Source organism: Idiomarina sp. A28L, assembly GCF_000218785.1.
Classification (GTDB): Bacteria; Pseudomonadota; Gammaproteobacteria; order Enterobacterales; family Alteromonadaceae; genus Aliidiomarina.
On the sequence record NZ_AFPO01000007.1, the window covers coordinates 115343 to 173013 of the forward strand.

The following is a 57671-nucleotide window of genomic DNA, read 5'->3' on the forward strand; positions in this document are numbered from 1 at the left end:
TTGCCAATAAGGCTTTGCAAATTATTGTATTTGTCTACAAAGTCAGTAACCGCTTTCTGGGTTAATTCATTATCACGAGTAATTGATACCGTTGAAGAACCTTCGGCTTGTAAATCTAAGGTTACGCCCTGAATTGCACCTTCAACACGGTTGCTTTGGCTGGTAATAGTAATGCCATTCACATTCAACATCGCATTTTGAGCTTGTTGCTCTGTGGCTGCGTCAAGCGCTAAGTCTGCACCCAATGCGCCAAAATTAATATTGGAAATCGCTGCGTCAGTACCGGTTTCTGGCGAGCTCAACACCAAGCGATATGGAGTGCCGCTACCATCGTTAACGATTGAAGCTTGCACGCCACCATTTGCAGTATTAATTGCATCACGAATGTTTTGCAGCGAACTTTGCGCCGGGTCGATATCAACCGCTAAAGTTTCACCGCTGCCAAGGGTAAAGGAAAGTGTTCCACCGCCAAGATTATCGGTTTGGCTTGCCACACCGGCAGTTGCCACACTATAAGCTTCAGCGCGGTCAATTACATTTACTTGATAACTACCGATAGGGGCTGTTGAGCTAGCTGCAGCGTTCACGGAAGAACCGGCTACCGCGCTACTTACACCCTGGAAAGTATCGGTTTTATTTAGCTTTGCAGCCGCATCTTGAAAAGTTGATAATGCACTTTCCAAGCGGCCGTAAGCGGAAATTTTCGCTTGCTGTGCTTGTTTCTGTTGCGTAATAGGCTGCAGCTTCTGACGTTCAGCTGCTGCCAGCTGATCGAGAAGCCCGTTGAGGTCCATACCAGAACCAATACCTAATGCAGAAATGGAAGCCATTGTTTTACCTTTTGCAATTGCACTTGTTGTTTGAGCAAAATTATAGCTCGTTTAACAACAACATGCTTATTTTGTCAGCTTTTTTCCAGTAGCAATCACTGAAAAAGCCCTATTAAAAACTGCTTATTCAATTTATCGGCCATTAAGCCCTAAACTTTAGAAATCGGTTTCTAGCACTTCTTTAATTTCACCAAGAACAGTTAAAGCACTGCCTTCAATCGGCTTTTCGAGCTCAGTATCAGGTGGCCCATCATGTGAAGTAAGAATAACTTGGCGAATATGGCGCCTTTCATCAAGGCCGGTAACCCAAGCCAGTTGATCATTTAGCTTGTACTTCACCAGTGAGCCCACAGAAATCATGCCGAAATGGCGAATATAGCGCTCGATCCACTCGTAATCGAATTGGTTGGTATTAGCCAGTAAATACCGATATGCGGTTTCTGTAGTTTGCCCGGCACGATCTGCTCGCGGCCTACACATTGCATCTACCGCATCAACAACAGATACCATTCGAGAAAGTTGGCCTAAATCATTACCCTTGAGCCCAAGCGGATAACCAGAACCATCAAGCCGCTCATTTATGCGTTCAAGTACACCCTGCACTACTGCTGGAGCAAGCCACTTGCAGTTATCCATTTGGTTCATTAGCAGTGCCACATGCGATTGCATACGCAAATAGGAATCACGGCTTAACGTGCTAGCGCGCCACAATGACCCAGGTAACATACCTTTACCCAAATCATGCAGCATGCCAGCCGCTACAATAGCTTTTTCAAGCTCCCGCGGCAGTTTTGCGCCGCTTTGCGCTAAATCTACAGAGCGTATTGCTACACTTAAACCATGAATAACCCAAGCAGATTCACGATGAATACAACGCAATGCGAATAACGCGCCCTCACGATCATCTTTGATGATATCGAGTAATTTATCTGCATGTGCGGATAACTGGCCAGAGTTAATTTTTTGACCTTGCCGTAACGCTACCATTTGGCTATCTAAGTAACCGGCAATGCGCGCCAGCCTTCTAGCGATGGGTGTTGGATACTTGTGCCCTTGCCGCCGGCCTAAAGCCACATTTTCATCTTTTACTTCAAATAACGGCGAGGGAGTTTTTGAAGAGCCTTCGCCCGCGTTACGCGAAGCTTCGCGTTCTATTTCACGAACAAAGGTCCATAATTGTTTTTCGTCGGCTTTACTTACATTAGTAAACTCAAAGCCTACCGTTAGCACTTGCCGATCGGGATCAGTTTTGATGTGGCGGACATCAGCAACGATTGGAAATACCGTGCCATCAGGGAAACATATCTCTAGCTCGGAGCGCATGTGATTAATTACTTTTGAAGCGCCATCTTGGGCAAAGAAATCAACTAAAGCGCCAGTTGCTGAAAGGTCTTTTAAATCACCCATCAGTTCCATAGTTCGCGTTTCGGCTACTTCGGTAACCTCATCGCCCTCTTTCGCTTCTTTGTTTTCTTCGTCTTCTTTTAACGGCTTTTCTTTTTGTTTATCGGTTTTATCGGTTTTATCGCGCTTTTTAACTTCTTCCTCAGCACGTAACCGAATACCTACATCCATGCCGATTCGCAACTGCGCTCGGAATGCAGAACGCCGTTGCCGTAAATCTAAACCTTCCGGCCAAACCGATTTACAAATCAAACGGCCATCTTTTTCTGAAAACTCGGTCATTTTCATCGGCGTTGAACGAATCATACCGGCATGGCTTTGCCCCAGCAGTATAAACTCAACGCCACGGCGCAATTTTGGCGCTAATTCACGGATGGCGGTTAAATCATACTCAACATATTCGTCGTCTTCGAGATCCAACAAAACAATCGGAAACGCTTTCGCTTCGGCGGAATTAAGCCGAATTTGCGCCGCTCCAGGTTGTGTCATTGTTTCAAGTAAGGCGGAAACTTCCATTTTACTCGATACGGGTGAGTATTCTTCTTCTTCCACGCGCCAAGTTCCTTCTATCTTTTTTTATGTTATCGCTAAGGTGAGCCTACACCACATTATATATCGTGATGTGCGCTTTAATGCTATCGGCATAAACTGAAAAAACTATAGACAAACTCCGTAAACACGCATCTCGGAAAGTTTTTCTAAAATATTGCTAAAGTTTTTTTACCACTCACCGATAACTAGGGGTGACGGCAGGCCAACACGCCGGCCATTTATGAAAACAGAAGGAATAAGACTATGTCAGTAATTAATACAAACATCACTTCGATGATTGGTCAGCAAAACCTTCAGAAGTCGCAATCAGCATTAGCAACTTCTATGGAACGTCTGTCTTCAGGCCTGCGTATCAACAGTGCTAAAGACGATGCAGCTGGTCAAGCTATTGCAAATCGCATGACTTCACAAATCACTGGTTTAGCCCAAGCACAGCGTAACGCGAATGATGGTATCTCAGTGGCTCAAACTGCTGAGGGTGCATTAAACCAAGTAAATGACAACTTGCAACGTATTCGTGAGTTATCAGTTCAAGCGCAAAACGGCACTAACTCTCAAGACGATTTAACTTCAATCCAAGCCGAAATTAATCAGCGCTTAGGTGAGATTGATCGTATAACCGAACAAACTGATTTCAACGGCGTTAAAGTTCTTTCTAGCGACCAAGCATTGCAAATCCAAGTAGGTGCAAATGACGGAGAAGTTATAGGCGTTAACTTACGTGAAATAACTTCTGCTACGTTAAACTTGGGAACCTTCAACGTTGATGGCTTTGATCCTGCGGGATTAACGGCCTACGCTGACGGTGATCTTCAAGCTGGCGATGGTACCGATGTTGCAGCGGCTAATGTCACGATAAATGATGGCGGCACCGGTGACTTCACTGCTACAGGCTTATCGCAAGATGCTGACGGTAACTACTTCGTACAAGGTACTAATGCAGCAGGCGACAATGTTTCAGTAGCGGTAACCGCTGCCGACTTTACGTTTACTAACGAAACTGCAGCTGGTGCAGGCGACGGTAGATTGACTGTAGCTATCAACACCGATACTGCAACAATCAACGAAGCGCGCTCAGAAAACCCTTTAGCGTCACTTGATGAAGCATTATCAGAAGTTGATACCCTTCGGTCTGACCTCGGTGCTATTCAAAACCGTTTCGAATCTGCAATTACTAACTTGCAAACTAACGAAACTAACCTGGCAGCAGCGCGTTCACGTATTGAAGATGCTGATTACGCAGTAGAAGTTGGCAACATGACTCGTGCACAGATTTTGCAACAGGCTGGTACTTCGGTACTTGCGCAAGCAAACCAGGTGCCACAGTCTGTACTGTCACTACTAGGTTAATATATGCGGGGTTAATTCCCATCACGCATACTTTAAAGGCGCCTTCGGGCGCCTTTTTGCTATCTCGATGTAAATTACTTCCACAAAACACTAAACTCCGCTCCTCAACCTTTCGTTTCTCTGCATCTTCATCTTCATCTTCATCTTCATCTTCATCTAAAACAGTGTGAAACCCGTATAAGGCTAAAGCACACAAAATTCTCAAACTTAAGGTTCCCTAATGAGCAAAGATAAAGCACTGACAATATTCTACGATGGCGGTTGCCCACTGTGTGTGCGAGAAATGAAGCACTTGAAGCGCTTAGATCGCGATAACAAGATGGCCTTTGAAGACATTCTAGTGGATGATTTCCAAACCCGTTACCCAGATATTTCCGTAGAAAATGCGAATCAAATTTTACATGGCATGAACGCCCAGGGTGTAATGATTTATGGCCTTGATGTTACTCATTCCGCTTGGAGCTTGGTTGGGCGCGGTTGGCTTACGGCACCTTTGCGTTGGCCGGTTATACGTTGGTTCGCCGATAAAGCTTATCTATTCTTTGCTCGTAATCGTAATCAGATATCCAAGGTGCTTACTGGGAGATCTCGCTGTGAACAGTGCTCAATAGATTAACGCTTTTTTAAGGTGTTGGTGAAACGAGTAATAAATTGCTAAAGTTAATTTAGGTTTAACCGATAATACGTTTAATCGGCAAAACCAGTGCAGCACAGGAGCACTATAAATGACTACACCAATTAGCGAACTATCCGGCAACTGGGCTGCTGCATTTGCAGCTTCAGAAAAGCAACGGTCTGACAAAGTAATGCAACATTTACCAGCAGAGAAAGGCGCAAACGCGGAAGCACAGCAAGTTAGTGCGGAAGATTTAGTGCCGCCATTGCAGCAAATAAATGAAGTGTTAAATCCTTATGGCGTGCAGTTTGAAATCTCTGAAGGTAAACCGGTTGTAGTGCAAATCATCGATACCAAATCTGGCGATGTAATTCGGCAAATACCTACTGAAGAAGTATTGCGTGCAGCAGAACAACTCGCAAATGTTCGTGGTGTATTGATTAACCGCGAAGCCTAAGCCGGTTTATGTAGCTTGGGAGCAAGCACGAACACATATAAATACAAAAAAGCCTAGATCACGTTCGAAGTGGCCTAGGCTTTTTGCTGTTTTTTCATGAATCAACGTATATCAAACGTTCATATTCATAATTTCTTTATAAGCATTCACTAAACGATTCCGCACCTGCACGCCCATTTCGAATGCAATGCCCGCCTTCTGAGAATCAACCATTACATCATTTAACGAAACAGTTGGATCGCCAAGTTGGAATGCTGTGGTTTTTGCCGCCGAAGCTTGTTGTAGTTCGTTGATACGATTAATAGAAGCTTGCAGCTCGTTCGCAAAGCCCCCCTTCTCTACCGCGCCGGCAGCACCGAGCGCTTTTGGATTCGCAACTTGCCCGGTGGCTTGAGTTTGCACCGCTTGCATTTGTTGTAACGCTGATTGAATACCTGCAACACTCATTTCATTATCCTCGCCTGCAATATTGGCAATCTCGAAGTGATATTCGAAGCTTTGGCATTTGCCATAACTTCCTAACAAATCTCGATGATTACTTTTTGATGGAGCACAGATTAGCAATGAAAAATCAAATTGAACGGTTTAAATAAAGCAAAAAAAGTGCCCTTTTTACCCCTTTGGTTTCATTTCAAATAGCGATAATGCTACTCATGAAAATACCCTGACCTTTAGTTGGGGTAGTTAAAATTCTTAACTCTAACGCGCAAAGAGCCCATGGAATCTACGATAAACCAACAAACGCCTGCACCGAATGCAGCCACGGCAAACCCAAGCACCGGTAATCAACTGGAAAAAATGCTTGGGTTACTCCGTGGTAATTCGATTCTTCCTATATTAATTGGTGGCGCCGCCTTTATTGCTGTGGTGATTGCCTTAATTATGTGGGCTACTACCCCCGAATATCGTGTTCTATATAGCAATTTAAGTGAATCTGACGGTGGCCAAATAGTGACTGAGTTGGAAGCACAGCGTATTCCATATCAGCTTTCAGCCGGTGGCACGAGCATTCTTGTTCCTGGCGATCAAGTTCACCGCATCCGTTTGAGTATGGCCGAACAGGGTTTGCCGCAAGGTGGAAACGCCGGTTTCAGTTTAATGGATAACCAATCATTTGGTATCAGCCAATTTGCTGAGCAAGTTAACTTTCAGCGCGCGCTCGAAGGTGAACTAGCAAGTTCAATGGAATCGCTTGGCCCAGTGAATCGGGCTCGTGTGCATTTGGCAATGGCTAAGCCTTCTGTTTTTGTTCGCGACCGTGAACCAGCTAAAGCTTCGGTAATTCTAAACTTGCATGCTGGCCGTGCATTGGGCGAAGGCCAAGTAAATGCCATTGTTCACATGGTATCTAGCTCAGTACCCGAACTTACTGCTGATAACGTTACCGTAGTTGATCAGCAAGGCAACCTTCTTTCAGCCAATGGCCAAGGCAGTGATTTAACTGGCACAGAGCTAAGCTATACCGAAGAAGTTGAGCGCACTTATCAACGCCGTATCGAAGAATTATTAACTCCCATTTTGGGCCGCCAGAATTTAAACGCGCGTGTAACCGCGCAGATAGATTTTTCACGTATCGAAGAAACTTCAGAAACTTATAGCCCAAATCAAACTCCTGAAACCGCAGCAGTGCGCAGTATTCAAAGCAATCTATCACTACAAGGTGATGGCAATTTTGTTGGCGGCGTACCAGGCGCTCTAACCAATACACCACCCGGCGTAGTTACCGCTCCAATTGAAGCGCCAGAAGAAGGTGCTGAGGGTGCTGAAGCGGTAGGCAACCAACAAAACCAGAATAACCGGAATGTGCGCCAAGATAATATTGTGAACTATGAAGTAGATCGTAATATTGCTCACATTCAACATCAACGTGGGCGCCTACAGCGTTTATCTGCAGCCGTTGTAGTAAACCACCGTAGTGGCATTGATGAAGAAGGTAACTCAATTAGTATACCGCTTACGGAAAACGAATTGGCACAAGTTGAACGGTTGGTTCAACAGGCTATGGGTTACAACGAAGCGCGTGGTGATCAATTAGAAATAGTAAATAGCCGCTTTGTTACTTCCGCCGACCCACTAGCTATCGAAGATCGCGAATGGTGGCAAGAGCCTGATACTCAGCAACTGATGATCCAAGGAGGTCGTTATGTTTTGGCTGGGTTGGGAATTCTATTATTCTATCTACTTATCCTTCGCCCGATGATTAATCGTCGATTTGTAAAAGTAAAAGGGAAAGGGAAAGGGAAATCTAGCGATTCCGATGAAGTCGATAACGAAGATGACGCAGCGGAAGGCAAGCCAGCTGGTCGTTTACGCGCTGTAGTTGGTGATGACGACGAAGATGACGATGCGGAACGTGAAGGCGAAGAAGGTGATGCTATGACCTTCAATTGGCCGAAAAAACGAAACATGACAGCGTACGATGATGCTGTGCGGAAAACACAAGAAATCGCGCGCCAGAAGCCGCGTCAAGTTGCACGTATCGTGCAAAACTGGCTAACGGAGGATGAACATGTCCGCGACTGATACGACAACAACTGAAACAAGTAACTTCGAAAATATGACGGGGTTGCGCAAGAGCTCGATTCTTTTACTTTCACTTGATGAAGATACGGCTGTAGATGTTTTTAAACATTTCACGCCGCAACAAATTCAACGTATCAGTAAAGAAATGGCGCGTTTACAAAATGTTTCTCGCAATGAAATTAAGTGGGTTCTTGAGCAGTTCCATGAAGATCTCTCAAATTCACCACCCGTTGATGAATATGATGGTTATATCCGTTCAGTACTTACCAAAGCGCTTGGTAGTGAGCGTGCCTCTACATTAATAGAGGATGTGCTGGATCAAAAAGCCGGAAATTATGGCATTGATGCGCTTAACCTAATGGATGTTCCTGAAGTTGCCGAATTAATTCGTGATGAGCATCCACAAATCATTGCCACAATACTTATCCACCTAGATCGTCAGCAAGCAGCCGGGGTTCTTGAGTTGTTCGAAGAGCGTTTACGTAATGATGTTGTGTTGCGCGTAGCTACGTTTACCGGCGTTCAGCCAGCTGCATTGCAAGAGCTTACTGAAGTGCTGGGTGGCATGTTAGATGGACAAAACTTAAAGCGAAGCAAAATGGGCGGCGTAAGAACTGCTGCAGAAATTTTGAACTTGATGAGTGCAGGCCAAGAAGATACCGCATTGGAAAACATTCGTGCCTACAACGACGAATTGGCAAGCAAGATTATCGACGAAATGTTCTTGTTCGAAAACCTTATCGACCTCGACGACCGCAGTATTCAAGTGCTGCTTAAACAAATCGATACCAACGTATTGGTTATTGCACTTAAAGGCGCTGAAAACGAACTGGTTGATAAATTCTTACGGAACATGTCGCAACGGGCAGCGCAATTGGTTCGCGAAGAGATGGAAACACGCGGCCCAATTCGCCTTTCACAAGTGGAAACCGAGCAAAAGGCTATTTTGGCCGCAACACGCCGCTTAGCCGATGCGGGCGAGATCATGCTCAGCAGCGGAGACGATACCTATGTTTAAGCCTTTTTCACCTGAGAACCTTAAAGCTGAAGCTTCCGATTTTGCGGAAACTAAAGTGGTTCCCGGTGAAAAATGGCACCGCTGGGATTTAGATGAATTGCGCCGTGCACGAATGAAGCCAGATCCGTTAAGCGAAGAAGCTAAACAGGGCTTTATTCGCGATGCAGAACTGAACGCTTTGCGCGAAAAAGCGCGCCAAGAAGCATGGGAACAAGGCCATAAAGAAGGCAGCGATAGCGGTTATCAAGCTGGCTATGAACAAGGCCTCAAAGCGGCAAAAGCAGAAGTTGAAGCCGAAAAACAAGCCTCTATTGATTCCGCATTAATGCCTGTTCGCCAATTAGCGGAAGCGTTTAGTGCTGCAGTAGAAGGTATTGATAAAAATATTTCCGAGGAGCTAGTTGAGTTGGCGTTAGCAGTTGGCGCTCAGTTAGCGCGCGATAGCTTGGATGAAACACCAGAAACCGTGCTAAAAATAGTACGCGAGTTAATCCATTCAGAGCCTACTTTTACTAACAAGCCTCGCTTGTTTGTGAACCCTGAAGATTTCGCCTTAATAGAAGAGCACTTGCACGATGAGCTTCATGCGGCTGGGTGGAAATTAGTGTCAGATGAGCGGTTAACACGCGGCGGCTGCCGCTTAGTAAGCCAAAGCGGCGAACGTGATGCTACTTGGGAAGCTCGGTGGGAACAAGTTCGCGCACAAGTTCGGCAACGAAATGGGAACAGTGAAACGTGAAAGATACCCACGAAAGCACTTTCGGCAAAGATTGGAGCCACGTTTTGAACAAAGTTCAAGAGCGTGTATCCAACTTGCCTAGCTTTCGAACTAGCGGCCGGGTAATACGAGCCACTGGTATGGTACTTGAAGTGGTGGGCTTAGAGTTGCCCCTAGGCAGTGCTTGCCGTATCGAGATCGTAGTTGAAGGCGGCCACGAGTTTATTGAAGCGGAAGTGGTTGGGTTTTCTGGCGAACGTTCATTTTTAATGCCATTAGTAGAAATTCATGGTTTAACACCGGGTGCGCGAGTATTTCCTCTACAAGAGCATGGCCCATTTGAAGGCCGGCGTTTCCCGATCGGTACTAGCTTGCTTGGGCGAGTTGTGGATGGCAACGGTAAGCCACTTGATAGCAAAGGCCCACTGCGAGAGGCAAAGTTTGCTCCACTAGCAACGCCTTCCATTAACCCAATGAACCGAGCCCCAATTGAGCAGCCCATTGATGTTGGTATTCGAGCGATTAACTCATTACTTACTGTTGGCCGTGGCCAACGCATGGGCCTATTTGCTGGCTCGGGTGTAGGTAAATCGGTACTTTTAGGCATGATGGCACGCTATACAGCTGCGGATATTATTGTGGTTGGGTTAATTGGTGAGCGTGGCCGAGAAGTACAAGATTTCATCGAGAATATTCTTGGCGAAGAAGGTTTAAAGCGAGCTGTTGTTGTAGCGGCTCCTGCCGATACTTCGCCGTTACAACGCTTGCAAGGCGCTTCGTATGCCACTCGGCTTGCTGAAGATTATCGAGATCAAGGCCTGAACGTGCTGTTAATCATGGATTCGCTCACGCGCTTTGCTATGGCGCAGCGTGAAATTGCCCTTGCCATCGGCGAGCCACCAGCAACTAAAGGCTACCCACCTTCGGTGTTTGCAAAGTTACCGGCATTAGTTGAACGTGCAGGTAACGGGTGTAAAGGTGGTGGATCGATTACCGCATTCTATACCGTGCTTACTGAGGGCGACGACCAACAAGATCCAATTGCCGATTCGGCGCGAGCTATTCTTGATGGTCATATTGTGCTCTCAAGAGCACTCTCGGAATCAGGCCACTATCCAGCAATTGATGTTGAAGCATCGATTAGCCGAGTAATGCCGGCTGTGGTGGCGGAAATGCAAATGAAACAAGCTCAGCAATTTAAAAAGCTATTCTCGGTTTACCAACGAAATCGTGATTTGATAAGCGTTGGTGCATACAGCCCAGGGCACGATCCGGTGCTCGATCAAGCCGTCCAGATGTACCCTAAGTTAGAATCATTTTTGCAGCAATCGCACAACCAAGGTGCTGATTCTTCAGCTTCCATTAGTGCGTTAACGAATCTGTTTGGAGGGGCGCAATGAGCGATTCTACAGCACTTGATACGCTAACTGATCTAGCCAAAGAGGCTCGCGATAAAGCTGGGCAGTTGCTTGCCACTGAACGCACCAACGAACGCCAAATTCAAGCCCACCAAGAAATGCTCGTGAACTACCGCGATGAATATGCGGTTCAGTTACAACAACTTATGCTTGATGGTGTAGACCCGGTAACACTTTATAATTATCGACAATTTTTGATGTCGTTAGATGATTCGATTAAGAAGGCCAGCCAAGCATTGCAGCAACAAAATAACTTGGTGGATAAAAGTAAACAAAATTGGCAACAAGAACAGCGCAAGTTAACGTCGTTTACAACCTTAACTGATCGCCGCCTTGCTGCCGCTCGCCAAACAGCGGCGCGTAAAGAACAAGTGCAAACTGATGAGTTTGCCAATAACCAACATATTCGGGGTGGGCATTTAAAGCTCATTTCTGATGCCGACAAGGAGTAACCGATGTTAAACATGATGTTGCTAAACCCTTCACAGCAAGTAGCCAATGGAAAACCCGGCGCTTCGGTTGCTGATCTTGGTTCGGGCTCAACCCCTAACAATTTTGCTGCACGCCTGCAAAACCTTGTTGATGTGCAGCAAGGCGCGAAAAAAGCGGGAAGTGAAAAGCATACTCCACAAGAAGTGTTACTAACAAATTCAACGCCTTCAGAGCTTAAGCCGGGTATGGCACTAAACCCTGGCGATAAAGTGCAGCCATTGCCTATCGATTTGCCGGAAGGCGAGCAGTTGATTGCTTTGAGCAATGAAAACCCACAACCTTTGGTTGCACAGCAAAACAGCCTATCGGCAGATATGCTGAACCGTATTGAACAAGCGCAAGCACTTGCTCAGCAGCTTAGCCAAGCAGGTAAAGGTGGAGTATCCGGAACTGAGGGCGTGAGCGCTTTTGCTGCAGCACAAACTAATGGGAACGCCAATACAACTGCACTTATGCCGCAGATGCAACAATTACCAGCAGGTCAACTGGGTTTAGCCGTGCAGCAAAATGCGAGAGCTCAAAGTGCCCTATCTCAAAGTACACTCCCTCAAAGTGCTATGCAGCAAACGTTAAAGGCTGGAAACACTCAGCTTGGGAACATTAATTCACAAACCCTGAGTGCTAATCAAACCGCTGCATTGCAAATGGCGATGCAACTAAGTGGTCAAGAACGCGCAACATTGCCGGCCGGTGCCTTGCCTGAGAGCAATCCATTTTTAACCGATGCTAAGCTGCCACAAACACCTCAGCAACCAATGCCAACATGGCAGCCTTTAGCTACTCCAGTGCCAATTAAGCAAGCAATGCCAGTAGCTGAATCGGCGTTGCAAGGCCTTAGTAATATTGCCAATGCAAGTGCGGCGAGCACTACAGCAAACAGTGAACAAGCCAATTTAGTAGCGCTACAAACCGCCAATGCCAGCGTTGCAAGTAGCAATGCTACGCCTACCGGAACACTTACTGCGCCGTTAGCCTCGAATGCTTGGCAACAACAGCTTAGCCAACAAGTAGTGAACATGAACTTTCGCCAAGATAACCAAGTAGCGCTGCGCTTGCACCCTGCTGAACTTGGCCCACTAATGATTAATTTGCGAATGGATGATCAAGCGGCAAGCTTGCAGTTTAGCGCTGCCAATGCCAATGTTCGCGCTGCTTTGGAAACTGCTATTCCCCAACTTCGAGAATTATTAGCAGAGCAAGGTATTGATTTGGCCGAATCATCGGTAAACGATGGCCAAGCTGAACAACAAAATCAGGAGCAGAGTTCAGGTTCTTCTGAACTGGCCGATAACAATTTAAACGTTCCAGCGCCAAATACTGAAGAGAACCCAAATCAGGAGCTCGATATTCAGGTAGGGAATGGGCAAATTGACCTGTACGCTTAATATTGATCAGGCATTTTCCTATCGTTTCAGGTTAAACTGAAAAGGTAAGACGGTGAAACTTCGCTTTTTAGCGGTTCACTTTTAATAAGTACAGGCATAATCCAGAATAAGCTAAAACAGGGTATATACATGGCCAAGCCACAAGCAAATACTAAAGACAGCAACAATACTATTATCTTCGCCTTAATAGGCCTAGTAGCGATTATGATTGCGGTTACCGCGGTAAACACTTGGCTATTACTTGATACGCGAACCACTGCAATGTCAGCTTTAGCAGGGAACATGCCTGCCGCAGAACGAGTTCGCGAGCCAGTGTTCGTAAAGATAGAGCCCTTCACAGTGAATTTGCGCAGTGACCAGTTTGGGCCACGCCTCCTCTACACCGGAATGACTCTCGAGGTTCAAGATGGCGATACCCGGCAAACATTAGTAGATAACATGCCACAAGTTCGCAGCCGTTTGTTGGTAATGCTATCAGGGCTCGATGCAGAAAATATTAGTACTACTGATGGAAAAACGGAACTAGCAGAGCACATTAAGGTTCGGCTATCTGAATCCTACGCAAATTCCACAGCGGAAATTGAAATTTTTGAAGTGTTGTTTACTGAGTTTATTGTTCAGTAAGCACACCATGTAACGCAACACGAGCCGTCTATTTTATCGATATTTGAGAAATTGAGAACTAGATGGTATTCACGGCAATACAAACTATAGATGAGCGTTTATGGCTGGTGATAAGCCCCTTTCACAGCATGATATCGACGAGTTACTTGGTTCGGTATCCAAACCAATGAAACCTGCAGACGATGTAAATACATCATCTCGGCAGGAGCGTTTCGGTGGGATAAAAGAACGCAATGCCGGTGAACGACCATTTGATCCGGGCACCCAACATCGCGTTGTGCGCGAGCGTTTACACACGCTTGAAATAATTAATGAGCGCTTTGCTCGCCAGTTCCGAATGAACTTGTTCAACTTATTGCGCCGTAACGCTGATATTTCTGTGGAATCGGTTCGTTATCAACGCTTTCAAGATTTCTCTGATAAGTTGCCTACGCCAATTAACTTAAACATTATTGCCATGAAACCATTGCGCGGTACAGCACTGGTGGTATTTCCACAAAACATGGTTTCCATGATTGTTGAAAACTTATTCGGTGGTGATGGACGCTTTATCACGCGCAATGAAATGCGGGAATTTACCGGTACAGAGCAGCGGATAATTAATCGCGTATTGAATTTGGCAATGGATGCTTACCAGGAGGCTTGGCGAGCGGTTTTCCAGCTTAAAATTAGTTACATTAGATCTGAAATGCAGCCTAAATTTGCCAGTATTACCAGTTCTCCAAGTGAAATTGTAGTCACTACAACTTTTCACTTAGAAGTAGGTAACTTAGATTCTAGCTTTCAAATTTGCATGCCCTACTCCATGATTGAGCCGCTACGCGATCGCCTTACCAACTTGCGGGCCGATGCCTCCAGCGCAACGGATAAAGCCTGGAAAGAGCGTATTACCCAAGAGCTGCAATCATCTGATGTTGAACTTACTACTAATTTCCTAGATATTCCTGTGCGCCTACCACAAGTTATGGCGCTAAAAGTAGGCGATGTTCTCCCTGTTTCTTTACCGAAAGTCGTAACGGCTACAGTAAGTGGCTTGCCGGTATTGGAATGCGAGTATGGCTCACTTAACAAGCACCGTGCTCTACGAGTGATTAAAATTTTAGAAAACCACGCGCTTGCGAGCCCAAATAAGGCAGATAACGTTTCTGCCTATGGCGATGCAACCTCTGAGGATTATGACGATGACTGATGATAAAAAGCCAAAAAAGGACGCTGAAGAGCAGCCTGAAGAGGCCAAACAAGAAAGCTCAGAGGGCGAAACTAACGACCCATGGGCCGATGTGCTTGAAGAAGAGCAAGCCGCTGGAAATCCGCAATCAGCCGGAGACCGAGTATTTAAGCCGTTAGAAAATACTAATCGTGGCGCAAGCGCTAGTGATTTAGATATCATAATGGATATTCCGGTAAAGCTTAGCGTTGAACTTGGCCGCACTCGCATCACCATTAAGCAACTACTAGAATTAGCTCAAGGCTCAGTTGTAGAGCTCGATGGGTTAGCCGGTGAACCAATGGATATTCTTATCAACGGCTACCTAATCGCACAAGGCGAAGTAGTTGTTCTCGATGATAAATATGGTATTCGAATCACTGAAATTGTAACCCCAGCAGAGCGTGTGCAGAAACTGAACCGATGATCACAAATACCAGTACCGCAGTGAGCACTCCGGCGGGCACCGATGTGGTGTCTAGCTTAACGCTGCTTGGTAAGGTATCTGGCTCGTTAATTTTAGTTATTCTGATTATCATTGTATGTGCTTGGTTATTCCGCCGTATCGGCAGTAGTTGGTTGCCAAGCACTACGAATAAAATACGCGTGGTTACTAGCGCAAATCTGGGCGGCAAAGAACGCATTGTAGTTGTTGATGTTGAAGGCAAGCGCTTAGTTTTAGGCGTAGCTCCTGGCAGTGTTAATCACTTAACTGAACTACCTATTCCTGAAACAACTGAAACCGATAAAGAACCTGCTGAATCAGAACAAGCTAACGTAAACCCTATTCTTAGCCCTTTCGCTAACCTTTTAAAATCAAAGCAAAACGCTACCCAGAACCATAAAGGTGGTAAGGAATGATTCAGACCCACAAAATATGGTTCGGTTTCGGCATTATAATCTTGAGCGCAATAGCGCTCTTTTTGCCTACCGACGCTATTGCTCAAGAATTGCCGGCAATCACCAGCACTACTGGCGAAGATGGCAGCCAGCGTTGGTCAGTACCGTTACAAACTTTGTTATTACTCAGCAGTATGGCTTTTTTGCCCGCTGGCCTGTTAATGATGACAAGTTTTGCGCGTATCATTATTGTACTTGGCCTCCTGCGTACAGCCATGGGTACCCAATCAGCACCGCCTAACCAAGTGCTTCTTGGTATTGCGCTATTTCTAACTTTTTTTATTATGTCGCCGGTACTTGCACAAATTTATGAAACTGCCTGGGTTCCATTAAGCGATGATGTTATTGGATTCCAAGAGTTTTTGCCGCTGGCCGCAGAGCCTTTGCGCGAGTTTATGCTTGCACAAACCCGGCAAAGTGATTTAGAGCTATTTGTGCGCCTAGCCGATATCGGCCCAATACAAGGGCCAGAAGAATTACCAATGCACGTTTTAATTCCATCCTTTGTCACCAGTGAATTAAAAACCGCATTCCAAATTGGTTTTACCATTTTTATCCCATTTCTTATTATTGATTTGGTTGTTGCCAGCGTGCTCATGGCACTCGGTATGATGATGGTGCCACCCGCAACTATTTCACTTCCGTTTAAGCTCATGCTTTTCGTATTAGTTGATGGTTGGCAGCTCATTATTGGTTCACTTGCTGCAAGCTTTTATATGTAGCTAGGAGGTAACCGATGAATCCAGAACAAGTAATGACAATCGCTTACCAAGGCATGCGAGTAGCACTTTACCTTGCTGGACCGTTGCTGCTTACGGCGTTACTTATTGGTTTGGTGGTTAGCTTATTCCAAGCAGCTACCCAAATTAACGAAATGACCCTTTCTTTCATCCCCAAAATTCTTGGGGTAGTGATTATGCTCGTAGTTATCGGGCCTTTTCTCTTGCAGCTGATTATTGATTACACTACCGAGCTATTCACCAGTATTCCTAATATGGTGCAATAGCCTAGTGCCGCGGTTACGCCATGATTGAAGTTACGTTTTTACAACTACAAGGGTGGATAGTAGCTTTTCTTTGGCCCTTTTTCCGTATCACTAGCTTTATGGTTTCAGCTCCCATATTTGGTCACTCCCGGATACCAGCGCAATTACGCATCGCATTTGGAATAGCGCTCGCGATTGTGATGGCGCCCATAATTCCCCCTATGCCCGATGTGCCCATCTATTCTTGGGCAGGCTTTGGGATAATCGTTGAGCAGGTATTGATTGGCATCGCTATGGGTTTAGTGATGCAAATTGCATTTGCCGTTGTAATGGCTGCAGGTGAGTTTATCGGATTACAAATGGGGTTGGCCTTCGCCACTTTCTTCTCGCCTGATAGCGGCGCAAACACAATGATTTTATCGCGTATTCTGCATGCTTTTACTGTGTTGCTGTATTTAGCATTGAATGGCCATCTGATTATGCTAGAAATCATCGCATTTTCCTTTGAGCAACTACCCATTGGTACTTCAGGATTAAATTTAAATGCGTTCGAAACTTTTGCACGTTTTGGTGGGGTTATCTTTTCTTCGGGGATTTTGTTAGCGCTGCCGGTATTCGGCGCTTTACTAATCATCAATCTTACGTTGGGTATCTTGAACCGCTCGGCACCTCAGCTAACGGTGTTTTCTATCGGTTTCCCATTATCACTAACCATGGGCTTATTCTTGATTACGGTGCTTACCACACAGCTCGGAACTTTTGTTCAGGCACTGTTTTCTCATGCTTTAGAATTTATTGCGTTAATGTTAGAGGCGCTGGCGCCAATTCAATAACCGCTATAAGCATGCTTTTACACTACATGCTTATAACCAGTTACAAGCAATAAATTAGCGAAGGTAATTGAATAAGCTTAGGCCTTTAATATCAACGAAAGCTTTTTGTGAAGCCTGCAACGCCACCATGCCTAAGCTGTAATCAGAAGCCGCTTTTACATAATCCAAATCTACTAAATCAGATAATTGCTGCTCGTAGCCAAGCTTTCGGTTCCCAGCAACTAAATCTAAAGTATCTAGTTCGTTGAGCCGTGCACCCAAAGAAGCACGTTTTGTTAGCGTGTTATCCTGCGCATTATCAAATTCACGCATAACATTACTAAATACATCTTTCCGGTCTGCGGGGGGCAACGTGGTTTCATCCGCCTTTAAAGCAGCAATAGCCTTTTCAAAACTTGCAAACAAATTGGCATTTGCAGGCGTACCATCGGTTGCCAGGCGGGCATTACTCAAATTGGTTAAGAAAATATCATTACCAGTGTGCCCCACCTTCATTAATCGACCACTATCAACGCGTTCTTCACGCATTTCGGTACTACCCTCAAACTGCACTGTGCCATCACCAGCCCGAGTAAACGGCGTTTCACCATCACGGTATCCCCCGAAGATATAACGACCGGTACCATCAGTTGTGTTAGCTAAACCAATCAAACCTTCGTACACGCCTTCTAATTCAGTAGCGACTGACACTCGGTCAACATCACTCAATGTATCGCTAGACGCCTGAATCATAAGCGTTTTTGCACGCGTGAGCATATCTCCCACACTGTTCAATACGCTTTCTTGTTGCGATAAGCTGTTGCGAGCGCTCACGCGAGCATCAGTATATTGTTGAGTTACCGCAATAGATTGACCCACCCCAACTGCCCGAGCAGCCGCTTGTGGATCATCAGATGGATTAACAACTCGTCGCCCAGTCGACATTTGCTGACCAACTTTTAAAAAATCGGCTTGCTGGCGATTCATTGCTGATACATTCTGATCAAAAATGGTAACCGTACTAATACGCATAGTGCTTTTTCCTCGATATCTTCGGCAAAAATACTCCGCCAAAGCTAATGCTATTCACTTACTAATCTATATCGGCTGCTCCGAGCAAATATTAACGTGAAATCGACAATATTGTGTCTAGTATACTTAGCCCAGTTTCAATCACTTTTGCGTTCGCTTGATAAAACTGCTGATAACGCACTAGATTTGCCGCTTCTTCATCAAGGTTTACCCCCGATTCAGATTGTTGCAACGCACGTAATTGCTCAGTTAAGCCTTGTTGAGCTGATAAGTTCGCGTTTATTACCGCATTGCGATTACCTGAATCACTTATTATTGCACCATAGGCTTGGCTGAAATTTGCATTGCCACTCACTAAACGAGCGCTTTGTAGATTTTGCAACGCTAATGCATTTCGGTTATCGCCTGAATCAGCTGAAGTGGCTGCAGCGATATTGGAAATATCACTAATTTCAACATTGAAATCACGCGCCGCACGTTGCACAGGGTTCACTCGAAAACGATCACCTATTTCTGGCGTTCCATTTACGTTGATTTCAATGCCCGCAAAATTCAAGTTACCAGCGCCATCTGGCGTTACCGTTGTGCGGCTGCCATTCTCTCGTTGCATTACCTGCCAATCAGTTCCATTAAATGTAAGGTCGAAGGAGCTTGAAGTAAGTTCATTAAGGTCGGCTATCGTTACATCAAGAACTCCATCACCAGCATTTTTAGTATTGGTAAAGCTCGAAGGTGCGCCAATACTAAAAAACTCAGTACCTGCATCTCCATTAAGATCGATACCAGCCTGGTGTTGCTCATTAAATGATTGCGCCATGGTTACCGCAAGTTGGCCAAGCTGACCTTGAATTTTATCAAGGCTCTCGCTGCGGAAACTCATTAACCCGCCTAAACTACCGCCCTTAAATTGATCTTCACGATATTCGATAACATTACCCGAAGAATCACGGTAGCCCACCACAATACGCTCTGGATCGAATGAAGAAGCTATAGCTACAAGCGTGTTTGAAGAATCGCCAGTTACTAACGGTTGGCCATTACCAATCGATACATTATATGCACCGCCATCCTGAACATTTACGCGGATATCAATTTTTTCACTTAACTCAGCAACATACTGATCACGTTGGTTTAATAACGAGTTTGGCGTTTGCCCAGTTGAAGCTGCTGAGGTGGCTATCTCTTTATTTAACATCGCTATTTGCCCAGCGATATCATTAATTTGCGATACTTCTAGAGTTACACCGCCATTTACCGTGCGTTGTAAATCGTTCAGATAATTATCAAATGAACGGAACTGGGCTGACATACTGCTCGCGTTACCAAGCACACCTTCTCGAGCTGCAGGTTCTGCTGGAGTGCCTGCTAAATCACCCACCGAGCCGAAAAACTTTTGCATTAACGGCGCCAAGCCCGCGTCAGGATCTGCAAGAAGGTTATCAATTTGGCTAGCTTGGGTTTTATAGGATTGCAAAGAGGCAAGATTGCCGTTTGCGTTATTCAAACGCTCAGCAATAAAGCTATTGAACTGACGATTAACGCCATTTACTTGAACGCCGCCACCATTTTTTGCTTCGCCCAACAACACAAGTTCTCGGTTGTACCCTGGGGTATACACATTCGAGATATTATTACTGGTTGCATAAAGTGCAGTTTGTGCCGCATTGAGACCGGTAATGCCGGTGTTTAAAATACTCATCAGACCTACCTTTTAACTGTGCTGAAGATTATCGGCAGCAGAAGGGAATTCTTAAGGTGAATTAGGGCTTTTGTGCCGGAATTTGAGCCGGCCCTTGCTGAAGCTGTTGTACTAATTGATCAGCTAGGCCAATGCCACGTGTAGCTAAGTGACGAGTAAGCTGCTGATCATACATGCTCTGCATTTGTTGGGTTTGTGGTGAATCGAATAACTCAGATTTGCCGGTAGCTTCACGCATGCTTTGCATCATCATATTCAGGAATACCGCTTCGAATTCTTCTGCTGCTTGGCGTAAACCTGCTTCACCATCTACACGGTTATTCGCTTTTATCTGATTCAGCCCTTGAATATCCAGCGCCATTCTGGCCTGAGTGGCTTGAGTTGCGAATGCATCATTCATTAAATAATCTCCAATTCAGCCCGCAGCGAACCAGAAGCCTTTAGCGCTTCGAGGATAGCCATTAAATCAGCCGGGGTTGCGCCAAGAGAATTTAACGCGTTCACCACTTCCATTAAATCAACGCCCTCAACCATATTCAAAGTACCGGCCTCTTGCGTGATTTGGATATCAGTATCGGTAGTTACCACCGTTTCGCCTTGCGAAAACGGGCCCGGTTGGCTTACACGTTGGCGAGTATCAATTGAAACCGAAAGGTTACCGTGCGCTACTGCCGCTTGGCTTAAACGCACGTTGCCATTCATTACCACAGACCCGGTGCGCGAATTTAATACAACACGAGCTCGCCCAACGGCCGGCTGTACATCAATATTTTCTACGCGAGCCATAAATCGAACACGCTCGTTCGCATCTTGCGGGCCAAACAAACGGATAACCCGGCCGTTCATTGCTTGCGCAACAAGATTGCCAAACTCATCGTTGATACGCGTAACTACACGTTCTGCGGTGCTAAAATCAGCCTGTTTCAAATGCAGTTCGAGCTCACCTTGATTGCCACCTAATGCAAGCGCCACTTCACGTTCTACTATCGCACCGCGGGATATACGCCCAGCTGATTGGTGATTTACCGTTTCTCGGCTGCCGCCACTTTCTGCACTAACGCCACCGATAAGAAGATTACCTTGCGCTATGGCATAAATTTCACCATCGGCACCGCGTAACGGTGTCATTAACAAGGTACCACCACGCAAGCTACGCGCGTTACCTACCGAAGAAACAGTGATATCTAAGCGTTGGCCTTGCATCGAAAAAGGAGGTAAATCTGCGGTTACCATTACCGCTGCAACATTTCGCAGCTGCATGTTTGTGCCTGCCGGAATGGTTACTCCTAACTGGGAGAGCATGTTCGTTAAACTCTGCCCCGTAAATGGCGCTTGTGTTGTTTGATCACCAGTGCCATCGAGCCCCACAACTAAGCCATAACCCACCAAAACGTTATCGCGAACGCCGGCAAATTCAGCCAAGTCTTTTAACCGTTCGGCTTGTGCCGGTGAGCTAGCGAGTAATGCTGCGCCAAGAATAATGATACTAAGTAGTTTTTTCATATTGGTCACCATTACATTGGGGTAGCCCAGTTAAAGAATCTTTGCAGCCAGCCCATACGTTGTGCTGTATGAATGTAGCCATCACCAATATATTCGATACGCGCTTCTGCTACTTGGCTTGAAAGCACCGTGCTTTGGCCAGTAACTGAACGTGGGTTTACAATTCCAGAAAAACGAATGTATTCAGCACCACTATTAATAGCAATTTGCTTCTCGCCGCGAACACGCAAGTTCCCGTTCAGCATTACCTCTAAAACTTGCACAGTAATGGTGCCTTGAAAGGTATTATTTGCGCTTGCCGAGCCTTGGCCATTAAAATCACTTACCGAACTAACATCTAGCCCTAAATCAGCCAGCGACTCCAAGAAATCGGGAAGCTGTGCCAAATCTATACCTACATTACTCGCTCGTGAGGTAGCGGTTTGGTTACTCTTCGATGCACTTACTTGCTCTTCTACTAAAATGGTTAAAATATCACCTACCATTCGGGGCCGACGATCTTCAAACAGCGGAGCATAACCGCGCTGAGCTTGAAATATTGAACCATTTGCTTGAATTGCGCCGCGCTCAGGCATCACTATAGGTTCAGGCTCGGTAACCACAATAGTTTTAGGTGCAGAAGAACACGCCACTAACCCAAATGCGGCAACGGCTACACATATGGCTTTCGCAGCTGATATCTGGGCTAGTTTATACATTCGAATCTCCTAGAACTTAGGCATTATTAACAATGCTTTGCTTACAGCTGCGTTAAGCGCGAGAGCATTTCATCACTGGTGCGCAATGCTCGGCTGTTAATTTCATATGCACGTTGGGTTTGAATCATATTTACCATTTCTTCCACAACGTTCACGTTCGATGTTTCTACATAGCCTTGGAATAAACGGCCTGTGCCGTTATCGCCAGGGCTGTATTCATTTCGTGGGCCCGAAGAAGCTGTTTCACGGTATAGATTGCCGCCCACTGATTCCAAACCGGTATCATTCATGAATGATGCCAAGGTAACTTGGCCAACTTCCGTTGGTTGCGCGTTGCCCGGCTGCGTTACTGAAACAATGCCATCTTCACCAATGGTAACGCTTAACGCATTTGCTGGAATAAAAATGCCTGGCTCCAATGGATAACCACTAGCTGTAACCATCTGCCCATTTTCGTTTAACTGAAAACTACCATCGCGAGTAAATGCTACTTCACCATCTGGCATTAACACTTGGAAGAACCCTTTACCGTTAATCGCTAGGTTTCTCGAGTTCTCAGTGGCTACCAAGCCGCCTTGCGTATGCAAGCGCTCTGTGGCTACTGCACGTACACCGGTACCGACTTGTAAGCCCGAAGGTAAACGATCTTGGGCGTTATTCATGGCACCCGGTTGGCGCATATTTTGGTATAGTAAATCTTCAAAAACCGCGCGAGATTGCTTAAAACCTGTGGTGTTAACGTTCGCTAGGTTGTTAGTAATCACATCCATCTGGAACTGCTGCGCTTCGAGGCCTGTTTTTCCGGTCCAAAGTGATTTAATCATTATTTCTCTCCATTCGTTTTTACGAATTAGCCTTGCACGGAAAGCAGGCTGTTAGCGCGCTGTGAATTTTCATCTGCGGTTTGAATTACTTTCATCTGCATATCGAATTTGCGCTGATTACTGATCATCGCCACCATTGCTTCCACCGCACTCACGTTACTCCCTTCCAGCGCACCAGTAGCAATCTTGGCATTTTCATCACGGCCAATAACGCCGCCATCTACCGATCTAAACAAGCCATCAAGGCCTCGCTCAAGCTGTTGAGCTTCAGAATTTACAACTTTAATTCGGTCAATTTCAGCCAGCTCAGTTGAACGTGCACCTTCACCTTTCATGGTAATGGTGCCATCGTCGCCGATGGTAATTTCAGCACCGAGTGGTATTACAATCGGCCCACCATCGCCAAGCACAGGGCGGCCAGCACTCATCAAAACACCATTGGCATCAACATTTAAATCGCCACGGCGGGTATAGGCTTCGTTACCATCACCGCCCTGTACTGCTAACCAATTGTTATCGCCTAAAGCAATATCCATTGGCCGGCCAGTCGCGTTAATGGGGCCACCGGTAGCATCAAACATAGGGGTTGAACCCACTACTGCAGTGCGCGTAGCTAACGAGCCAGGGCCTTCAAGAGGAACCGATCGCACAGCGCTCAATTGAGCCCGAAACCCGCTTGTTGATACGTTCGCAAGGTTGTGATTAATCACAGCCTGATCATCAAGCGTTTGCTTGGCTCCGCCCATTGCGGTGTAAATCATTGGATCCATAATCCGAACTCCTTTGCTCTTTAGCTATCACGCATACCTAACATTACGTTAGCGCAGGTTTACTGTAGCCTGCAGTACTTCATCTTGGGTTTTGATACTTTGCGCGTTCGCTTGGTAGTTACGCTGCGCCATAATCAAAGCAACAAGCTCTTGCGTTAAATCAACGTTCGATTGCTCAACCACACCCGAAGCGATGTTACCAAACTGGCCTTCACCAGCTAAACCAACGATTGCCGGGCCTGAATCAGCCGTTTCTAACCATGAGTTATCACCCACAGCGCGCAAACCTTCCATATTCCGGAAAGAGGCTAATGCTACAGTGCCCAGCACTTGGCTTTGCTCATTGGTGTAAGTGCCTACCACGCTGCCATCTTCTTCAATTGCTACCCGTACCAATGTTCCTGAGGTATAACCATCTTGTAAAAGGTTATTTAATTCAAAATCATTCGAGAATTGGGTAGTGCCGGTAACGTTCATTGCTACCGACATTGGGTCGGCACCACCACCTGGGTTAAAGGTAAATGCATCGAGGTTAGCAGTAGTATCTAAGATACCGTTGGAATCAAAGTTAAGAGTTCCAACTTCCGGGGCAAGATCGCCGTTACGTGATAAGCGAACTTCCCACTCGTTGTCATTTAACTTGGTAAAATACATTTGCGCGTTGTGGCGAGTACCTAATGAATCATAAACAACTACGGTGTTTGAGTAGTTGTAAGTATCTGGGTCATTGCGGTCGAACGGAACAACAGCACGGTCAAGTGGCACAGTACGAGCATCCATATTGAAACTCGCTGCGATTTCCGCTGTTGGGTTCGCTTGCAAACCACCAGAAGGAATTTGTAACTGGCCAGGCTGGCTGCCAACCAAAGAGCCGGCTGGATAGCCCGTTAAACGAGCACCAGAGGCGTTGGTTAAGAAGCCATCATTGGTCATGGTTAACTGGCCATTGCGCGAATATTGAATTTCATTATTCTGTTCAAAGCGAAAGAAGCCGTTACCAGTAATCGCTAGATCTAGCGTGCGGTTAGTTGTTTCTAAGTTACCTTCGTTGAAGTTCTGAACAATCGCGGCAACACGCGTACCTAAACCACCCTGGGAATCGGCATAAACATCAGAAAACTGAATTCCTGAGCTCTTAAAGCCAACGGTTTGCGCGTTGGCAATATTGTTACCAACAACACCTAAATTTTCAGCCGCTGCACGCAGGCCACTTAATGCTTGTGAAAAACTCATAGTTAATCTCCTGGATTAAACCAAAGGTGCTGATAAATCAGACAACTTGGCGAATATCTTCAAGTCGAACAGGTTCAAAAATGCCACCGAGGTCCAAACGCGGTCCGTCTGGGTGGCCTGTACTTACTGCAAATACTTGTGCGTAATTAAAGGTTTCATTAGGTACATTGCGGCCATCCGCATCTGTTGCTTCAACCTGGAATCGATAAGCGCCATCGGGAGCAACTGAGCCATCAGCCAATTTGCCATCCCATTCCACGGTTTGCATGCCAGCGTTCACACCACCTAAATCGAGTGTGCGTACAATTTGTCCGGCGCCATCAACAATGTTTACCTTCACGCTATCGGCTGGGCGATTGAATTCCATTGCAAATGGTGTTGGCGCACCTTCACCTACAAGCACTCGTTCACCCGGCACTAATACAGCTTTGCCGATTAACGAAGTAGCTTGCATGAACTTGCCTTGCTCGATTTGGCCGTTTATACCGGTCATGGTTTCGTTCAATTGCTCGATACCACTTACCGTATTAATCTGCGCCAGCTGGGAGGTCATTTCCGCATTTTCCATTGGATTCAATGGGTCTTGATTCTTTAGCTGGGCAACGAGCAATGTCATAAAGTTTTCACGCATTTCTGCGCTATTCGCTTGTGAACCCGGCCCTTGGCCATTCACGTTCGTCAATACCGATTGGTCAATTGTATTCATGGGCTTAACCCTCTCCGATGCTTAACGTACGCATCATTAATTGTTTACTCGTGTTCATTACTTCAACATTGGCCTGATAAGAGCGCGAAGCAGAAATCATATTCACCATCTCGGCAACCGGATCCACATTTGGCATTTGCACATAGCCCTCGGCATTCGCAAGCGGATGGCCCGGGCGATACTCAAGCCGACCCGGAGTTTGCTCTTCAATTACTTCGCGAACTTGCACACCACCGGCGCCTTGTCCGTTTTGTAATTTACTCTCGAATACCACTTGCTTGGCGCGGTATGGCAAGCCATCGGGGCCGCTTACGCTATCGGCATTTGCCATATTGCTGGCGGCTACATTCATTCGCTGCGATTGTGCAGTGAGCGCCGAACCGGAGATATCAAAAATGCTAAACATGCTCATATTTCAGAACCTCTTTGCTTATTCAGGCTGCATTGCCGACCGCAGGCTTTTAATCCTGCTATTCATAAAAGTTAAACTCGCTTGGTAGCGCACTGAGTTATCGAGAAACTTGCTGCGTTCCATATCCATATCAACGGTATTACCATCAAGGCGCGATTGCGCCGGAATCCGATATTGCATGTTGCTTACATCTGAAGCTTCCGTACCGCTACCACCCATGTGGCCAGCCGAAGTACGCGCAAGAGCGGTTGCTTGTTGCCGCCCTTGTGTGGCTGCTTTTTGCAACTCGCTGGCGAAATCAAAATCGCGGGCCTTAAAGTTTGGCGTATCCGCATTAGCAATGTTGTTTGCCAACACTTGCTGGCGCTGATCACGAAGATTTAACGCTTCTTGGTGGAAATGCAGTGTTCCCGTCATTTTATCGATCATGCTGCTACCCTTGTTATCAATTGCAGCTCTCTGTGCTCTTTCGCCTGGTTAATTTATGTACAGGCCGAATAAAGGAGAACTTGGCAGCGTTAAGACTACGATCGTATTTGTCGAGTCAATCGCTCGAAAAAAGCAGTTTTTTTCGCTTATTTCTTCAATTCAGAGTTTATTCGTGTGTTTATAATGGCAATTAATCAGCCATTACGCGGAAATAAAAAATTAATGCAAGCAATTGTAAAGAAACTGTTTTTCATTCTTATTGGTGGTGCATTTATATGTACATCAATGGTGGTGAATGCAGCCTTTGCAAATACCCAAGAAATAACCCGTGCCGTGCAAAACTTTCTTTATCAACAAGCCAGCCGCTCAACCTCGGCGAATTCTGAGATAGCAATTGAAGTCTTCGCACCCAGCGCACAATTCGGCGCTTGCGAAAACCCAGAGCCTTTTTTTCCTAGTGCAAATCAAGAAGCGGCCGGCCGTGTTTCTGTGGGTGTTCGCTGCGGTAAAAATGGCGAGCAAGTGCGTTACGTTCAGGCGCAAATATCTTTGCTAAGTCGTTACTTAGTGCCTGTCGATGATATACGCTCCGGCACCCTAATTACCGCAGCTATGCTTACCTCGGCAAAGGGCGATACCGGGCGAATGCGTAATCAGCCGATTACACGCTTCGAGGATTTGGTAGGTTTAGTAGTGCGCAGAAATTTACGCGCAGGCCAACCCATTTATGAACAAATGGTACAAGCCCCAGAGATAATAGCTCGTGGGGATACTGTGAGAATACTAGCGCAAGGAACTGGCTTCCAAATAGAACGTGAAGGAACTGCGGTTGATAGCGGTGGCTTAAACGACACTATTCGTATTCGAATTGGTAACCGCGAAATGTTAGAAGCTAAAATTATCGGCCCCGGGCGAGTGGTAGTTATAAACTAACATTGACGTTTTGCACACCGGATCTCACCTTTAAAGGATTAGTAAACAATATTCTGTTAACCCCGCTATAGCGGCCTATGATAAAATTACGTTATCATTACAAATAAGCTGCTTCTTGGCTGATTTTTGAGCATTAATTTGCTAAAGTTTCCTTATCTTCTGCCGATAATATTTGCAGACCCAAACACACCAAGGGGAATGTTTTGAAAATCAATGGCATGCAGCCTTTACCAGTTACCCCAAGTAGCGAACAAGGCAAATCAACCGGAAAAACTTCGGGCGCAGGCAATGCAAACCAAACCGCAGAAACACCTGCGGCGGTAACCCATTTTAGCCCAGCACTTGAAAATACTAGCCAAGATATTGATATGGCGCGCGTTAACGAATTGAAAGAAGCAATTCGCGATGGCCGCTTAGATATTCGGGCAGATCAAATTGCTGATAGCTTAATCGATAGCGTTCGAGAGCTTTTAGATAATTAATTTTTATTACAGTTGGAATACCGGCACTTAAATGAGTTTACGAAATCACCTGCAGCATCAACAAGAACGCATGCAAATAATGGAAGCCTTGCTAAAACAAGAGCAACTGTTGCTGGGTGAAGGTAAAGTTGATGGTGCAGCATTAGAAGCCGTAGCAAAAGAAAAGCAAAGTTTATTCGCTGAACTTGAGCAATCTGAACTGAAACGCCGAAATGCGCAGGAAAAACTTGGCTATCCACTAAACCGCGAAGGTTCTGAGCAAGCCGCTGCAGATTCAAATTGCAGCGAGCTGTGGCAAGATTTAATTTTAACCACCGAAAATGTAGCTCATCTGAATGCTTTGAATGGAGATCTTATTCAACATCGTTTGCAGCACAACCAGCAAATGCTAAACATTCTCCGAGATGCTTCAGGCGCAAGTTTATATGGCCCTGATGGCCAATCGAAAAAATCTATTCCCCGGGTAAGCTCAAAAGCCTGATTTGGAGCATTCTTTGAATGGTAAAATCTCAGAGCATCTCACAGCAACAAAGCCTTTTATTAGTCATTGATATTCAGGGTCGGTTAGCACCCGCCATAGATCATGCCCGTGATATTGTGCATTCTGCTGATAGGCTCTTAAATGTTGCCTCAGAGCTACAGATACCTTGCATATTTACCGAGCAATATCCGCAAGGCCTCGGTACCACCGTTGAACAATTAAGTTCACACCTGCCAAATGCAACGTTATTTGAAAAAATCCATTTCAGTGCCCATCGCGAAACTGATTTTGCTAACCATTTGAAACAACAAGAGCGCCCGCAAATAGTACTTATTGGCACAGAAAGCCATGTTTGTGTATTGCAAACAGCGCTAGATTTATTAGCGGCAGGCTATCAAGTATTTATTGTTGAAGATGCGGTAGGCTCGCGAAACCCGAGCGATAAAGGGTTAGCGCTTGCGCGTTTAGCCGCTGCTGGTGCGGTGGTGGTTAGTTCTGAAATGGTTATTTTCGAATGGCTTGAACGTGCCGGTACCGATTCATTCCGGCACATCTCAAAAACCTACATACGCTAACTTAGCGCGCCCTACATCGATAAAGTTGATAACTACCGCTACTTCGCCTCTGGTTTATCGTTATTCTCTGTATATTTATCCCCATCAGCATCTTTTGAAGTAGCCAATATATGCGCGTGAATAACCCCAATTTGCGTTTGAAGATCTGCCACATGTTCCCGCAACCAATGAATATCCGCTGCCTCACCTTCTCCGGTTTCTAACGAATGTGCCGCACTCTCTTTTTGCATCACTTCTAGCACCACACCGATCATCATATTGAGGAAAATAAACGCACTTAAGAAAATGAAACTCACATAAAAAAGCCAAGACCATGGGTAAACTTCCATCGTTTCGTACATTATCGATGTCCAACTTTCAAAAGTGGCTACGCGAAATAATGTGAGCATCGCAACGGTGATATTTTCCCAGTAAAAAGGATTAATATCGCCGAAAATGAAGCTGCCAATGGCGCCATAAATGTAGAAGATAATAAACATGAAAAGCGCTACGTAACCCATGCGCGGCAATGCCTTTAAAAAGGCGTTCATCAGCATGCGTAACTCGGGAACAATCGACACCAAACGCAACACTCGGAAAACCCGCAATAACCGAGCCAACAGAACGCTTTGGCCGCCATCCACTGGAATTAAGCTAGCTACCACGATAACAAAATCAAAAACATTCCAGCCTGATTTGAAGAAATCCAGAAACCTGCGTTCGGCTAACATTCGAATGGCAATTTCGACTACGAAAAACACCGTAACCGCCCAATCCAAGTAATCCATAATTCGGGTAAAGCGGGTTGTTTCTTCGTAGGTTTTGGCACCCACTACAAGCGCTGAGAAAACGATGATAACCACTACCACTAATTCAAATATTTTATTGCTACGCAAACGCACAAAACTTGCCTGCCAATTGCTGTAGTTTGCATTTTCCATCGTGATAGTTCCGCCTAATACCTGTATGTGTAATGTTAAAATCGTAGAGGGCTGTAATTCAGGCCCGATGATTCAAGGCCAACATACCTAAGCAGGATGTTGGGCCTCGGTAGATTAAAAGCAAGCGAAAATAGCAGCTTTTTCCAAGTTTAAACATATGAAATTTAGTTAATAACCACCGAGTTCACTTCACTCGATTTATGAAATTATGCTAGATTACATGGTTCAATTGCTGGAATATTCGGTAACTCATTGATTTCTCGTTAAGCTGGAGAGGACAAACCATGCAACTTGCCGTACTGGTGATATACCTTGCAGCATTAATTACGCCTTGGCTTTTTGTGCAGCACCAACATCGCACCGCCTATATCATGGCATTAGTGCCCGCCGCACTTACTATTTGGTTTGCTACACACATTCCGATGATTGCCGGTGGCGAAGTATTTATCCAAGAGTATCAATGGATTCCTGGCCTCGATATTTCCTTAACCATGGTGCTCGATGGGCTTTCGCTCATGTTTGCTCTGCTCATCTGTGGTATCGGTACCTTAATCGTGCTTTATGCCGGCGCTTACCTGAAAGGAAACCCAGCGCAAAATCGTTTTCTTGTGATTTTGCTCGCTTTTATGGGTTCGATGCTGGGCTTGGTTCTTGCCGATAACCTCATTACGCTCTTTGTGTTTTGGGAATTAACCAGCATTACCTCCTACATGCTCATCGGTTTTAACCACCAAAGTGCCGAAGCTCGGAAAGCCGCGCTGCAAGGCCTTATCGTTACCGTAGCTGGCGGTTTAGCGCTGCTATGTGGCCTAGTGATGTTGGCATCAATGGCTGGTTCTTATTCCATTCAAGAAATTCTCAATACTCCAGAAACGCTCACCGAACATCCGCTGTTTGTGGGCATGCTTATTTGTTTGCTGCTGGGCGCATTCACTAAATCAGCTCAATTCCCCTTTCATTTCTGGCTACCCAATGCCATGGCTGCACCTACGCCAGTAAGTGCCTACTTACACTCAGCAACCATGGTAAAAGCAGGCATCTATCTTTTAGCGCGCTTACAACCAGAGCTCGGTGAAAGTGGTTTATGGACAGTTCTACTGAGTAGTTTCGGGGCCATGACAATGCTTACCGGCGCTTTTATGGCGGTGCGCAGTACCGATTTGAAAAAGTTGCTCGCCTATTCAACGATTATGGCGCTCGGTACACTCACTCTGCTTATCGGCATTGGTACCGAAACGGCGATGATTGCCTTCGCTGCCTATTTGTTAGCGCACTCTTTGTATAAAGGTGCGTTGTTCATGCTTGCTGGTATTGTTGATCACGAAGCCGGCAGCCGCGATGTAACATTGCTTGGCGGCTTACGTAAAAACTTACCATTAACCGCTATTCTCGTTGCCGTAGCGGCACTTTCATTGGCCGGTATTCCGCCACTGTTCGGTTTTGTAGCCAAAGAACTATTGCTCGAAGCAATGTTAGATGGCGCCTTCCATAGCTTCATTTTTGTGTTCGTGATGGTTGCGTCGATATTCGTAGTAACTGTAGCTTCCGTGATTGCCTTACGCCCTTTCTTTGGTGCTTTCAAAGCACCTAAAGCAGAAAAAGATATTCATGAGCCGCCAAAAGCCATGCTCGCAGGGCCCATTGTTCTGGTGCTGCTATCACTTGTTGCCGGCGTTATACCAGGCACTGTAGGCAACTGGGTTACTTTACCGGCTTCAAATGCAGTAGCCGGTAATGTTGTTGATGGTTATTTAGCGCTTTGGCATGGCTTAAATCTTCCGTTGTTGCTTTCAGGTATCAGTATCACTCTCGGGTTGCTGCTATTTAAATATTGGGACACTTTCCGGAATCGCTTGAAAGTACTAGACCCCATTATTGCTCGAGGCCCTGAACGCGGATACTTCTGGTTTATGGACGCCATTGTGTGGGTAGCCGAATGGCAAACGCATATTTTGCAAAACGGTTCGATGCGAAATTACCTGCGAACCATCGTGTTAGTGTTTGTGGGCCTTACTGGTTACACCTTGATTAGCCGCTACCAATTACACTGGAACTGGGATGTAGATCTCTACTTCCACGAGTTTATAACGGTGGGAATTCTTGTTGCTGCTGCCATCGCCGCTTGTGTTACCCGCTCTCGATTGGGTTCCGTTGCTGCAATGGGTGCAGTTGGATTCTCGGTTGCACTTATCTTCATATTGTTCAGTGCGCCAGATTTAGGCATAACTCAAATTCTTGTTGAAACGCTAACCGTTATTTTGTTGGTACTCGTTTTATTCCGCTTACCCGGCTTTTCCAATGTTTCCACAACTCGTGAACGCATTCGTGATGCGGTAGTGGCGTTGCTCGTAGGCGTGCTCATTATGTTCTTAATTATGATCACCATTGATGTGCAACTCTTTGAACCGATATCAGGCTACATGATTGAGAACAGCTACACCTTGGCCCACGGTAGAAATATCGTGAACGTAATCTTAGTTGATTATCGGGCTCTCGATACCCTAGGTGAGATTTTCGTATTAGCACTGGCTGCGATGGGCGTATATGCAATGATTAAATTTAATCCTGCAACTTCGCCGGGGGCCAACCATTACGCGGGCACGCTGATTTTAGAAGAAAAGAAACTCGCGGAGAAAGATATTATTCACTCGCTCGAAGAGATTCATCAAAAAATGCTAGAAGATCAGAACATCATTTCCGTTGGCGCGATGAACAACCGAAATTCTGATGAAGACGGTGATGAAGAGCAAGAAACTCTAGCGAGTTCTTATGATGAAGATCGCGACCATGATGATTCACAGGCGGCAAAACGTTTAGAAGATGATGAACGTGGCAAAAAAGATGCGGCGCAATCTGATGAGGAGGGCAAAAAATCATGATGAAACCCGGCACGATTATTCTCTATACAGCTGCGCGGTTTTTAGTACCTCTGCAACTTTTATTTTCTGTGTTTTTGCTACTGCGTGGCCACAATGAGCCCGGTGGCGGTTTTATTGCTGGCCTAGTTGCGGCAGGTGCCTTCACTTTGTACCTCTTTACATTTGGTGCTGCCGTAACACGGGATTTAATGCGCGTAGACCCGCGCAATTTAATTGGTATCGGCTTATTCATTGGCATGATTTCAGTGTTTCCAGCCGCATTTCAGGGCCAGGCGTTTTTAACTGCGCAATGGTGGCCAATTATGTTACCGGGTGGTACTGAACTGAAACTATCAACACCTCTAATTTTTGATATTGGTGTTTATCTAACGGTGGTGGGCGCAACGATGACCATGATGATTGCACTTACCGAAGCTGAAGAGCGTTAAGGAGGCACAAATGGAACCAGTTATGGCCATTGCTGTTGGCCTCATGTATGCAGCCGCAATTTATATGATGTTACGCCGCAGTATTGTAAAACTCGTAATAGGTTTAATGCTGCTTTCGAACGCAGCTAACCTACTTATCTTTACTTCTGCTGGCATGACACGCGGGGCACCACCACTTATTCCAGAGGGTGCAATAGTGCCCGATGGTATTGTGGCGGATCCGCTACCCCAAGCACTGATTTTAACCGCGATCGTTATTGCCTTCGGGGTACTCGCCTTTGCGGTAGTTCTTATTCACCGGGCGTATAACATACTTCGCACCGATAACTTGGATCAGATGAAGGATACCGATACGTGAGTTTTGAAGTTGCTTTACCTATCCTTATCCCGCTGCTCACGGGTGCATTGTGCGTAATGTTTTGGCGCTACAATGCAATTCAGCGTGCGCTTTCTTTAGTTGGGAGTTTCGCTTTACTCGCAGCTAGCATTTGGTTGATGGTAAGCGTTTACAACGACGGCCATGTAGTAATGTATATGGGCAACTGGGAGGCGCCATTTGGCATTACCTTAGTAGCCGATATGCTCAGTGCCATCATGGTTGTGCTTACCGGTATGATGGCCGTAGCTATTGCAATCTACTCGCTCTCATCAGCATCACCAAGCCATGAGCGGTTCGGTTATTACCCATTAATGCACTTGCTGCTAGCTGGCGTTGCCGGCTCATTCCTTACCGGTGATATCTTCAACCTTTACGTGTGGTTTGAAGTAATGTTGGTAGCATCGTTCGCCCTGCTTATTCTTGGTGGCGAACGCGCGCAAATGGAAGGTGCGGTAAAATATGTAACCTTAAACCTGCTTTCATCAGCAATATTCTTAAGTGCCATCGGCCTACTTTATGGCCTTGTTGGCACCCTGAATATGGCCGATATAGCAGTTAAATTAGGCGAAGCAGAAAACGCTGGGCTCATCGATGTTATCGCGGTAATGTTCCTGATTGCCTTTGGTATCAAAGCCGCCGCCTTCCCATTGTTTTTCTGGTTACCAGCTTCTTACCATACCGGCCCAGTTGCGGTTTCTGCCTTGTTTGCCGGGTTGCTTACCAAAGTTGGGGTATACGCACTGTTCCGCGTGTTCACGCTTATCTTTAACCAAAATGTTGAGTTTACGCATGAGATTTTACTATGGATGGCAGGCTTTACCATGCTTACCGGGGTTCTCGGCGCGGCTGCACAATTTGAATTCCGGCGTATTCTTTCGTTCCACATTGTAAGCCAAATTGGTTACATGATTCTTGGCTTGGCGCTTTTCACGCCGCTAGCTCTTATCGGTGGCGTGTTCTACATCATGCATCACATCATTGTAAAAACTAATTTGTTCCTCATTAGTGGTATTACTCACCGATTACTCGGAACCTATGATTTGAAGAAGCTCGGGGGCATTTATAAATCCCGGCCATTTTTAAGTATTTTGTTCCTGATTCCGGCACTTTCACTCGCGGGTATTCCGCCGCTTTCAGGCTTCTTTGCGAAGTTCATTATTATTCGCGCCGGTGTGGAAGCAAATGCTTGGGTAATTACCGGCATTGCCCTATTAGTCGGCCTACTTACGCTATACTCTATGATTAAGATATGGGCTGAAGTGTTTTGGAAGAAGCTACCAAAAGGCTTAGATGATACTGCCCTTACCGAGGGCAAAACCTCAGCCTCTACTGTAGTGCTTTACATTCCTGTGGTGTTACTGGCAATTTGTACATTAGTAATTGGTTTAAATGGCCAGCCTATTTATGATTTTGCCGAGTATTCAGCAGCACAGCTATTAAACCCACAAGGCTATATTGATGCGGTTTTAGGGGGTGCACAGTGATAGGCTTTATGTGGAACCTCCTGCTCGCGGTAACGTGGGTAGTGCTTACCGGCGATGTTGGCGGCATGAACCTGCTGTTTGGTTTATTCGTGGGCTACTTAGTTCTTGGGGTTATGCAACGGCAAATACCTTCACTTCGTGGCTACACTCGCCGCTTACCTCGGTTATTGAAGTTCGTGGCCTTTTTCGCTAAAGAGCTCGTGGTGGCAAACCTTACCGTTGCTTTCGATATCATTACGCCAGTGTGGCACATGAAGCCGGGTGTTATTGCAATGCCACTGGAAGCGAAAACGGAACTAGAAATTACCATGGTGGCGAATTTAATCTCATTAACACCTGGTACGCTGAGCCTCGATGTTTCCGATGATCGCCGAGTGTTGTTTATTCACGCAATGTTCTTAGATAACGAACAAGAGTTGCGCGATAGTTTGAAAGATATGGAGCGCAGGGTTCTCGAAATCTTGCGGTAATCCAGAGGAGAAGCATCTACGTGGAAATTGTTATTTTAATTTCATTCGCATTGCTAAGTTTATCGATGCTATTAATATTTATTCGCCTATTGATGGGGCCAACCTTACCCGATCGAGTAGTTGCACTTGAGTTATTAGCAACGGTAATTGTTGCCATCACCGGCACCTACGCAATTTTTACTGATCGCTCTAGTTTTATCGATGTAGCGATTGTGGTTGCACTTACAGCATTCCTGGCAGCAATTGGTTTTGCTCGCTTCCTTGAACGCGGAGGCCCTCGAGATGACTGAAACAATACTTAACTGGGTAATCGCCCTATTTATGCTTTCAAGCGGCATTTTTACGTTGCTTGCAGCAGTAGGTATCTTGCGCTTGCCAGATCTTATGACACGAATGCATGCCAGCACTAAAGCCGGTGCTCTTGGTGTTGCCTTAATGATGATTGCTGCGATGCTGCATTTCAATGATTTAGTGGTAATGGCGAAAGCCTTAGCGGTAATTATGTTTATTTTAATTACCGCACCCATTGCAGCTCATGCTATCGGCCGGGCTGGCTATTTTGTTGGTGTGCCTATTTGGGTTAATACAGTGAAAGATGAGCTTTTTAATCGCTATGATAGCGATACTCATAGGTTAAGAAGCGGTTTGGAAACCGAAGAAGAATTGAAGGCGATGAAAACTAGCAACAAAGACAAACCGAGAATTCGGGTTACTACAAAAAAGTAATCGCCTAACGCATCTATAGAAATATGCTACAAAAAAGCGCTGCTGGTTCATATAGAACCGCAGCGCTTTTAGTTTTTGCTAATAAATTATTCGCAGTAAGCTAGGCGTTTACGGCTCGAGCTCTTCCGCAGTAAATATATCTTTGAACAATGGCGTACTTAAATAGCGTTCTGCTGAACTTGGCAGGATAACCACTATGTTCTTACCGGCATATTCCGGCAGCACCGCTAAGCGGCTCGCAGCCACCACTGCAGCTCCTGAAGAAATACCTGCCAGTATGCCTTCCTCTCGCATTAATCGATGAGCCATACCATAGGCTTCATCATTGGTAATTGGCTGCGTGCCTTTCAATAAACTTAAATCAAGGTTCTTTGGCACAAAACCTGCGCTGATGCCCTGAATTTTATGCGGCGTATGCGTGAGCGGCTCACCAGCAATAGTTTGGCGAATTAACGGTGAATCAGCCGATTCTACAGCCCAAATATCCAACTTGTGCCCTTTCTTCTGAAAATAGCGGCCTACACCAGTAACGGTTCCGCCGGTGCCAACACCAGCTACAAAAACATCCACCATCCCTTGTAAACTTGTATCGATCTCTGGGCCTGTTGTAGCTTCATGAATATCTGGGTTCGCTGGGTTATCAAACTGGCGTAAATACACGTATTTGTTGGGTTCTGCGGCAATCAGCTCTTCAACCTTAGCTTGCGCGCCCTTCATTCCCTTATCTGCCGGCGTTAAAATAATTTCCGCACCTAACGCTTTCATCAGTTGGCGGCGCTCCAAGCTTGCTGAGCGCGGCATTACTATAGAAATGGCAATACCTTTGGCAGCCGCAACAGAGGCCAAGGCTATGCCCGTATTGCCCGATGTAGCTTCAATCAGAACTTTACCTGGGGTTAGCAAGCCATCGGCTTCGGCCGCAGAAATTAACCCGAGGCCGATACGATCTTTCACACTACCCGCTGGGTTTCTGCTTTCAATTTTTGCATACACGTTAGCTACTGCATTTTCCGGCAATACCCGAGATAGGCGAACCAAAGGTGTATAGCCAATGCTTGCTGCATTATTTTCAAAAACGGTAGGAATACTCATTACTTCTCACTTCCCTTAGTTGTTTCTTCAGTTTCACCTTTGTTGCGGCTTTTTGCAGCAGCTTGGCCTGCTTCTACGAAATCTTCATGTTCGAGTTCAATTTTCGGAACATCGCTACAAACATCGCCACCCATGCGGTTAATTGCTTTGCACATTTCCACCACGCGGTTATCCAGCATGTGCATGTGATCAAGCATTCGGCCGATAGACATAGCAACCGGGTCTGGATTATCTTTAGATACCGCGTAGGCATCAAAACCATATTTCTTGGCAATAGCTTCGCGCTGGTCATCTTCTTCTGTACGCCCGGTAATTTCAGTGCTCGGCTTTGCACCCGCCACTATTCGGCCGGGAATGCCAACCACAGTTACGCCCGCTGGAACATCTCGCACCACTACGGAATTCGAGCCAATTCGTGCATTTTCGCCAATCATTAAAGGGCCGAGAACTTTTGCACCAGCACCAATAACCACGCCATTGGCTAAGGTAGGATGCCGCTTTCCGGATTTCCAGCTCGTGCCACCTAAAGTAACACCGTGATAAATGGTGCAATCATCACCAATTTCAGCGGTTTCACCAATAACCACGCCCATGCCGTGATCAATGAAAAAGCGGCGGCCTATTTTCGCGCCTGGGTGAATTTCTACGCCCGTTAGCCAGCGCGATATCGTAGATATCCAGCGTGCTAACCAGCGCAACCGCCAACGCCATAGCCGATGGCTTAGGCGATGAATCCAGATAGCATGCAGCCCCGGATAATTAGTTAACACCTCAAAAAAATGCCGCGCGGCTGGGTCGCGCTGATACACACTGGCAATATCTTCCCGAATGCCTCGGAATAACATAGGCGAATCTCGCTTAATCGAATACAAACCCAATAAAAACCACTTTTCTATTGGAGCATTTATGCTAATTTGGTTGTTAGTATAACGTTTATCAAGTGCTTCCGTGAAACAAGCTTGAAATTACTCACTTAATTTCACGTTAAGCTAGTAACAGCCCCTACTTAAATAATCATAACTACTGGAGCTAACTTATGAAACGCAATGTGATTACGCTCGTTCTCGCCACTTGGGTTTGTGCCCTTGCACAACCTGCTGCCGCAGATACTCTCATTCATGCTGGCAGGTTAATCGATGGTACCGCTAATCAACCAAAAGAAAACGTTACCATTCGTATCGCTGAAAATAAAATTACGGCCATTGAGTCCGGCTTCTCACGTGGCACTGATGAAGATGTAGTTATCGATATGCGAAACGGCACCGTAATGCCGGGCTTCATTGATATGCATACTCACCTAACTTCACAATCAGAGCCAGGCTCTTATATGCATAGGTTTACACATAATGAAGCCGATGTAGCTTTTCGTGCCGCCCATTTTGCCGATTTAACCTTGCGAGCTGGCTTCACCACCGTTCGTGATCTTGGCGATAGTTTTGCCGCCAGCGTTGCTTTGAAACGAGCTATTCAAGCCGGCTATGTACATGGCCCACGGGTATATACCGCCGCAAAATCATTGGCTACAACCGGTGGCCATGCCGACCCAAGTAATGGCTCCCGGCAGGGATTAATTGAGAATCCAGGCCCTATGGAAGGCGTAGTAAATGGTGTCGATGATGCCCGCCAAGCTGTTCGTGCGCGTTATCAAGAAGGCGCTGATTTGATAAAAATTACTGCTACCGGTGGTGTATTGAGTATGGCCGCAAGTGGTGATAACCCGCAATTTATGAACGATGAATTAGCTGCTATTGTGGAAACAGCCCGGGATTACGGCATGCGTGTTGCTGTGCACGCTCATGGGAAAGATGGTATGGCGCGCGCTATTCGCGCCGGTGTTGATTCTATTGAGCATGGCACCTATATGGATGATGAAATATTTGCTTTAATGAAGGAGCACGGTACTTATTATGTGCCTACTATTACAGCAGGGCGCAGTGTAGCCGAACGGGCGGAAATTGATGGGTATTTCCCAGAGCAAGTTCGTTCCAAAGCACGTGCTATTGGCCCGTTAATTCAAGGCACCTTCGGCCGAGCTTATGCTGCTGGCGTAAATATTGCCTTCGGAACTGATTCTGGCGTATATGATCACGGTGAAAATGCCCGTGAATTTGAATACATGGTAGAAGCCGGAATGCCGCCTATTGAGGCAATTCGTGCTGCCACTCTCACAGCCGCAACATTGCTTGGTGCTGAAGAAATAATTGGCAGTATTGAGGTTGGAAAATATGCCGATATCGTGGCTATACGGGGTAATCCACTGAGCGATATTACCTTGCTTAAAGATATCCATCTGGTTATTAAAGACGGTGTAATATACGTGCAGCCGTAATCGAATATTACCGTTATTAAATGAGAAAAGGCCCAGAGATAATTTATCCCTAGGCCTTTTTTATCTACAAAAGTAAAATTTTTAGGCGCCAGCAGAACTAAATCTGCTTTACACGCTCTTCCTTCACCCAAATCACCAAAGTGTGCAAATCGTCTTTAATGGTTTGTTCAAGTTCAACTTCGAAACGCTCTCGTTCTAAATCCATTTTCCGAATTTCTTTTTTCGGAAATTCCTTACGCGCCTCATGGGTAGGCATATGCTTAATACGCTCATACATGTCATGAATCGATGGCCAACGCGAACTGAAATTATGGCGTTCAGCTTGAGGCAAGTTTTCTAACAGAACAGCGATACGAATACAGCCTTCCGATAACGGGCATTGATCTTGTTGCATTGCTTTCGCAATAGTTTCAATACTTTCATGTAAATAATGCAGGCGCTTTTTCTCATTCTTAGCAATGCCTTTGTTTTGCTGGCGTAAGCGCGAAAGCAACATACCCGCATACACACTTAAACCGGCAATCACCAAAGCGCCAACAATTAGAGAAATCCACATCAACACACACTACTCCTTCGAATTCGATATCTCATCATCGAGAATATCGTTCTCGTTAAAATCATATTCAAAATTATCGTCGTCATCGTCCTCAGCATCTAAATCGATGCCAAGAATATCGGCTAGTTCTTGATAACGAGCTAGTTGCACATCTAACCATGCTTGATCAGCCTTGGTAAGAATATCGCCATTTTCTGCGCGGTCGAGTAAACCCTGTAAACGGGTATCGTTTTCTAACGACAACAACTCTTTCTCTGGCGACATCGCTTTCTTTGGAGCCGTTAAAGGCACTGCCTTTTTGCTGCCGTGCCGAGGATCTTTTAGCTCACCCGCAGCGCTTTGCTGCTCCGATTGCGTTTGCGAGCCATAGCGGCTGCCGGCTGCCTTACCCTTACCTTTTTCTTTGGAATTTTCTTTACCCTTGGTTACGGGTACGGCATCGGTAGGTTTTCGATCAGCTTTGCGTAAAGCGAGTGGCCCAGATTTTCGGGTTTTTTTGATACGTGTCATATTTAGTAGGCCCTTGAGGGTGGAAATGTCCACACTGCGTTTTGAATTAGTGTGATCATAGCCCATTCCGGCCATTTACGAAATCGTAGGCAATAAAAAAGGCGATGAATACCATCGCCTTGATTGAAACTCGCACCCCCCAAGGGTGAAACCGAGATCGATTGTCGCTAAATCCCTACTATTCTTATTATTCTTCCTTGTAATTACCATCTCTTTTTATCTGTGCACTAAAAGGCGCAACTTATTAACGATGGTGTTTTTACATTAACTGCATAAATGCTTACGAACTACTCTTAACGGTGTTTCGGTTGCGCAGTATTTCTTTCCCAAAATGTTTTATTATTTTTTACTCACTCGCGGTTCTTCTTATTATTGGTGCGAGTGGGTCGCCTCCTGGCGTTATTCTTGTTCCCTGATGTAGCATTACCAAACTTACGCTTATTATTATTGTTCGTAAGAGCCTGTAAAAGCGCCTAGATAATGCGGAAAACTGTTTCCCCAATGTAATTCTTTAACAAATTTTACACCGCTATGTTATCACAGCTTTGTAACAATTACCTGTTATAAAGCTTTCTCGTTAACAATGGTTTAGCGAGTTTTTTGTTCTTATCGTTCGCTTTGCAACCCTTGTTATTCCTGAGGAACTCACAGTGCCAATGCTTTTCAACGGTGTTAAGACTACGTGAATGAGCTGGTTTCGCAACAATTTAATTGATCTAAAAAACCTATTTTTATGCCGAAATCGCATTTAAGATAACCTTTATACGCTTAATGTTATAATTCTCGCGCGCATCAGTGGTGCATAACTGCGTTTATAGTGATTTTCATGGGGTGGTAAAGCGGCGTAATACCATGCAAAATGGTTTTTTCTTATTATTTGTTTCACTAAAGGAAACTCGCATGCGTACTACGCCTCTTTTTACTGCTCTCGCGTGCTCGCTGGTAATGCTTACAGCTTGCCAAACCGCACCTGCGCCAATCGATGAGCCGCAAACCAACGCAAACACCCAATTTACTGAACTTGCAGAAGCAGCTTGGAGTTACGGCGAAAATACCGATTCAAGCCGTTTACAAGATATCAGCCCAGAAGCTCTCGCAGAGCGTTACAAAAATCGATTGTCCTACTATGAGCAAATCGAAGCTATTCCAGCAGAAAGTTTGAGTGCTGAAAATCAAATCAACCGCGATATGCTGCTCTACGCTTTAAGAAACAGGCTCTCAGATTACGAATTCAACATGTATCTTATGCCACTTACCAATGAAACCGGCCCGCACAACCGTATGGCTGGTTTACCCAACAGTATTCGTTTTCAGCGAGCGGAAGATTTTGAACGCTACTTGAGCTTGTTAAATGATGTACCAAACTGGATGCAGCAACAAACCGAATATATGCGCGAAGGTATTGCTAGCGGCATGGCTCAACCTAAAGTGGTACTTGAAAACTTCGCAGCTGGAGTAAATGCGTATATCGCGATGAACCCAACCGAAAGTGTATTTTATCAACCGGCAACTATTGCCAAACGAATTCTGTCTGAAGATGCGTTTGCTGAGTTGGATTTGGAACTACAAACAACGATTGCAACGCGTATCAACCCAGCTTTCATGGATTTTCATGAGTTTTTAGTAGAAGAGTACATTCCCAGCGCACGCACTGAGATATCGGCTACATCGCTACCGAATGGCGAAGCTTTTTATGCCAACCGCGTAAAACACTATACTACTCTCGATTTGAGCCCAGAAGAAATTCATGAAATTGGCTTAGCCGAAGTAGCGCGTATTCGAGCAGAAATGCAGGGAGTTATCGATGAAGTTGAATTTGATGGTTCATTTGCAGAATTCATTCACTTTTTACGTACCGATCGTCAGTTCTACGTAGAAACAGGTGAAGAGCTGCTCAAAGAAGCGGCGTTTATTGCGAAGAAAGCCGATGGCGTGCTTCCTCGGTTGTTTCATCATCTACCTCGAACGCCATATGCTGTAGAGCCTGTGCCCGCAGAAATAGCACCCAATTATACCCAAGGCCGCTATTCAAGCCCACGCCGTGATGATCAGCCTGGCGAATACTGGGTAAATACCTATGCCGTAGATACACGGCCTCTATATGAGCTAGAGGCGCTTACCTTGCACGAAGGTGTTCCGGGCCACCACCTGCAAATTTCACTCGCTGCTGAAATGGAAAATGTGCCGCAATATCGGCGTTCCACATACATTTCTGCATTTGGCGAAGGCTGGGGTTTGTACGCAGAGTACCTCGGTTTAGAAACTGGCTTCTACCAAGACCCTTACAGCAATTTTGGCCGCTTAACCTATGAAATGTGGCGCGCTGCGCGTTTAGTTGTTGATACCGGTATGCATGCAATGGGTTGGAGCCGTGAACGAGCAGTTGAATTCTTAGGCAGCAACACCGCACTTTCTTTGCATAACGTGAATACCGAGATCGACCGCTACATTAGTTGGCCTGGCCAAGCGTTATCTTACAAACTTGGCGATTTAACCATCAAACGTCTGCGTGCTGAAGCAGAAACTGCGCTGGGCGAACATTTCGATTTGCGTGAGTTTCATTACCAAGTATTGCGCAATGGCAGTATTCCACTAGCAACCTTAGAACAGCAAATAGCGAGTTATATCAGCGCTGAACAAGAGAGAATTGCTGCTCTGTAGCTAACATTAGCGTTTAGTTACAATACATTGCTGCTCTGTAGCTAACATTAGCGTTTAGTTACAATACAAAAAAGCCGGAAACACCTTCAGCAAGGGTTTCCGGCTTTTCGTTGGCTCAGTTAACGGCGATAGCTTAGGCTAACCTCGGGCAGGAACCGGTTTGCGGTTAGCTAACCACACGCCAATAAGTATCAACCCCATACCACCTAATTGATAAACGCCAATGCGCTCACCACTCAACGCGCCAAGTGTCATAGCTACAATTGGAATTAGGTAAGTTACTGAACTTGCGAACACTGTAGTGGCAATTTGCACTAAATGATTAAACAAAATCAACGCCAGCGCCGTTCCTACCACACCAAGCACCACAATGGCGGCTAAGGAGCCCCAAGCAGTGGTAGAAGTGAGTTTGCTCGATACTTCTCCGGGGCCAATCAAATATACCAACGCCACTGGCAACACCATCAATAACGATACACCCGTGATAGTTAATGGGCTTTGATCTGGAAGATACGTTTTTATCAGGTTCAAATTAGCGCCATAACAAATAGTGGCAAATACGATAAACAACGCGTAACCGTTCAAACTAAGTTGGCCAGTAGCATTTAACAACACCAGCATTAAAGTACCGGTAAAACCGATCAGTAAACCAAAGATCGTGCGGCCAGTAACCCATTGGCGAAAAATAATAGCGCCAATAATAAGCGTGAACAGCGGCGTAAGCGCATTTAACGCACCGGTAACTCCGCTATCGATTTGGGTTTGCGCTAAGGCAAATAAAAACGCCGGCAATAAGCTACCAGTTAAGCCCACCGAAAGTATTACCGGCCACTGATGCCGCTTTACTCGGTGCATACGTACGATTGCAAACGGAGCTAAAAAAGCAGCGGCGGCAGCTAGGCGAACCGCGGCAACCTCTGTAGGCGTGAACGTAAGAAGGCCCATTTTGATTAACCAAAATGAGCTTCCCCAAATGAGTGCCAATAGAAATAATTTAGCCCACGTACTCGGCGCGTAATGCTCAGCCGTTAACGGGGAATTCATGAATCAGAGCTTTCTTCAGATACCGGAACAGTTGGGTTTGCGAACCAATAATGCAGTTTTTGTTCAAGTTCAGGCAGGCCGCTTTTATTTAACGAAGAAAATAAAATCACCGAAACATCGCCACCGAACCCTGGAATCGCCTCTTGAATTTGCATCAGCGCTTCTTTTCTCTGCCCGCTTCTTAATTTATCAATTTTGGTTAACACCACCAAAACTGGTAAATCACTAGCCACCGCCCAGTGAATAAGCTCTTGATCGAGATCTTTCATCGGATGGCGAACATCCATCAAAACAACCAGACCACGCAAACATTTCCGTTTTTCGAGATACTCGGAAAGCGCTTCTTGCCATTTTAATTTCATGGCTAATGGCACTTGCGCAAACCCATAGCCGGGCAAATCAATTAAACGCCGGTGATCATCTAACGCAAATACATTTATTTGCTGTGTGCGCCCAGGTGTTTTACTCGTTCGCGCAAGGCTTTTTTGCCGAGTAAGTACATTAAGCGCGCTTGATTTTCCCGCATTCGATCGGCCAGCAAACGCTACCTCCATGCCCTCATCGGGCGGCAGATGACGTATATCTGGAGCACTGATGGTAAAATGTGCTTTTTGGAAATGCAGGGTGTCAGTACTCACTATAAACCTCGATAAATCTTGAATGTTGCCTATTATGACGCATGAAAGCTGTTGAGCCAACCACAGAACAACGATTCAAACGTTTCATCGTGGCGAGATTCGTGTAAAATAGGAAACTGAATTTTTCCCCGGGCTTTTGCCCAGCCGAAAACGAAGAAAAGACAGAGAAGAGAGCTCATGAAAAAACTCGCGATTCTATGTAGTTTGGTGCTGTTCGCCAGCGGAGCAGCAATGGCTTCAGGCTCAGAAAGCCTTAATGGTGATGCAGAAGCCGGGCAAGAAAAATCGGTTACTTGTGCAGCGTGCCATGGCCAAACTGGTAACAGCCCAACTGGCGATTTCCCAAATATTGCTGGCCAAGGTTACAAATATTTAGTTAAACAGCTAATGGATTACCGCACCGGCGTTGAGAGCAATGGCGAACGTGGCCGTTACAATATGCTGATGGCTGGCCAAGTTGCTAATCTTAGCGATCAAGATATGCATGATTTGGCCGCATTCTATAGTACCCAAGAGCACGATATTGGTTCGGTTGATGAAGATATCGTTGCCGAAGCACAACGCCTATTCTTAGGTGGTGATACCGATCGCGGCATCACCGCTTGTGCAGCATGCCATGGCCCCGGCGGCGCTGGTATGGGGTTAGCCGCATTTCCAATGCTTAGCGGCCAACACGCACAATACACGAAAGCGCAACTAGAAATGTTCCGCTCTGGCGATCGTGCAAACGATCCAAACGCAATGATGCGTGATATTGCTACTCGCCTTACTGATCGTGATATCGAAATCTTATCGCAATATATTAATGGCCTTTACTAGATTTTAAATGAGTTATAGCGCACGTTAATAACAGCGCGGTAGCCATTCAAGTAAAGTATTCAATTGCGAAAAAAGCCCAGCACTTTAAACTGCTGGGCTTTTTTATGGGTATAAGGTAATAATTAGTTTTGTGCTAAGGCACTAAAATAAACGGGTTAGCGCACATAAAAAACCCCGGCTAAATTAGCCGGGGTAAGAGATGTCCAGGGAAAACATCTTGGGAGAGCAATACGCTCACTTACTATGAGTCGCTATATCCCAAAAAGTTTCCTATTAAAACTTCAATGAAATCAGTGGGCTTCATCCCAGTTATCACCAACGCCAGCTTCCGCTATTAATGGAACATCAAGCTTTACCGCTTGTTCCATAACATTGGTGAGTAGCTTCACGTAGGTATCTACTTTCTCTTCGCGAATCTCAAAAACCAATTCATCGTGTACCTGCATAGTAAGAAATACATCTCCCTCAGCAACGTTTTCAGGGTTCTTTAACCATGCAGCTACATCAAGCATAGCTTTTTTAATAATATCCGCTGCAGAACCCTGCATAGGCGCATTGATTGCAGCACGTTCAGCTGCTTTTCGGCGCATGCCATTACCCGCGTTGATTTCCGGCAGATATAACCGGCGGCCGCAAATAGTTTCTACATAACCATGCTTGGCCGCACTCTCACGTGTGCGTTCCATATATTCCTGCACACCCGGAAAGCGTTCGAAATAAACATTCATATAATGTTGCGCATCTTTTTGTGGAACGTTTAGTTGCCGCGCTAAACCAAATGCGGACATACCATAAATTAAACCAAAGTTTACCGCTTTCGCGCGCCGGCGCTGTTCGCTCGTTACATCATCCAAAGCAACACCAAATACTTCCGCAGCGGTTGCTTTATGAATATCTCGGCCTCGCGCAAAAGCCTCAACCAACCCAGATGATTGAGAAATATGCGCCATAATACGTAATTCAATTTGGCTGTAATCGATGGCTACTATTTTGTAACCATCCGGCGCCACAAATGCTTTACGAACCCGGCGGCCAGCTTCATTTCGAATCGGAATATTCTGTAAGTTCGGATCAGTAGAAGAAAGCCGCCCTGTTGCCGTAACTGCTTGGTGATATGAAGTATGAATGCGCCCAGTGGCCGCCTTAATCATGCGCGGTAGCTTATCGGTGTAGGTAGATTTTAGCTTTGCCATGCCACGGTGCCGCAAAATTAGTTCTGGTAATGGATAATCAAGCGCCAGCTCTTGCAGCACTTCTTCTGCAGTAGAGGGTGCACCTTTCGGTGTTTTCTTTTTTACCGGCAAACCAAGCTGTTCAAACAAAATAACCTGCAGTTGCTTAGTAGAGTTTAAATTAAAAGGATCGCCCGCAATCTCAAAGGCTTCTTTTTCAATTTCAGCTAGCTCTTTAGTGATTTCTGCGCTTTGCTTGGCAAGCTGATCAGGGTCAATTTTTACACCTCGGCGCTCCATCATCGCTAATACTGGAATAAGCGGTAGTTCAATTTCTTTCAATACTTCTTGCAGGCGCCCTTCTGCTTTCACGCGCGGCCAAAGCACTTCATGCAACCGCAATGTAATATCCGCATCTTCCGCTGCATAAGGAGCCGCCTGACTAATAGGAACCTCATCAAAGCGTTTTTGCTTCGCGCCCTTGCCAGCTACATCGGTATAAGCAATGGTTTTATGGCCCAAGTGAGTGAGTGATAGTGTATCCATATCATGCCGAGAACTAGTGCTATTCAATACATAAGATGCCAGCATGGTATCGTTCAGCACGCCGCGTAAATGAATATCGTAACGGCGAAAAACATGCATATCGTATTTAATATTTTGGCCTATTTTCTTCGGCGAGGTATCCTCGAGTAGCGGCTTTAGCTCTGCCAAAACCCAATCACGCTCTAACTGTTGAGGCCCATCTAAATCTTGATGCATAAGAGGTATATACGCAGCTTCGCCCGGAGCCACGGCAAAGGAAATACCAACTAATTCCGCTTCCATGTAATCAAGGCTCGTGGTTTCGGTATCAATAGCAAAATATTCAGCCGCGTTTAGCCTATCAAGCCACTGTGAAAAAACTTCTTGGTCCGTGATCGTTGCATAATTATTGGTATCTATTTGGCTTGTACTGATATCAACAGCCTCTGCAGCCGAATCTTGGCTAATTTGCTTACCGCCCTCGAACAACTCGGCTTGCCCACCCGAATGCTTCACTTTGCCTTTATGTTCCGGCGCCTCTTCACCTCGCTCCAACAACTCTGATAACCAACGGCGGAATTCACATTCTTTATAAAGTTTGGCTAATTCTTCATCATTCGGTTCGTTCAAGGTAAGCTGTTCCGGCAGGAGCTCCATTTCAACATCAAGCTTTATTGTCGCCAGCGCCTGAGAAAGCAACAAAATATCCTTATGCTCCCGAACTTTATCGGGCATCGATTTCGCACCACGGAAACTTAATTCAGCCAGTTTATCTGGGTTCTCAATCATAGCGGCAATACTGCCCATACCTTCGAGCATTTTCAGTGCAGTTTTCTCGCCCACTCCCGGCAAACCCGGAATGTTATCTGAGCTATCGCCCATCAGTGCCAGAAAATCAATCATTTGATCTGGCCGTACACCATATTTTTCAGGAACAGCCGCCTCATCAAGCACTGTACTTGTCATAGTGTTGATCAAAATTACATGCTCGTTCACCAATTGCGCCATATCTTTATCGCCGGTACTAATTAAGCATGTGCGCCCTTCTTCGGCAGCTTGCTGGGCTAAAGTGCCAATAACATCATCGGCTTCTACACCCTCGATAGAAATCAGCGGCAAGCCCATAGCACGAATAATATTGTGCAGCGGTTCAATTTGCGATCGTAAATCATCTGGCATCGGCGGGCGATTCGCCTTGTATTCGGCATACATCTCATTTCGAAATGTTCCGCCCTTGGCATCAAATACTACCGCCATGTGTGTGGGTTCAAATTGCTTTAACAGGCTGCGCAGCATGTTTACTACGCCATAAATGGCACCGGTAGGCTCACCTGCTGAATTGGTTAAATGGGGTGGCGCGTAAAACGCGCGAAAAAGATAAGAGGAGCCATCAACCAGGATAAAAGGTTGCTTTGGAATGCGTTGCATATGGGTAAACCTATTCTTAATTAAAGCGCAAAGTTGCTAGAGGTTAAGCATGCCACAGGGGCACTGATCTAGCCAATTTTAGTATGAAAAAACGAAATCGATTATTAAGAAAGTGCGGCTAACAACCTGTGGATAACTCTGTGGGGAACGACACGTCCTGCCGTAAGTTCGACGAACGAACATCAGCATGAGAAAGTATGTAAGTGTTTGATATAACGCGAGAAAAGCACGTTCTCGGACAGCTTATATTTGTATTTATCGCTTTAACTCGATTGTGGAAAGTTACTTTTCGTGCATTTACTAAGGCGTAGTATTGAAGCCTAACTGCTGATGCACATTTTGTAAGCGATCTCGTAAACCGGTTGAACAGATTAGCACATTGATTAAGCAATACCAGATCATTTTTCGATCTTTCTTAACATTTTTCGATCTGAAAAATTACTTGGTTATTCCGCTCTCCGTAAGCTGTTATTTTAACGGTAGAAAAGATCAAAAAGAAAAAGGCGAGCCTGTGCTCGCCTTACAAAATACTTAACTAGAGCTTTTATTGCAGTTCATTCAAATCAAGAAGTTCATCATTCAGATAAATTTCGCCGTTGCTGTATTTAAGATTCCAAGGCAACTCATCAGTTGTGAAAGCCATCATCATCATTTGCAGCATGCCAGGCATTTCTTCAATCACAAAATCGATATCAAAATGCTGGAAAATCTCAGCGTTTTCAATTAAATCTGCGGCTTGTTGATTTTCCACACCGGAAAAATCCATTGCAACAGTGCCATGGCTGCGTAAATTACCCCAACCCTCGCCAACAACAAGTAATTCATTTAACCGAAAGAGCATATTGTCATTGGCAATAATGGCTGCAAATATGCGGTTCAATGTTTCTTCTTCATTTAATTGTTGATTTTGTAATGCGTCATTTAGATCCATAAATTCTTGATAATTAAGCCCCTCAACTGCCCAATCAACGCGAGCGTTCCCTTTCACTGTTGGCCCAGCATCTAAGCTTTCAAGTACAAACAAACCATTCATTCTTAGTTCTTCATCAGCCCGCAGAGTATTCAGGGTAGAGTTCAGGCCTTCAACAACAATTGGGGCACCAAGAGCTTTTGCGTTTACTTCCATTTTCCCCAACGACATCTGCATAGCACTAGAAAACACTTCGCCTTCTAACATGCGAGTATCGCTATTCATCATTATCGCGTTTAACGTAATGCCCTCATTACCTTCACCAAAAAACTCTACAACCGGCGCAGAGAAGTTAAACCGGCGCTCCTCACCTGCCATTACAAAATGCATCTGCATAGGCTCAGCAGCAATAGCAATATCATCCTCTATCATGCTTAGGGTTGGAAAATCATAAGTTACACGAAGGCCACCACGGCTAACAACTCCAGAAGAAGTAACTTTATGCCCCGCATAAAGGAATTCGCTCATCGTTTCATCACCAGAGATAACATCGCCAATGCCTGCCCATTTTGTGTTTAGAAATCCATAGCTTAATTCAATCGTTTCTTCATAATACAATGGGAGGCCTAATTCGGGCATGTCTGGCATATCCGCCATTGCAACTTTTACTACCACGATATCGGTACGTGAGCCTTGCTCTTGCCAATCTACTTGTACATCAAACTGGGGTTTGCGCTCTAATTCCTCTACCATTGCCTCAACGGCCTGATAAGTAGCTTTTTTCGTAGTTACAACACCTGCAACATATCCAACTACCACTACAATGATCACGATGATTGCTATTAATCCCTTACGCATGCTTTTTCCTCTTTAAATAAATCTGCAAAATTATGTTCAAATTGTAACAACTACAGCGGCCAAAAGTACAACAACGCTGGTATCGATACCGCAAATACAATAAGTGTGAGTGGCAAGCCCATTTGCCAATAATCGCCAAATTTAAAGCCGCCAGGACTCAATATGAGGGTGTTATTTTGGTGGGCAATTGGCGTTAAGAACGCGCACGAAGCCCCAACTGCAATCGCCATTAAGAAAGCATCTGGGTTCACATTTAGCTGGTTAGCAATACTCACAGCTACCGGGCACATTACCGCCGCTGTAGCCGCATTATTCATCACGCTTGATAGCAAGGTAGTAATAATGAGTAATAGCGCAAGCACCACAGCTGGGCTGCCATCAGCAACGTAATACAGCATCAGATTAACGATACTATCGGCTGCACCGGTTTGCTCCATCGCTAAAGCAATCGGTATAAGCGCTGCAAGCAACACCACAACCGACCAATCAATATTTTCATATACCTGGCGTAGCGGTATAACACGCAATGCCATTACCGCAAACATACCCGCGGCAAAGGCTACTGCCGCCGAAGCAATGCCTGAAGCAGCTAATGCTACTGCCCCAATCATAATACCCGAGGCATACATAGCACGGCGTTTACTTGGAACTCGAACCGTTCGCTCAGCAAGGGGAACGCATTTATACATAGAAGCAAATTGGGCTAACCCCTCAGCTCCACCTTGCATTAATAAAACACTACCCGATTGAATTGGCGTTTGCCGAAGGCGATTAATTTTCTGGTTACCTTCATGCGATATTGCCAACAAATTTAACCCCAACCGGCTACGCAAACGTAATTCCGCCGCAGTATTGCCAATCAAAGCAGAATCAGGCATTACCACCATTTCCACTAACACAACTTCGCTATCGTCCGAAGCTCTCGGAACCGTATCGGCATCAGCGCGGCTAGTAAGGCCGCCGCGCAGTGTGTAAGTTCCATAGGCCGTTACTTTCCGATCAACCCATGCTGTTCGTGCATCGTTCTCTTTCGTAAGTTTTTGGATATCACTGAAATTGGATGCTGCTGATTCATCGTCTTCTACTAGCTCAGAGCCTTCCTCTCCCGGCTCAGCTTCGGGAGGTTTTACGTTATCAACCAAACGCAAACCCAAAACATTCAAAGCTTGGCTTAATGTTTCCGGCTCGGCTTTAATAATTAGTAAATCGCCTTTGCTCAAGCGTTGGTAGCCATAAGGATGAACCACCTTCACCTTTTCCCGAACCATACCTACAATCTCTGCATCGGAATCTTGTAGCTTTAAATCCAAATCCCGCAACAACATGCCGTTCGCTTGCCCATCTTCCGATACTCTTACCTCAGTGAGATATTTGCCAGTATCGAAACCTTCGGCATCAGTGCGTTCTCGTTTTGGCACCAAGCGCCAACCGCCTAAAGCAATAAAGATTACACCTACAATCGCTACAACAATACCTACAGGTGCGAAATCAAACATTTGATAGCCGCCGCCCAACGATTCTGCACGATAGCCGGAAACAATAAGGTTTGGCGGGGTGCCAATTAAGGTTGTCATGCCGCCCAAGATTGAGCCAAACGCTACCGGCATCAACACCCGGCCCGCTGGAATATTCAGTTTTACGGCCAATTGAATAGCTATCGGCATTAGCAAAGCCATTGCACCAACGTTATTCATAAACGCCGATAGCACAGTTGCCAAGCCTGTTAGCGAAGCTATAGTGGTAAGGGCACCACCCGAGGTTGGCGTGAGCTTGTGCGCAACTACATCAATCGCACCAGTGCTTTGTAAAGATGCGCTGAGCACCAACACACACGCTACCGTTATAACGGCCGGGTGGCCAAAACCCGCAAATGCATCCGCTGCAGGTACCAAACCGAATGCCACACAGGCGAGCAAAGCACCGAGTGCAACGATATCGTGGCGCCAGCGCCCCCAAATAAAAAAGATAAGCGTACACAACAAAATGCCAAGAATTGTGATTTCGGGTAAGGTCATGCAATGTTCTCTTCTATTGATACCATAGGAACTCACATTCCCGGATAACAGCAACGGTGCCGCATATTTATAACTGTGAACGCACTGAATCTAGCACTACTTTAGTATCGGGTATATCCCCTGCCCATTGAAAATAACTCAAAGCGGCTTGTTCTATTAACATCCCTAAGCCATCGGCAACTGCGCACCCGTGGTTCTCAGCCCACAGCATAAATGGCGTGGGTTGATTGCCATAAACCATATCGTAACAAAATGGCTTATTTGCTAGGCTTGCATCAGGAATATCTGGGCGCTCTTGCGTTAACCCGGTGGAAGTAGCATTAATAATGATGTCCCATTGCCCATTACCAGAGCTCCCGGCCGCTGAATTTAAATCACCCGCAGTTAGTAATGTATAAAACACCTTTGGTGTGATCTCGAGTTCGCCAGCTAAACGTTGTTGCCATTCAACAAGCAGTTTTTGGGCTTTTACCTCGGTGCGATTAGCTATGTGCAGGTGCGCCACCTCAGCATCAAGCATAGGGCCGATAATGCCTCGCACCGCGCCACCCGCCCCAAGAACAAGTACCCGAGCGCCGCGAAGCTTTACGCCAAGGCGCAGAAGATCAGCTACTAACCCATCACCATCCGTATTATGGCCAAGCCATTCATTATTTCGATGAATTAACGTGTTCACCGCCTGTGCTTGCTCGGCTCTAGGGCTTAACTTTGCACAAAATGATAACGCGTGTTCTTTTAAAGGCACGGTAACGTTAGCACCAACCCCACCGCTTGCAACAAACTCAGCGAAACGCTCTGAAAGTTGCTCAGGTGATGCTAAAATTCGCTGGTATTCGATCGTTCTACCAAACTGTGCCGCAAATGCTTGGTGTATTTCTGGTGAACGGCTATGAGCAATAGGGCTTCCAAAAACAGCGAGTTTCATGAACCTTCCTTCCTTAATAAAACGGCTTTTTGGCCAAACCAGTGAAAGCACAACATACACTAACCTTTACGATGAACTTGGCGGTGAACCAGCTGTGCGCGCAATCGCCAACCGCTTCTACGATATTATGGCCACCGATGCGGCAGCAAAAGAACTCCTCGCTATGCACCCGCAACCGATGGATGCTATTGCCTTAAAATTCTTTGAATTTCTTTCCGGCTGGCTTGGCGGGCCACAACTGTATATCGAAAAATATGGCCATCCTATGTTACGCGCCCGGCATTTGCCGTTTCGAATTGATACCAAAATGCGTGATCAATGGCTTTACTGTATGTATCAAGTGATCGATGAGCAAGTAACAACAGCTACTTTACATAACGAGTTGCGCGTTCGCTTTACCCGTTTAGCCCATCATATGATTAACACTGAAGCCTAATTTATCAAATTAGGCTTACTTGTGTGAGCTGAGCTCTTAAATTTGAAATAAAAAAGCCCCAGCGCCTAAAGGCAACTGGGGCTCTTAATCTATCGATTATTTTGCAGCTTTTTCCTGCTGTTTACGAATACGATCTAAACGGCCTTCAAAGCCTGTTTTGGTTTTATCATCTAAACCAAACTCCAGAGCTTTTTCACAAACCGCAATCGCTTCACTATATTGCCCATCTTCAGCAAGCAATGTTGCGTAATTTTGAAAGGTAAGCACTTGCGGCAATGAACCACCATTGGCTTTCTTCAACGGCTTAACAATATCGGCGAACTCACCAATATGTTGCTTAGAAAAGGTTTTGCTAATTTGTCGCCAACCAGCATCATTGCGGTTTTTATAGCTGTTTTCAGTAATCTGTTGATACATGCGGTGCCGAGTTAAAGGATCTTTCGTTTTTTCTAGCTCCGCCACTGGTTGCGATAGTTCATCGGGAATTTCAGCGCCAAGTGGTGATGGCTGCGATTTATTGCCACTATCGATAATAGGATCGACATCTTTAGACGGGGCTTTTTTAGCCGCAGGCGCTTTTTTAACGGTAGATGCTTTCTTCGGCGCTGCCGATTTTTTCGCCGCAGGCTTCTTGGCAGTCGGTTTTTTAGCAGCCGTTTTTGTTGCTACGGCTTCTTTCCCGGTTTCCACCGCTTCTTTGGTTGCTGCTTTTGTATTTTTAACTAACCGTGCCGCATCTTCCTTCAGTTCGGCCTCTTTCTCGCTAGCTTCAGCTTGTACTTTGGCCGCCGATGCGTCTGATTCTGCATGCCCAGAAGCATTCATTTTCAGTAAGCGCCGTGCAAGAAACACGATTACAATTACAACAATAATAAGAAAAAAAAGATTTTGTGCCATGAATGCCCCTAGATTCGATTATTTTTTATTCGAATTTCAGCATAATATCAAAACTCTGTGCTGACAAGTGTTCGCTGATAATTGATCATCCTATTCAGGGATTAACGGGCTAATGTTCACTATTCAGAACCGTGTTAATAGCTACAACCATTCCCGAGGCTTTAAAAATTCTTGTAACCGCGCTTCTTCGCTGCCCTCGGGCGCTTCGTACATATATTCCCAACGCGCCAACGGCGGCATCGACATCAAAATCGATTCTGTACGCCCGCCGGTTTGTAAGCCAAACAAAGTGCCGCGATCGTAAACAAGGTTAAACTCTACATAGCGGCCACGGCGATATAACTGAAATTGCCGCTGTTGTTCAGTAAATGGCGTATCTTTTCGGCGTTCAATAATCGGCACGTATGCAGGTATAAAATGATTTCCAATCGATTGCATAAGGCCAAATGCGTGTTCAAAATCAAGTTCGCCATTGGTATTTGTATTTAAATCATCAAAGAATAGCCCACCCACGCCCCGGGTTTCATTTCGATGCGGTAAAAAGAAATATTTATCACACCATTCTTTATATTCTTGATAATAGTGCTCACCAAACGGAGCGCAAGCAGCACGCGCCGTTTTGTGCCAATGCTCTACATCTTCTTCTGCCGGATAAAACGGTGTGAGATCAAAGCCGCCACCAAACCACCAAACAGGGTCTTCACCCGGCTTTTCAGCAATAAAAAAACGCACGTTAGCATGTGATGTAGGAATATTTGGATTATGTGGATGTATCACCAAGGAAACACCACAGGCATTGAAGCTACGGCCTGCTAATTCCGGGCGATGTGCAGTAGCAGAGGCTGGCATAGCTTCACCAAAAACATGCGAATAATTCACGCCACCCTGCTCGATTACTGCACCATTTTTCATTACCCGAGAACGGCCACCGCCACCCTGTTCACGTACCCAGCTATCTTCCATAAACCGAGCTTCGCCATCAGCACCTTCAAGGCTTCCACAAATACTATTTTGAAGCTGCTGGAGATAGGTTTTTACCTGTTCTAGATAATGATGTTCCTTCACCGCAATACCTCTTGCGTTAATGGATTAAGAATTTTACTTGGGGTTTCGCGGCCACCTGTTGCACCGGCCATGATCCAATCAATTTCACCGCCAAATTCTTGATAAACCGCCTCAGCGGTAACGAATGGTTCTTGGCCAGATCGATTCGCACTGGTGGATACCAAAGGCGTTCCCAGTGCTTTGCATAACTGCCGGGCAGGCTCGAAGGCTGTAACGCGCACTGCTATGGTATCGAAATCACCTTTCAAATAACGAGGAACTTCCGGCCGCGCAGGTAGCACCAATGTAATGGGGCCCGGCCAATGCTGCAACACGGTAAACCGCTTATCTTGGGGTATTTTTTTATCATCTACATAATCGAGTAGTTGGCTGTAATCAGCAGCGATTAAAATCAGGCCTTTATGCTCAGGCCGTTGTTTTAAAGCCAACAACTTACGCACTGCTACCTCATCGTATGGCGCGCAGCCTAATCCGAATACCGCTTCTGTTGGGTAAGCTAACAAACCGTGATTTGCCAATGCAGCTTTCGCACCGACAAAAGGATCGGCAATATTTTTCGATTCTTCGTTCAAAGCAGTTATTCCGTAACCATGAATTTAATTTTCCGCATTATATCGGCTCTGATTTGTATTCGCATTGTTTTTGCGGGCAACGCAGGCGCACGCCTGCGGCGGAATCTCGCTTCACCAAAATACTCCAGCCACAATCGGGGCAAGCTTCGGCTACCGGTTCTTCATTCAATGCATATTTACATTTTGGGTACCGATCACAGGCATGAAACTGCTTACCGTAACGATTGGTTCGTGTTTGCAGATGGCCTTTTTTACATTCTGGGCAGGTGATACTCTCGTTACTCGGCGTTTTATCTGCCGTTGGATCGAGCATGAAATGACATGTAGGAAAGGCACTACAACCAATAAACAAGCCATAGCGGCCTTTTTTTAATAATAAGCCAGCACCACAATCGGGGCACTCTTCACCGGGTAGTGATTGCGGTTCAAAATCACCGGCTTCATGCAACGATTGCGTGTAATCACATTGAGGGTAACTGCTGCAGCCCCAAAACGAGTTGGTGCCGATATGTTTGAGCTTTACCGCGCTATTACAGCGCGGACAAGGCTCTGCTCGCACATCGCTTCGCTCTGGCGAGTTAAAAAGTTCGGATGATGTCATTCTCGCCTCAATGGTTTCTATGCATTCTTAATGCATTAGCCCCTGCGGCTCCTCGAACAACAACTCTTCCATTTGGCTATAGGCATCTTCGTGGCCAGGAACGTTAAACAACACCATCAAAATAACCCACTTCAAATCTTCCAGTAGGAATTGCGGCGTATCAAGTTCCATAACCCGATCTATCACCATTTCACGAGTGGTAAAATCGAGAACCCCAATTTGTTCTAAGTAGAGTAGAAAGCCACGCGATTGCATATCCAAGCG

General features: G+C 45.7%; 61 protein-coding genes (2 of these 61 running past the window's edge). 31 read left to right on the forward strand and 30 right to left on the reverse strand.

Annotated elements, in window-relative coordinates; genetic code table 11:
- Both fliD and A28LD_RS11830 read right to left on the reverse strand, forming a co-directional pair.
- Positions 1–830, reverse strand: the 5' portion of a protein-coding gene (gene fliD / locus A28LD_RS02300; RefSeq protein WP_007419444.1) for a flagellar filament capping protein FliD. 520 nt of this gene lie to the left of the window's left edge; only the first 830 of its 1350 coding nucleotides appear in the window; it begins with the start codon at positions 828–830; the stop codon falls past the left edge of the window.
- 156 nt (positions 831–986) lie between these two features.
- Positions 987–2786, reverse strand: a complete 1800-nt coding sequence (locus tag A28LD_RS11830) for an HD domain-containing phosphohydrolase (RefSeq protein WP_007419445.1) — start codon at positions 2784–2786, stop codon at positions 987–989.
- 243 nt (positions 2787–3029) lie between these two features.
- Here A28LD_RS11830 and A28LD_RS02310 point away from each other — a divergent pair, with 243 nt between their 5' ends.
- From A28LD_RS02310 to A28LD_RS02320, 3 genes are all read left to right on the forward strand, one after another.
- On the forward strand, positions 3030–4136 hold the full coding sequence (locus tag A28LD_RS02310; RefSeq protein WP_007419446.1) for a FliC/FljB family flagellin: 1107 nt from the start codon (positions 3030–3032) through the stop codon (positions 4134–4136).
- Positions 4137–4356: 220 nt separating this feature from the next.
- Positions 4357–4752 (forward strand): thiol-disulfide oxidoreductase DCC family protein, encoded by a 396-nt coding sequence (locus tag A28LD_RS02315; RefSeq protein WP_007419447.1) that lies wholly within the window; start codon positions 4357–4359, stop codon positions 4750–4752.
- A gap of 109 nt (positions 4753–4861) precedes the next feature.
- The gene (locus A28LD_RS02320) at positions 4862–5209 is read left to right on the forward strand and encodes a flagellar protein FlaG (RefSeq protein ID WP_007419448.1); all 348 of its coding nucleotides are present in this window, start codon (positions 4862–4864) and stop codon (positions 5207–5209) included.
- A gap of 111 nt (positions 5210–5320) precedes the next feature.
- Here the strand turns inward: A28LD_RS02320 and fliE are convergent, their stop codons facing one another.
- On the reverse strand, positions 5321–5656 hold the full coding sequence (fliE, locus tag A28LD_RS02325) for a flagellar hook-basal body complex protein FliE (RefSeq protein WP_007419449.1): 336 nt from the start codon (positions 5654–5656) through the stop codon (positions 5321–5323).
- Positions 5657–5926: 270 nt separating this feature from the next.
- Here fliE and fliF point away from each other — a divergent pair, with 270 nt between their 5' ends.
- From fliF to fliR, 13 genes are all read left to right on the forward strand, one after another.
- Entirely contained in the window at positions 5927–7732 is a 1806-nt protein-coding gene (fliF, locus tag A28LD_RS02330; protein WP_007419450.1) for a flagellar basal-body MS-ring/collar protein FliF, read from the forward strand.
- Positions 7719–8750 carry a flagellar motor switch protein FliG gene (gene fliG, locus A28LD_RS02335; RefSeq protein ID WP_007419451.1) on the forward strand — a complete coding sequence of 344 codons (1032 nt, stop codon included), beginning with the start codon at positions 7719–7721 and terminating at the stop codon, positions 8748–8750. Before fliF ends, fliG begins: the two co-directional genes overlap by 14 nt.
- Positions 8743–9489, forward strand: coding sequence for a flagellar assembly protein FliH (locus tag A28LD_RS02340; RefSeq protein WP_007419452.1), 747 nt, complete (start codon positions 8743–8745; stop codon positions 9487–9489). The genes fliG and A28LD_RS02340 overlap by 8 nt, the downstream gene beginning before the upstream one ends.
- Positions 9486–10868, forward strand: a complete 1383-nt coding sequence (fliI, locus tag A28LD_RS02345; protein WP_007419453.1) for a flagellar protein export ATPase FliI — start codon at positions 9486–9488, stop codon at positions 10866–10868. The genes A28LD_RS02340 and fliI overlap by 4 nt, the downstream gene beginning before the upstream one ends.
- Positions 10865–11338, forward strand: a complete 474-nt coding sequence (gene fliJ / locus A28LD_RS02350; protein WP_007419454.1) for a flagellar export protein FliJ — start codon at positions 10865–10867, stop codon at positions 11336–11338. Before fliI ends, fliJ begins: the two co-directional genes overlap by 4 nt.
- 3 nt (positions 11339–11341) lie before the next feature.
- Complete coding sequence (locus A28LD_RS11835; RefSeq protein WP_007419455.1) at positions 11342–12763, forward strand: flagellar hook-length control protein FliK; 1422 nt, start codon at positions 11342–11344, stop codon at positions 12761–12763.
- Between the two features lie 129 nt (positions 12764–12892).
- Entirely contained in the window at positions 12893–13387 is a 495-nt protein-coding gene (gene fliL / locus A28LD_RS02360) for a flagellar basal body-associated protein FliL (RefSeq protein WP_007419456.1), read from the forward strand.
- A gap of 100 nt (positions 13388–13487) precedes the next feature.
- Complete coding sequence (gene fliM, locus A28LD_RS02365) at positions 13488–14576, forward strand: flagellar motor switch protein FliM (protein WP_007419457.1); 1089 nt, start codon at positions 13488–13490, stop codon at positions 14574–14576.
- Complete coding sequence (fliN, locus tag A28LD_RS02370) at positions 14569–15021, forward strand: flagellar motor switch protein FliN (RefSeq protein ID WP_007419458.1); 453 nt, start codon at positions 14569–14571, stop codon at positions 15019–15021. The genes fliM and fliN overlap by 8 nt, the downstream gene beginning before the upstream one ends.
- Positions 15018–15455, forward strand: coding sequence for a flagellar biosynthetic protein FliO (gene fliO / locus A28LD_RS02375; RefSeq protein WP_007419459.1), 438 nt, complete (start codon positions 15018–15020; stop codon positions 15453–15455). Before fliN ends, fliO begins: the two co-directional genes overlap by 4 nt.
- Entirely contained in the window at positions 15452–16216 is a 765-nt protein-coding gene (gene fliP, locus A28LD_RS02380) for a flagellar type III secretion system pore protein FliP (protein WP_007419460.1), read from the forward strand. Before fliO ends, fliP begins: the two co-directional genes overlap by 4 nt.
- Positions 16217–16230: 14 nt before the next feature.
- Positions 16231–16500 (forward strand): flagellar biosynthesis protein FliQ, encoded by a 270-nt coding sequence (fliQ, locus tag A28LD_RS02385; RefSeq protein ID WP_007419461.1) that lies wholly within the window; start codon positions 16231–16233, stop codon positions 16498–16500.
- A gap of 20 nt (positions 16501–16520) precedes the next feature.
- A complete protein-coding gene (fliR, locus tag A28LD_RS02390) occupies positions 16521–17312 on the forward strand; it encodes a flagellar biosynthetic protein FliR (RefSeq protein ID WP_007419462.1) in 792 nt (263 codons plus the stop codon).
- 54 nt (positions 17313–17366) lie between these two features.
- On the opposite strand, the gene flgL is transcribed toward fliR, so the two are convergent.
- The 11 genes from flgL to flgB form a co-directional block, all read right to left on the reverse strand.
- Positions 17367–18323: a flagellar hook-associated protein FlgL gene (flgL, locus tag A28LD_RS02395; protein ID WP_007419463.1), complete on the reverse strand. Its 957-nt coding sequence runs from the start codon at positions 18321–18323 to the stop codon at positions 17367–17369.
- Positions 18324–18414: 91 nt separating this feature from the next.
- Entirely contained in the window at positions 18415–20022 is a 1608-nt protein-coding gene (flgK, locus tag A28LD_RS02400; RefSeq protein ID WP_007419464.1) for a flagellar hook-associated protein FlgK, read from the reverse strand.
- A 61-nt stretch (positions 20023–20083) separates the two neighbouring features.
- Positions 20084–20422, reverse strand: coding sequence for a rod-binding protein (locus A28LD_RS02405; RefSeq protein WP_007419465.1), 339 nt, complete (start codon positions 20420–20422; stop codon positions 20084–20086).
- The gene (locus A28LD_RS02410; RefSeq protein WP_139043496.1) at positions 20422–21525 is read right to left on the reverse strand and encodes a flagellar basal body P-ring protein FlgI; all 1104 of its coding nucleotides are present in this window, start codon (positions 21523–21525) and stop codon (positions 20422–20424) included. Before A28LD_RS02410 ends, A28LD_RS02405 begins: the two co-directional genes overlap by 1 nt.
- A gap of 11 nt (positions 21526–21536) precedes the next feature.
- Positions 21537–22223 (reverse strand): flagellar basal body L-ring protein FlgH, encoded by a 687-nt coding sequence (locus A28LD_RS02415; protein WP_007419467.1) that lies wholly within the window; start codon positions 22221–22223, stop codon positions 21537–21539.
- 41 nt (positions 22224–22264) lie between these two features.
- Positions 22265–23047 (reverse strand): flagellar basal-body rod protein FlgG, encoded by a 783-nt coding sequence (gene flgG, locus A28LD_RS02420; RefSeq protein ID WP_007419468.1) that lies wholly within the window; start codon positions 23045–23047, stop codon positions 22265–22267.
- 26 nt (positions 23048–23073) lie between these two features.
- The gene (locus tag A28LD_RS02425; RefSeq protein WP_007419469.1) at positions 23074–23817 is read right to left on the reverse strand and encodes a flagellar basal body rod protein FlgF; all 744 of its coding nucleotides are present in this window, start codon (positions 23815–23817) and stop codon (positions 23074–23076) included.
- 48 nt (positions 23818–23865) lie between these two features.
- Positions 23866–25050, reverse strand: a complete 1185-nt coding sequence (gene flgE / locus A28LD_RS02430; protein ID WP_007419470.1) for a flagellar hook protein FlgE — start codon at positions 25048–25050, stop codon at positions 23866–23868.
- Between the two features lie 37 nt (positions 25051–25087).
- Positions 25088–25756, reverse strand: a complete 669-nt coding sequence (locus A28LD_RS02435) for a flagellar hook assembly protein FlgD (protein WP_007419471.1) — start codon at positions 25754–25756, stop codon at positions 25088–25090.
- 4 nt (positions 25757–25760) lie between these two features.
- The gene (flgC, locus tag A28LD_RS02440) at positions 25761–26168 is read right to left on the reverse strand and encodes a flagellar basal body rod protein FlgC (protein ID WP_007419472.1); all 408 of its coding nucleotides are present in this window, start codon (positions 26166–26168) and stop codon (positions 25761–25763) included.
- An 18-nt stretch (positions 26169–26186) separates the two neighbouring features.
- Positions 26187–26597 carry a flagellar basal body rod protein FlgB gene (flgB, locus tag A28LD_RS02445; RefSeq protein WP_007419473.1) on the reverse strand — a complete coding sequence of 137 codons (411 nt, stop codon included), beginning with the start codon at positions 26595–26597 and terminating at the stop codon, positions 26187–26189.
- A gap of 222 nt (positions 26598–26819) precedes the next feature.
- On the opposite strand from flgB, the gene flgA reads away from it, so the two are divergent.
- The 4 genes from flgA (at position 26820) to A28LD_RS02465 (ending at position 29068) form a co-directional block, all read left to right on the forward strand.
- Complete coding sequence (flgA, locus tag A28LD_RS02450) at positions 26820–27530, forward strand: flagellar basal body P-ring formation chaperone FlgA (RefSeq protein ID WP_050795125.1); 711 nt, start codon at positions 26820–26822, stop codon at positions 27528–27530.
- A 203-nt stretch (positions 27531–27733) separates the two neighbouring features.
- Positions 27734–28012, forward strand: a complete 279-nt coding sequence (gene flgM / locus A28LD_RS02455; protein WP_202796067.1) for a flagellar biosynthesis anti-sigma factor FlgM — start codon at positions 27734–27736, stop codon at positions 28010–28012.
- Between the two features lie 31 nt (positions 28013–28043).
- The gene (locus tag A28LD_RS02460; RefSeq protein ID WP_007419476.1) at positions 28044–28493 is read left to right on the forward strand and encodes a flagella synthesis protein FlgN; all 450 of its coding nucleotides are present in this window, start codon (positions 28044–28046) and stop codon (positions 28491–28493) included.
- 17 nt (positions 28494–28510) lie between these two features.
- Complete coding sequence (locus A28LD_RS02465) at positions 28511–29068, forward strand: isochorismatase family protein (protein ID WP_007419477.1); 558 nt, start codon at positions 28511–28513, stop codon at positions 29066–29068.
- A gap of 38 nt (positions 29069–29106) precedes the next feature.
- Here the strand turns inward: A28LD_RS02465 and A28LD_RS02470 are convergent, their stop codons facing one another.
- Entirely contained in the window at positions 29107–29988 is an 882-nt protein-coding gene (locus tag A28LD_RS02470) for an ion transporter (protein WP_007419478.1), read from the reverse strand.
- A gap of 284 nt (positions 29989–30272) precedes the next feature.
- On the opposite strand from A28LD_RS02470, the gene A28LD_RS02475 reads away from it, so the two are divergent.
- Genes A28LD_RS02475 through mnhG form a run of 7 tightly spaced genes read left to right on the forward strand, consistent with a single transcriptional unit; the run spans position 30273 to position 36354 of the window.
- A complete protein-coding gene (locus tag A28LD_RS02475; RefSeq protein ID WP_007419479.1) occupies positions 30273–32867 on the forward strand; it encodes a putative monovalent cation/H+ antiporter subunit A in 2595 nt (864 codons plus the stop codon).
- A complete protein-coding gene (locus A28LD_RS02480; RefSeq protein WP_007419480.1) occupies positions 32864–33295 on the forward strand; it encodes a Na+/H+ antiporter subunit B in 432 nt (143 codons plus the stop codon). The genes A28LD_RS02475 and A28LD_RS02480 overlap by 4 nt, the downstream gene beginning before the upstream one ends.
- 10 nt (positions 33296–33305) lie before the next feature.
- Entirely contained in the window at positions 33306–33653 is a 348-nt protein-coding gene (locus A28LD_RS02485; RefSeq protein ID WP_007419481.1) for a Na+/H+ antiporter subunit C, read from the forward strand.
- The gene (locus A28LD_RS02490; protein ID WP_007419482.1) at positions 33650–35158 is read left to right on the forward strand and encodes a Na+/H+ antiporter subunit D; all 1509 of its coding nucleotides are present in this window, start codon (positions 33650–33652) and stop codon (positions 35156–35158) included. The genes A28LD_RS02485 and A28LD_RS02490 overlap by 4 nt, the downstream gene beginning before the upstream one ends.
- A gap of 8 nt (positions 35159–35166) precedes the next feature.
- The gene (locus tag A28LD_RS02495; RefSeq protein WP_237704240.1) at positions 35167–35628 is read left to right on the forward strand and encodes a Na+/H+ antiporter subunit E; all 462 of its coding nucleotides are present in this window, start codon (positions 35167–35169) and stop codon (positions 35626–35628) included.
- A gap of 20 nt (positions 35629–35648) precedes the next feature.
- Positions 35649–35918, forward strand: a complete 270-nt coding sequence (locus A28LD_RS02500) for a monovalent cation/H+ antiporter complex subunit F (protein ID WP_007419484.1) — start codon at positions 35649–35651, stop codon at positions 35916–35918.
- Positions 35911–36354 (forward strand): monovalent cation/H(+) antiporter subunit G, encoded by a 444-nt coding sequence (mnhG, locus tag A28LD_RS02505; RefSeq protein WP_007419485.1) that lies wholly within the window; start codon positions 35911–35913, stop codon positions 36352–36354. Before A28LD_RS02500 ends, mnhG begins: the two co-directional genes overlap by 8 nt.
- A 108-nt stretch (positions 36355–36462) precedes the next feature.
- Here the strand turns inward: mnhG and cysK are convergent, their stop codons facing one another.
- Positions 36463–37446: a cysteine synthase A gene (gene cysK, locus A28LD_RS02510; RefSeq protein ID WP_007419486.1), complete on the reverse strand. Its 984-nt coding sequence runs from the start codon at positions 37444–37446 to the stop codon at positions 36463–36465.
- A complete protein-coding gene (gene cysE / locus A28LD_RS02515) occupies positions 37446–38291 on the reverse strand; it encodes a serine O-acetyltransferase (RefSeq protein ID WP_007419487.1) in 846 nt (281 codons plus the stop codon). The genes cysK and cysE overlap by 1 nt, the downstream gene beginning before the upstream one ends.
- Positions 38292–38482: 191 nt before the next feature.
- Between cysE and A28LD_RS02520 the strand changes: the two genes are divergently transcribed.
- Positions 38483–39775, forward strand: a complete 1293-nt coding sequence (locus A28LD_RS02520; RefSeq protein WP_007419488.1) for a metal-dependent hydrolase family protein — start codon at positions 38483–38485, stop codon at positions 39773–39775.
- 97 nt (positions 39776–39872) lie between these two features.
- Here A28LD_RS02520 and A28LD_RS02525 read toward each other — a convergent pair whose 3' ends face one another.
- Both A28LD_RS02525 and yihI read right to left on the reverse strand, forming a co-directional pair.
- Positions 39873–40331: a DUF2489 domain-containing protein gene (locus tag A28LD_RS02525; protein ID WP_040486885.1), complete on the reverse strand. Its 459-nt coding sequence runs from the start codon at positions 40329–40331 to the stop codon at positions 39873–39875.
- Between the two features lie 9 nt (positions 40332–40340).
- Complete coding sequence (gene yihI / locus A28LD_RS02530; RefSeq protein ID WP_007419490.1) at positions 40341–40841, reverse strand: Der GTPase-activating protein YihI; 501 nt, start codon at positions 40839–40841, stop codon at positions 40341–40343.
- Positions 40842–41741: 900 nt separating this feature from the next.
- Here yihI and A28LD_RS02535 point away from each other — a divergent pair.
- Positions 41742–43502 (forward strand): DUF885 domain-containing protein, encoded by a 1761-nt coding sequence (locus tag A28LD_RS02535; protein WP_007419491.1) that lies wholly within the window; start codon positions 41742–41744, stop codon positions 43500–43502.
- A 138-nt stretch (positions 43503–43640) separates the two neighbouring features.
- On the opposite strand, the gene A28LD_RS02540 is transcribed toward A28LD_RS02535, so the two are convergent.
- Together A28LD_RS02540 and yihA are read right to left on the reverse strand one after the other, a co-directional pair.
- Complete coding sequence (locus tag A28LD_RS02540) at positions 43641–44546, reverse strand: DMT family transporter (protein ID WP_007419492.1); 906 nt, start codon at positions 44544–44546, stop codon at positions 43641–43643.
- A complete protein-coding gene (gene yihA, locus A28LD_RS02545; protein WP_007419493.1) occupies positions 44543–45184 on the reverse strand; it encodes a ribosome biogenesis GTP-binding protein YihA/YsxC in 642 nt (213 codons plus the stop codon). Before yihA ends, A28LD_RS02540 begins: the two co-directional genes overlap by 4 nt.
- 177 nt (positions 45185–45361) lie before the next feature.
- On the opposite strand from yihA, the gene A28LD_RS02550 reads away from it, so the two are divergent.
- Positions 45362–46003 (forward strand): c-type cytochrome, encoded by a 642-nt coding sequence (locus A28LD_RS02550; RefSeq protein WP_040486888.1) that lies wholly within the window; start codon positions 45362–45364, stop codon positions 46001–46003.
- A gap of 290 nt (positions 46004–46293) precedes the next feature.
- Here A28LD_RS02550 and polA read toward each other — a convergent pair whose 3' ends face one another.
- From polA to aroE, 4 genes are all read right to left on the reverse strand, one after another.
- Positions 46294–49128 (reverse strand): DNA polymerase I, encoded by a 2835-nt coding sequence (polA, locus tag A28LD_RS02555; protein WP_007419495.1) that lies wholly within the window; start codon positions 49126–49128, stop codon positions 46294–46296.
- 544 nt (positions 49129–49672) lie between these two features.
- Positions 49673–50896, reverse strand: coding sequence for a DUF945 family protein (locus A28LD_RS02560; protein ID WP_007419496.1), 1224 nt, complete (start codon positions 50894–50896; stop codon positions 49673–49675).
- Between the two features lie 50 nt (positions 50897–50946).
- Positions 50947–52911, reverse strand: coding sequence for an SLC13 family permease (locus A28LD_RS02565; protein WP_007419497.1), 1965 nt, complete (start codon positions 52909–52911; stop codon positions 50947–50949).
- Between the two features lie 67 nt (positions 52912–52978).
- Complete coding sequence (gene aroE / locus A28LD_RS02570; RefSeq protein ID WP_007419498.1) at positions 52979–53836, reverse strand: shikimate dehydrogenase; 858 nt, start codon at positions 53834–53836, stop codon at positions 52979–52981.
- On the opposite strand from aroE, the gene A28LD_RS02575 reads away from it, so the two are divergent.
- Complete coding sequence (locus A28LD_RS02575; RefSeq protein ID WP_040486890.1) at positions 53835–54272, forward strand: group II truncated hemoglobin; 438 nt, start codon at positions 53835–53837, stop codon at positions 54270–54272. The two genes, aroE and A28LD_RS02575, sit on opposite strands and share 2 nt — an antisense overlap.
- Positions 54273–54368: 96 nt before the next feature.
- On the opposite strand, the gene A28LD_RS02580 is transcribed toward A28LD_RS02575, so the two are convergent.
- From A28LD_RS02580 to A28LD_RS02600, 5 genes are all read right to left on the reverse strand, one after another.
- Complete coding sequence (locus tag A28LD_RS02580; protein ID WP_007419500.1) at positions 54369–55169, reverse strand: hypothetical protein; 801 nt, start codon at positions 55167–55169, stop codon at positions 54369–54371.
- Positions 55170–55310: 141 nt separating this feature from the next.
- Entirely contained in the window at positions 55311–56234 is a 924-nt protein-coding gene (hemF, locus tag A28LD_RS02585; RefSeq protein WP_007419501.1) for an oxygen-dependent coproporphyrinogen oxidase, read from the reverse strand.
- Positions 56231–56806 (reverse strand): L-threonylcarbamoyladenylate synthase, encoded by a 576-nt coding sequence (locus A28LD_RS02590; protein ID WP_007419502.1) that lies wholly within the window; start codon positions 56804–56806, stop codon positions 56231–56233. Before A28LD_RS02590 ends, hemF begins: the two co-directional genes overlap by 4 nt.
- 37 nt (positions 56807–56843) lie before the next feature.
- Positions 56844–57407, reverse strand: a complete 564-nt coding sequence (locus A28LD_RS02595; protein ID WP_007419503.1) for a DNA topoisomerase family protein — start codon at positions 57405–57407, stop codon at positions 56844–56846.
- A gap of 27 nt (positions 57408–57434) precedes the next feature.
- Positions 57435–57671, reverse strand: the 3' portion of a protein-coding gene (locus A28LD_RS02600) for a DUF494 family protein (RefSeq protein ID WP_007419504.1). Its footprint extends 240 nt past the window's final position; the window shows 237 of its 477 coding nt (coding positions 241–477); its start codon lies beyond the right edge, outside the window; the stop codon is at positions 57435–57437.

Excerpts from the sequence above, each read along its gene's own strand:
- A28LD_RS11835 (WP_007419455.1), top strand. The coding sequence starts at position 11,342 with ATGTTAAACATGATGTTGCTAAACCCTTCACAGCAAGTAGCCAATGGA.
- A28LD_RS02315 (WP_007419447.1), top strand. The coding sequence starts at position 4,357 with ATGAGCAAAGATAAAGCACTGACAATATTCTACGATGGCGGTTGCCCA.
- A28LD_RS02575 (WP_040486890.1), top strand. The coding sequence starts at position 53,835 with ATGAACCTTCCTTCCTTAATAAAACGGCTTTTTGGCCAAACCAGTGAA.
- A28LD_RS02460 (WP_007419476.1), top strand. The coding sequence starts at position 28,044 with ATGAGTTTACGAAATCACCTGCAGCATCAACAAGAACGCATGCAAATA.
- A28LD_RS02415 (WP_007419467.1), bottom strand. The coding sequence starts at position 22,223 with ATGTATAAACTAGCCCAGATATCAGCTGCGAAAGCCATATGTGTAGCC.
- mnhG (WP_007419485.1), top strand. The coding sequence starts at position 35,911 with ATGACTGAAACAATACTTAACTGGGTAATCGCCCTATTTATGCTTTCA.
- A28LD_RS02475 (WP_007419479.1), top strand. The coding sequence starts at position 30,273 with ATGCAACTTGCCGTACTGGTGATATACCTTGCAGCATTAATTACGCCT.
- A28LD_RS02550 (WP_040486888.1), top strand. The coding sequence starts at position 45,362 with ATGAAAAAACTCGCGATTCTATGTAGTTTGGTGCTGTTCGCCAGCGGA.
- A28LD_RS02480 (WP_007419480.1), top strand. The coding sequence starts at position 32,864 with ATGATGAAACCCGGCACGATTATTCTCTATACAGCTGCGCGGTTTTTA.
- A28LD_RS02320 (WP_007419448.1), top strand. The coding sequence starts at position 4,862 with ATGACTACACCAATTAGCGAACTATCCGGCAACTGGGCTGCTGCATTT.
- cysK (WP_007419486.1), bottom strand. The coding sequence starts at position 37,446 with ATGAGTATTCCTACCGTTTTTGAAAATAATGCAGCAAGCATTGGCTAT.
- A28LD_RS02435 (WP_007419471.1), bottom strand. The coding sequence starts at position 25,756 with ATGAATACAATTGACCAATCGGTATTGACGAACGTGAATGGCCAAGGG.
- fliM (WP_007419457.1), top strand. The coding sequence starts at position 13,488 with ATGGCTGGTGATAAGCCCCTTTCACAGCATGATATCGACGAGTTACTT.
- yihI (WP_007419490.1), bottom strand. The coding sequence starts at position 40,841 with ATGACACGTATCAAAAAAACCCGAAAATCTGGGCCACTCGCTTTACGC.
- fliG (WP_007419451.1), top strand. The coding sequence starts at position 7,719 with ATGTCCGCGACTGATACGACAACAACTGAAACAAGTAACTTCGAAAAT.
- flgL (WP_007419463.1), bottom strand. The coding sequence starts at position 18,323 with ATGCGTATTAGTACGGTTACCATTTTTGATCAGAATGTATCAGCAATG.
- A28LD_RS02485 (WP_007419481.1), top strand. The coding sequence starts at position 33,306 with ATGGAACCAGTTATGGCCATTGCTGTTGGCCTCATGTATGCAGCCGCA.
- A28LD_RS02470 (WP_007419478.1), bottom strand. The coding sequence starts at position 29,988 with ATGGAAAATGCAAACTACAGCAATTGGCAGGCAAGTTTTGTGCGTTTG.
- polA (WP_007419495.1), bottom strand. The coding sequence starts at position 49,128 with ATGCAACGCATTCCAAAGCAACCTTTTATCCTGGTTGATGGCTCCTCT.
- fliN (WP_007419458.1), top strand. The coding sequence starts at position 14,569 with ATGACTGATGATAAAAAGCCAAAAAAGGACGCTGAAGAGCAGCCTGAA.
- fliP (WP_007419460.1), top strand. The coding sequence starts at position 15,452 with ATGATTCAGACCCACAAAATATGGTTCGGTTTCGGCATTATAATCTTG.
- flgE (WP_007419470.1), bottom strand. The coding sequence starts at position 25,050 with ATGAGTTTTTCACAAGCATTAAGTGGCCTGCGTGCAGCGGCTGAAAAT.
- A28LD_RS02525 (WP_040486885.1), bottom strand. The coding sequence starts at position 40,331 with ATGTGGATTTCTCTAATTGTTGGCGCTTTGGTGATTGCCGGTTTAAGT.
- A28LD_RS02340 (WP_007419452.1), top strand. The coding sequence starts at position 8,743 with ATGTTTAAGCCTTTTTCACCTGAGAACCTTAAAGCTGAAGCTTCCGAT.
- A28LD_RS02465 (WP_007419477.1), top strand. The coding sequence starts at position 28,511 with ATGGTAAAATCTCAGAGCATCTCACAGCAACAAAGCCTTTTATTAGTC.
- fliR (WP_007419462.1), top strand. The coding sequence starts at position 16,521 with ATGATTGAAGTTACGTTTTTACAACTACAAGGGTGGATAGTAGCTTTT.
- aroE (WP_007419498.1), bottom strand. The coding sequence starts at position 53,836 with ATGAAACTCGCTGTTTTTGGAAGCCCTATTGCTCATAGCCGTTCACCA.
- cysE (WP_007419487.1), bottom strand. The coding sequence starts at position 38,291 with ATGTTATTCCGAGGCATTCGGGAAGATATTGCCAGTGTGTATCAGCGC.
- A28LD_RS02310 (WP_007419446.1), top strand. The coding sequence starts at position 3,030 with ATGTCAGTAATTAATACAAACATCACTTCGATGATTGGTCAGCAAAAC.
- fliQ (WP_007419461.1), top strand. The coding sequence starts at position 16,231 with ATGAATCCAGAACAAGTAATGACAATCGCTTACCAAGGCATGCGAGTA.
- A28LD_RS02560 (WP_007419496.1), bottom strand. The coding sequence starts at position 50,896 with ATGCGTAAGGGATTAATAGCAATCATCGTGATCATTGTAGTGGTAGTT.
- A28LD_RS02410 (WP_139043496.1), bottom strand. The coding sequence starts at position 21,525 with ATGAAAAAACTACTTAGTATCATTATTCTTGGCGCAGCATTACTCGCT.
- A28LD_RS02540 (WP_007419492.1), bottom strand. The coding sequence starts at position 44,546 with ATGAATTCCCCGTTAACGGCTGAGCATTACGCGCCGAGTACGTGGGCT.
- flgG (WP_007419468.1), bottom strand. The coding sequence starts at position 23,047 with ATGATTAAATCACTTTGGACCGGAAAAACAGGCCTCGAAGCGCAGCAG.
- A28LD_RS02535 (WP_007419491.1), top strand. The coding sequence starts at position 41,742 with ATGCGTACTACGCCTCTTTTTACTGCTCTCGCGTGCTCGCTGGTAATG.
- A28LD_RS02495 (WP_237704240.1), top strand. The coding sequence starts at position 35,167 with ATGTGGAACCTCCTGCTCGCGGTAACGTGGGTAGTGCTTACCGGCGAT.
- fliF (WP_007419450.1), top strand. The coding sequence starts at position 5,927 with ATGGAATCTACGATAAACCAACAAACGCCTGCACCGAATGCAGCCACG.
- fliO (WP_007419459.1), top strand. The coding sequence starts at position 15,018 with ATGATCACAAATACCAGTACCGCAGTGAGCACTCCGGCGGGCACCGAT.
- A28LD_RS02565 (WP_007419497.1), bottom strand. The coding sequence starts at position 52,911 with ATGACCTTACCCGAAATCACAATTCTTGGCATTTTGTTGTGTACGCTT.
- fliJ (WP_007419454.1), top strand. The coding sequence starts at position 10,865 with ATGAGCGATTCTACAGCACTTGATACGCTAACTGATCTAGCCAAAGAG.
- fliE (WP_007419449.1), bottom strand. The coding sequence starts at position 5,656 with ATGAGTGTTGCAGGTATTCAATCAGCGTTACAACAAATGCAAGCGGTG.
- fliL (WP_007419456.1), top strand. The coding sequence starts at position 12,893 with ATGGCCAAGCCACAAGCAAATACTAAAGACAGCAACAATACTATTATC.
- A28LD_RS02580 (WP_007419500.1), bottom strand. The coding sequence starts at position 55,169 with ATGGCACAAAATCTTTTTTTTCTTATTATTGTTGTAATTGTAATCGTG.
- flgA (WP_050795125.1), top strand. The coding sequence starts at position 26,820 with ATGCAAGCAATTGTAAAGAAACTGTTTTTCATTCTTATTGGTGGTGCA.
- flgK (WP_007419464.1), bottom strand. The coding sequence starts at position 20,022 with ATGAGTATTTTAAACACCGGCATTACCGGTCTCAATGCGGCACAAACT.
- A28LD_RS02520 (WP_007419488.1), top strand. The coding sequence starts at position 38,483 with ATGAAACGCAATGTGATTACGCTCGTTCTCGCCACTTGGGTTTGTGCC.
- flgC (WP_007419472.1), bottom strand. The coding sequence starts at position 26,168 with ATGAGCATGTTTAGCATTTTTGATATCTCCGGTTCGGCGCTCACTGCA.
- flgB (WP_007419473.1), bottom strand. The coding sequence starts at position 26,597 with ATGATCGATAAAATGACGGGAACACTGCATTTCCACCAAGAAGCGTTA.
- A28LD_RS02425 (WP_007419469.1), bottom strand. The coding sequence starts at position 23,817 with ATGGATCCAATGATTTACACCGCAATGGGCGGAGCCAAGCAAACGCTT.
- A28LD_RS02405 (WP_007419465.1), bottom strand. The coding sequence starts at position 20,422 with ATGAATGATGCATTCGCAACTCAAGCCACTCAGGCCAGAATGGCGCTG.
- A28LD_RS02595 (WP_007419503.1), bottom strand. The coding sequence starts at position 57,407 with ATGACATCATCCGAACTTTTTAACTCGCCAGAGCGAAGCGATGTGCGA.